Raw genomic sequence first — 41,451 nt, forward strand, 5'->3', positions numbered from 1 at the left:
TCTGGGTCGCGTGCTCCCGGCAGCCGCGCAGCAGCAGCCGGGCACCCAGCCGAGGACGGCGCACACCCCGCGGGTCAGCGGACAGCGGCCCCTGGTCGAGGCGACGGCCACGGCCGCGTCCAGCCCGCGCACGAAGCGGCGGGCGGCGGCTATGTCCGGGTGCGCCGAGGGTCCCGTACCGGCGATGACCGGGGCGAGGACGGCGCGCAGCTCGCCGACGCGCATCCACCACAGGAACGGGGAGCCGATGACGAGGACCGGCGCGAGGGGGGTCCGGCGGCGGCCGGGGCCCGCTATCTCGTCGGGTGCCGGACGCGGGGGCGGCCCGTGGGCCGAATGGGCCCGGTCCTCCAGCCAGCTGTCGCAGTCCGGGGTGAGCGCTATGGCCGAGGGCGCCGGCACGTCCAGCCGGTCGGCGAGGTCGCGCACCATCCGGTACAGGTCGGGGGCGGCCCCCTCCGGGACCGGCACGGTGGGGCTCATGGCGGGACGGGCCCGGGCCACGACCACCGCGATACCGGCCGCGGCCAGCAGGACCAGCACCGCGAGCACGCCGACGACCCACCGGGCGGCGTCCCAGCCCGGGCCGACGAGACGGCCGGTGGAGGCGCCGGTCAGCAGGATCACCTCGGCGCCCGCGGGCAGCAGCGCCACGGCCAGCGCCCGGCCCCGGACCCGCAGCACGGCGAGGGCCCGGGAACGCGCGGCCTGCGCGCCCGCCTCCACACCGATTCCGGTCACGTGCCGATCTCGCCCCCTCCCTGGCGATCGCGTGCTGCCCTGGTCTTGCTCACTCCCCCACTGTGGCACCCGCCACTGACATCGCAATGCCGGTGGGCCAAGTGCCGGAACGCTTGCGCGGCACCCTAGTTGGGGCCCCGGCCCCCGTCAGCCATATGGGCGATCGCTCACTCGATGGAATGGCTTTGGTCAGAGCTGGGTGACAGACAGCAAAGATCAGGCCCCGGATCGTCTCCGGGGCCTGATGGGGTGCGAGGGGCGGCACGGGAGAGCCGTACCGGCCGTGGTCACGCCTGTGTCTGCGCCGCCTGCGCCGCCTGCGCCGCGATGTCGGTGCGGTGCTGCGAGCCGTCGAGCCGGATCCGGCCCACCGCCCGGTAGGCCCGCTCGCGCGCCTCGGCCAGGTCCTGGCCGGTGGCCGTGACCGACAGGACACGTCCGCCCGCGCTGACGACGGCGTCGCCGTCCCGCTCGGTGCCGGCGTGCAGCACGTACGCGTGCGGGGCGTCCTCGGCGGCCACCTCGTCCAGGCCGGTGATCGGGTCGCCGGTGCGCGGGGTGCCCGGGTAGTTGTGGGAGGCGACGACGACGGTGACGGCCGCGTCCTCGCTCCAGCGCAGCGGCGGGAGGTCGGCGAGGTTCCCGGTGGCGGCGGCCATCAGGACACCGGCCAGCGGGGTCTGGAGCCGGGCCAGCACGACCTGGGTCTCCGGGTCGCCGAAGCGGGCGTTGAACTCGATGACCCGGACCCCGCGCGAGGTGATCGCGAGACCGGCGTAGAGCAGCCCGGAGAACGGCGTGCCCCGGCGGCGCATCTCGTCCACGGTCGGCTGGAGCACCGTCTCCAGCACCTCGTCGACCAGCTTCGGGTCGGCCCACGGCAGCGGCGAGTACGCGCCCATGCCGCCCGTGTTCGGGCCCTCGTCGCCGTCCAGGGCGCGCTTGAAGTCCTGGGCGGGCTGGAGCGGGACGACCGTCTCGCCGTCGGTGATGGCGAACAGGGACACCTCGGGACCGTCGAGGAACTCCTCGATCACCACGCGCTCGCACCCGGCGGCGTGCGTCCGGGCGGCCTCGGCGTCGGAGGTGACGACGACGCCCTTGCCGGCGGCGAGACCGTCGTCCTTGACGACGTAGGGGGCGCCGAAGGCGTCGAGGGCCTCGGCGACCTCCTCGGCGGTGGTGCAGACGTAGGAGCGGGCGGTCGGCACGCCGGCCGCCGCCATGACGTCCTTGGCGAAGGCCTTGGACCCCTCGATCCGCGCGGCCTCCCGCGAGGGGCCGAAGGCCGGGATGCCCGCCGCGCGGACGGCGTCGGCGACACCGGCGACCAGCGGGGCCTCCGGGCCGACGACGACCAGGTCGGCACCGAGCCCGGTGGCCAGCGCGGCCACCGCGGCACCGTCGAGCGCGTCGACCTGGTGCAGCTCGGCGACCTCGGCGATGCCGGCGTTGCCGGGGGCGCAGTGCAGCGCGGTGACGTCGGGGTCGAGGGACAGGGAGCGGCACAGGGCGTGTTCGCGGGCGCCGCTGCCGATGACGAGGACCTTCACGGGGTCAGCCTAATGGCAAGGTTGCCGAAGCCTGGGCGCCGGGTTTGTTGGACTTTCCTCCAAAGAGGGCCCGTTCCCCGAGCACAGGGCCCGGTTCCCCGCTCACGCGGCCCGTTCCCCGAGCAGGGGCCCGTTCCCCGAGCAGGGGGCGCGTTTACTGCGCAGGGGCCCCTCACTCGTTGGAGAACTCCTCCACCACCGTCGCCCCCAGCTCACGCACGATCAGCTCGTGGCCGGAGAGCGCCGACTCGTCGAGGTCCGGGTCGTCGTCCTCAGGAATGTCGTCCTCGGGCGAGACGGGCGGTGGCTCGGGCGCGGCGGCCGGCGGCGGGGCCGGGGCGGGCGCGGCGGGCGCGGCAGGGGTGCCGCTCTGCGGGGCGGCGGGCGGCTGCGGGGACGGCTGGGAGGCTCCGGGGCGGGGTGCGGCCGGGGCGCCGCCGTAGCCACCGCCGCCGGGGGCGCCGCCAGGGCCACCGGCGGAAGAGCCGCCGTAGCCGCTGCCTCCGCCGTAGCCGCCTGCGGCCGGTGGGGCGGAGCCGCCGCCCGACGGGTCGACGACCGCCTCGATCTTCCACTGCACGTTGAACTGCTCGGCCAGCGCCTGCCGCAGCACGTCCTCGCTGCCGCTGCCGGCGAAGTTGTCCCGCGCGCCGGCGTTCACGAAGCCGAGCTGGAGCGTCGTGCCGTCGAAGCCGGTCACCTGGGCGTTCTGGCTGAGCAGGATCCAGGTGAAGCGGCGGCGGTTCTTGACGGCCTCCAGGATGTTCGGCCAGAGCGCGCGGGGGTCGAGGCCGCCGGTGGGGGCGGCCGGGGCGGAAGCCTGGGGCGCCGGGGCCGGGGCGGCCGGAGGCGTGGACTGGGCCGGCTGGTACGACGGCTGGGGCTGGGCCGGGGCCGCGCGGCCGGGACCCTGCCCCTGCCCCGCGCCCTGGCTCTCCCCCTGCCGGCCGCCCGGAGCGGTGGCCGTGGGCCAGCCACCGGGGCGTCGGCCACCGCCGGCGGGGGCGGCGGTGGGCCAGGCGCCGGGAGCGGGGGCGGCGGGGGCGGCCGGAGCCTGGGCGGCGGGAGCGGAAGCGGGAGCGGGCGTGGTCGCAGGGGCGGGGGCAGGGGGCGTGGGCACCGCAGCCGCCGGGGCGACCGGGGCGGCCGGGGCGACGGGAGCGGCCGGAGCCGGCTCACCCGGACCCGCCGGACCGGAGGGGCCACCGGGACCCACCGGAACCGCGGCCGGCGTACCGGATCCGGCCGGGCCCCCCACGGTCCGGACCGCCGCGCGAGCCGCCGCGGGCCCCCCACCGGGCGGCACGGACGGGCCACCGGCACCCGGACCGGCACCCGCGCCCGGTGCGAGGGCGCCGCCGTGGGCCTCGGGACCCGGGACGTACCCCATGGCCGGCGCGCCGGCGCCGGCGGAGAAGCCGATGCCGCGCTCCAGGCGGTCGAGCCGGGCCATCACGGACCGCTGGTCGCCGTAGGCCGCGGGGAGCAGGACGCGGGCGCAGATCAGTTCCAGCTGGAGGCGGGGCGAGGTGGCGCCGCGCATCTCGGTCAGGCCCTCGTTGACCAGATCGGCGGCGCGGCTCAGCTCGGCGGCGCCGAAGGTCTCGGCCTGGGCCTGCATCCGCTCCAGGACGTCGGCCGGGGCGTCGAGGAGCCCCTTCTCCACGGCGTCGGGCACGGCGGCGAGGATCACCAGGTCCCGCAGCCGCTCCAGCAGGTCGGCGACAAAGCGGCGCGGGTCGTTGCCCCCCTCGATGACCCGGTCGACCACCTCGAAGGCGGCGGCCCCGTCACCGGTGGCGAAGGCCTCCACGACGGAGTCGAGCAGGGAGCCGTCGGTGTAGCCGAGGAGGGAGGTGGCCATGGCGTACGTCACACCGTCCGCCCCGGCGCCGGCGAGGAGCTGGTCCATGACGGACATGGAGTCACGCACGGAGCCGGCGCCCGCGCGCACGACGAGCGGCAGGACGCCGTCCTCGACCGGGATGTCCTCCTTCTGGCACACCTCGGCCAGGTAGTCCCGCAGGGTGCCGGGCGGCACCAGCCGGAACGGGTAGTGGTGGGTCCGCGACCGGATGGTCCCGATGACCTTCTCGGGCTCGGTGGTCGCGAAGATGAACTTCAGATGCTCGGGCGGCTCCTCGACGACCTTCAGCAGCGCGTTGAAGCCGGCCGACGTGACCATGTGGGCCTCGTCGATGATGTAGATCTTGTACCGGCTGCTCGCGGGTCCGAAGAAGGCCTTCTCGCGCAGCTCACGGGCGTCGTCCACACCACCGTGAGAGGCCGCGTCGATCTCGATGACGTCGATCGATCCCGGGCCGTTCCGGGCCAGGTCGCGGCAGGACTGGCACTCTCCGCACGGCGTCGGGGTGGGACCTTGCTCACAGTTCAGACAGCGGGCCAGGATGCGCGCGCTGGTCGTCTTGCCGCATCCGCGCGGACCGCTGAACAGGTACGCGTGATTGACCCGGTTGTTCCGCAGCGCCTGCTGCAGCGGGTCGGTGACATGCTCCTGCCCGATGACCTCGGCAAAGGTCTCCGGGCGATAGCGGCGGTACAGCGCGAGAGACGACACGCATACGAGGTTAATGGCGCCCACTGACAACCGGCCCCGCCCCGGATCCGCACCCCGGACCCCGGAACGCAAGGGCCCCCCACGCACCCGCCAGAGCCGACCTACCCTTGCTGCCTTCCGGCCCTGGGGGAGTTCAGTCAGATAGCGCCGCGTGAGGGGCTGTGCCCCACAGTACCCGATCGCGGGCAGCGGTCCGAACCCGATCGGACCCACGACCCCACCCGGGGACGGCCTGCGGGAACGAGTTCGCGAGCACTCCCCTCGGTCATGTAATGTTTCCGGCGGAGGATTCGCCTAGAGGCCTAGGGCGCACGCTTGGAAAGCGTGTTGGGGGCAACCCCTCACGAGTTCGAATCTCGTATCCTCCGCCAGTGCCTCACCGGGCACGTTGTCGAAGGGCCCCACCGCTTGCGGTGGGGCCCTTCGACGTTCTCCGTCTCAGTTCCCGTCTCAGTCGGCTTCCCTTCGGTGCCGGGCGGCACCCAGAGCGCATCTCCGACTTGCTGAGCGACTTTCCGGAGCATGACTCCCGTCACATGCATGTACCGGGCCACCGGGGATCAGAAGCACGGTCGCGGCGGTGTGGCCGGCGTCGTTGCGCCGCCCGCCCCGTACGCCGGCGTCCCGCGGGAGGCCCTTCTCTTTCCGGTCAGCGCCGACTTCCGCCCGCTCCCGCTCCTCCCGGTGTTGCCGGAGCAGCTTGATCAGCGGGTCCGGAAGGCCGATCGTGCGCCGTCCGGCACGGGACTTGGTGTTCTTGTACTCACGACGGATCTGCTGTTTCTGGGGGCAGTAGCCGGCCTTGCGACCGCAGATCATCCCCGCAGCCGTGGGCGTACTTGGGCCGGAGACGGTTCTTGCGGATCCGGATGTACCCGGCGTCGAGGTCGACGTCTTCCCGGTGCAGCCCGAGTGCTTCGCCCTGGCGGAGGCCGAGGGCCAGGGCGACGACCCGGCGCGCGCTGTTGCGGAGCCTGGCCGCCTCCACGAGCGGGCTCTGTCAGCAACTCGGTCGTGACCCAGGCCGGCGGTGGCGTGTTGCCGCCTTCGGGGCCGTCGAGGCGGATGACGGCATGGAAGTGGACGGCGCCCCGCTTCTGGTACTCGGCGACCTTGGCGAACGAGATCCGGGCGTGATCACGGAAGTCGCGTTGTGTGAGGCCGGCGCGCTTGGCGACCTCTCGGGAGTCCAGGGCGGCATCCGTCTCGCTGCCGGAGGCCGCAGCGGCAGTCCCTCCGGTCTGGGCGACTGTCAAGCCGCCCGTTGACCTCGCCCATCAGTCCCACGCGTTGAAGATCACCCCGCCCAACGAGGCGATGTCATAGAAGCGAATCTGGTGCCACTCACCTTGCGTGAGCACCGAGGTGTCCACGTCGGAAAGAGGCGTGGTGAGCTGCTCGCGGTCGAAGACCACGAACCCAGCGTGCGCGAAGGTGCCTTCCCGGGCGCCGGTGCCTTGGCGTTCGGCGCGGCGCCGGCGGGAGCGCCCGCGCCCAGCACGACCGCGCCCACCGACACGGGGAGTCAGCGGATGCGACCTCCGGGGCGGAAGTGCACTGTGGTGACCAAGGGTCTTTCGCTGGAGGTGAGGGCCTTGGGGCGTTCGTTGCCTGTTGTGGCTGCTGCCGCGGCTCTGCTGGTCCCCGTCGTCTCCGTGGGCGGTACGGCGACCGCGGCGCAGGCACGGGGGCCGGCCTCCGCTCCGGCGGGCCCGTGCGCCTCCCAGGACGCGTATCCGCCGGGGGGCGGCACCGACCTGGGCGGGACGCCCCACCGGTTCAGGTACGCGGACACCCCGTACGCCGGTGCCCGCTTCGACGGGTGCGCCAACACGCTGAGGGTGTACTACGGCGGTTATTCCAGCCCCCGCTACGCCTACTACGAGGTCCGGTACACGTATCCGTCACGGCTCGGCTGGTACAGCTGGCAGCTCCGCATGGGCGAGTACCGGGTCGCCACGGTCGACGCGCCCGCGCGCGGCGACTGGAACATCAAGGTCAGGGCATGCGCCGGCGCCATCGACGAGGCGGGGCCCGGAAGCTGCACCGGCTGGTCCCCGCAACTCTTCCTGCACGCCGTCTGACCCCGTCGGCCCCTCGCCGCTACCGCGTCACCCGCACCGGTGCCGACACCGTCACCTGGTCCAGGTCCGACACGCGAACCGTCGCCTTCATCGTCCAGGTGCCGGGGAGCGGCACGGTGAAGGCGGGGGTGGACCAGTAGCCGCCGCGGTCGGTGAGCCTGGTGTCCAGGGGACCCAGGCGCTGGGACGGGAGCGAGAGGGTGACGCGGAGCTCGGGGACCGTGGAGAGGCCGCCGTCGGGGCCGTAGATCACCGCCTGGAGCGAGTTGGTGCCGACGCGGCCCGGGTCCAGGGTGAGCTGGACCTTGCCGTGGCCGCCGGGGGCGCCGGTGTCGAAGGGGATCGTGGTGACCGAGGCCGTCTGGACGCCCGTCGCCGCGGAGGGCGTGGACGAGGCGGACTCCGTCGCCGCGCGGCCGGGGACCGTGCTGGTCAGGAGGGTGGTCAGGGCCAGGACCAGCGCGGCGGCCACCGCCTCCCACAGGACCGAGCGGCGCAGGAGGTGCAGGGGTGGGGCCGGGGGTGGTTCCGGGGGGAGTTCGGGGAGCGCAGGGCCGGTGGCCGGTTCGGGGACACGTGCGCGCACGGCGGCCCCTGTCGGACGGGTCAGGCGGGCCGTCCAGGTGCGGGAGCAGGCCGCCGCGAGGAGCAGCGCGGTGACCGCCGCCAGCTTCGCCAGGAGCGTGCGGCCGTACGTCGTGTCGGTCAGCGCCTGCCAGGAGCCCAGGCCGCGCCAGGACTGGTAGACGCCGGTGACGACCAGGACCACCACCGAGGTGAACGCCAGGCGGGAGAAGCGGGCCGGGACCGAGGCCGGCAGGGCGGCCGGCGCCTCCGGGGCGCGCCGCAGTGTCCACAGCAGCGCGGCCAGGCCGCCCAGCCAGGCCGCCGTCGCCAGCAGGTGCAGGGTGGACGAGACGACCGCCGCCGGGACCTGGATGCCCGCCGAGGCGTGGTCGGACGCCGACCAGGTCAGGGCCAGGGCGACGGCGAGGACCGTGGCGGCCGCGAGGGTGGCGCGGCGCGGGAGCCTGACGCGGCGGGTTCTGAGCAGGGTGACGGCGGCCGCGGCCAGGAGCAGCAGAGCCAGGCGGAGGAGCAGGAGCCGGCCCGGGCGGGTCGTCGCCGTGTGGGTGAGGGCGGAGAGGGAGAAGGCGGTCGTCGGGGAGGCGGCCTCCTCGTAGGGGGCGCGCAGGACGTACACGGCGAGGGTGGAGGCCACCAGTGTCACGGCGGCGGCGAGGGCGGGGGCCCGCAGATGGGCCGTCGTCGGCGGGCGGCAGTACGCCACGAACGCGGCCGTGCCCAGGAGGAGGGCCAGGGAGAGGTAGGCGAGGTAGCGCGCGATGGTGTGCAGGGCCGTGGTGGCCCCGTTCTCCGCGCGGTCCTGGGGCAGGGCCGCCGGTGCCGCCGTGCGTTTCCCGACCGAGAAGGTGAGCGCGCCGGACACCGGGTGGCTGTCGGCCGACACCACCCGCCAGGCGACCGTGTACGTCCCGGTGGCGAGCCGGGCGGGGAGGGCGACCCGCGCGGTGTCGGAGCGGCCGGCGGCGTGCCCGGCGGGACCGGTGCGGAGGCGGCGGTTCTCGGGGTCGTAGACCCGGAAGGAGTCGGTCAGCAGGCCGACCGACTCGGTGAAGGTGAGGGTGACGTGGCGGGGGGCGGTGCGCAGGACGGTTCCGTCGGCGGGGTCCGTCGCGCGCAGGACGGCGTGGGCCGAGGCGGGCGTCGCCGTGCCGAGGAGGAGAACGGGGAGGAGGGCGGGGAGGAGCAGTACGAGCAGGAACGTGCCTGCCGGGCGCCGCGACGGGCCGCGGACGCGTCGTCCTCGCGGTCGCGGGACGCCGTCCCGGGCTCGCTCACGGTCTTTGCCGTGGGCTCCGTCGTGGTCCGCGTCGCGCAGCACCGTCAGCCTCCGTTCCCGCCGTGCACCCGTGCCTCCCCCTAGGTACGGGGGGAACCGGCCGCGTGCTCACCGGACCGGACGGATCGTCACTCCGCCCTGCACCACCCCGGGGAAGAGGCAGGCGCCGGCCACGTCCTCGGGACGGCCGTCGGGACCGGCGGCCCCGGCCCGGGGACGGCGGAGCAGACCGTCCTCGGGCGATCAGCTCCTCGGGCGTCGTCACCGGGGGAAGGCCACGGTCCGCTCCAGGAAGGCGAGTTGCGCGTGCTTCTCCGGCAGGTACACGTCGGGCAGGTCGACCTCGGGGAGGACGACGGTGGAGCCCCTCTCGAAGCCCTGGCGTTCGAAGCGGGCGATGGCCTTGGCGTTGCGCACGTCCGGGTCGATCACGATCCGGTGGCGGTCCAGGACCAGCAGCGCGTAGGTCGTGATCGCCGTCAGCAGGGCGGACGTCCAGCCGGGGCGCGCGCCGACGGGGCCGGCGGGGGCGAGCAGGAGGTGGACGCCGAGGTCGCCGGGGCGGACGTCGTAGCACTCGCCGACCCGGTCGGCGGACGGCTCGTACGTCTGGAGGAGCGCGGCCGGTTCCCCGTCCACGGTGACCAGGTGGGCATGGTGGGTGTCGAGCGTGTCCATGTGGGCGTAGATCTCGGCGACCTGGGCCCGGGTGAGGCCGTTCATCCCCCAGAACGCGGCGCGTTCGTCGCTGACCCAGGCGTGGACCAGGTCCGCGTCGCCCTCCGGGTCGAGGGGCCGGACACGGACGGTGCCGTAACCGTCGACGTGCTGGACGTGCAGGTCAGTCATCGGATGCCTCGATCTCGTCGGTTTCCTCGGATGCGTCCATGGGTTCGGGGGTGAGCCGGGCCCGGTCGGTGACCACCGGGGCCAGTTCTCCCGCGGTCCACAGGGGGAGCTGGTCGCGGTGGTGGGCGGCGCCGGGTACGCCGTCGGCGCCGAACGGGACCACCCAGCGGCTGTTGGCGCGGTCGGCCAGGTCCCAGACGTAGCGGGCGGCCGGGCCGCGGGCGGCGCGGTCGGTGAGACCGGGGACGGCGGAGGTGCACAGCACGCAGTCGTGGTCGCCGCCGAGACCGGGTTCGTCCGCGCCGCCGGAGTGGGGGTCCGGCGGCAGCGCCGTCCAGGGGGCAAGGCGGTGGGTGGCCGACCAGGGGCCGGTGGGGGGTGCGGCGGCGACCTCCTCCAGGGCGGTGCGGACGGCCGCCGCGCGGTCGATGCCGTACAGGTCCTCGGCGCGCAGGAGGTGTTCGAGGGCGTGGCCGACGCGCGGGACGAGGGCCAGCCAGGGAAGCAGGACGTCCGGGTAGGCCGGGGGCTCGGCGAGCGGGGCGAACACCGGGTGGGCGGCGAGGTGGCGCACGACCGCGCCGCGCACCGCCGCGTACGCCGCCGCGTCCGTGCTGTCCGCCGCCATCCGGCGGTCCCAGGCGAGCAGTCGGTCCCGGAGGGCCGCCGCGGCCGGGCTGAGGCCGGTGAGGGCGGTGAGGTGGTCCAGGAGGGCCGCGGCGGAACCGAGGTGGGTGTCGGTGTGGATCGCGGCCATGCCGTCTGCGGTCCAGGTGGGACGCGCGTCGAGGAGGGCGCGGATGCGGCTGGCGCGGTGGGGCGGGGCGAACTCGACGCCGAGGGGGGTGGCGAGGCCGCGGGCGTTGGCCATCACCGCGATGCCGTCCTCGGTGGCCGGGCGGGCGTACGGCGTCTCCTGCACGCCGTGCCATTCATGGCCGGGTTCCCAGGCCGGGACCGGCTTCAGGCGGTTGGCCTCGGCACGGAGGGGGACGTGGCCGGCGACGCGGTGCAGGGTGCCTCCGGCGGTGTCGGCGGCCTGTACGACGTTGACCGGCTCGGTCCAGGCGTCCAGGGCGGTGTCGATGTCGGCGACCGTACGGGAGCGGAGGAGGGGGAGGAGGGCGCTGAACCCGAGGTCTTCCGTCACGCGGGGCGGGTAGCGCAGGGCGAGCGCCTCGGCCGCGCCGTAGGCCGGATCCTCGCTCGCACCCGCGCCGGCGGTGCGGCTTGCGCCGCCGGGTACGGATGGCCCTGACGGTACGTCCCCGCCGTCGGCGACCTCGCGTCCGCGCGGGCGGCCGGGCTCGGTGGGTGTCCGGGGCGGACGCTGGGAGCTGCCGGCCGGGGAGGCGGCGTGGGACGGGGAGGCGGAGTGCGCCGACAAGGCGTCGTCGGCCACGGGGGCGACTACGGCCGAGGAGGCGTCCCCGGCCGGAGAGAACGGCGTTGAGCCGGGGTTCCGACGGGGGTGGGCGGGGGTTTCGGGGTTCGTCCTCGTCGTGTGCCGGGAGATGTCCGCGTTCTGCGGCGGCCCCGCGTCGATCGCGTCAAGGCCCTCCGGTCCCCCGGCTATCACCGGGCCCCGGGGTGTCTCCACGAGCTCTATCTCGACGGGGGGTTCGCCCGCGATGTGGACGGTCTCCGTGTGGCGGGTGGCGCGGTGCCAGGTGCCGTCCGGGCCCAGGGCCTCGATGCCCGCGCCGGTGCGGCGGAGCCGTTCGCGGTAGAGGTCCTGGTAGTCGGCCATGGCGTTGGTGATGGCCCAGGCGACCGTGCCGGTGTGGCCGAAGTGGGCGATGCCGGGGATGCCGGGCACGGCCAGGCCGACGACGTCGAACTCGGGGCAGGAGAGGTGGATCTGCTGATAGACACCGGGGTCTTCGATGAAGCGGTGCGGGTCGCCGGCGATGAGGGCGTACCCCGTGTCCGTGCGGTCGCCGGTGACCAGCCAGCCGTTGCTGCCCGCCGTACCGGGCCCGTCGGTGGCGAACAGGCCGACCGCCTCCGGGCCGAGGTGCCGTACCGCCCGCTCGCGCCAGAGCTTGGCGGGGAAGCCCGCGAAGAGGATGTGCGTGCCGAGCCAGACGGCGAGGGGCGTCCACGGCTGCCAGCGGCCGGGGGTCAGGCCGGCACGGGCGAACTCGGGGGCGCGGCCGGCGCCGACGGGCAGCCCCTCGTTGACCCCGTCGACGTACGCCCGTACCCAGTCGGCCGTCTCCGGGTCCCGCCGTTCCAGCGTGGCGAAGCAGCGGCGGGCGGTGTCGTCGAGCCGGGCCCGGCGGGCGAAGACGTCCCAGGAGAGCGCCTCGGCGCCGAGGAAGGAGGCGGAGGTGCCCTGGGCGCGGTGGCGTTCGACCTCCAGCTGCCAGGCCCGGTCGTGGGCGGTGACCCGGCCCTGGGCACGGGCGAGTTCACGGGCGCTGGACGCCCGCAGGTGGGGGATGCCCCAGGCGTCGCGGTAGGTCTCGATGGTCACCCGGGAGTCTCCCTGCACGCTGCTCTTTAGGTTAGCCTTGCCTAAGTTTTCTGTGGCGGAATCGTACGCGAACGATGGAGGGGTCATGGGGCAGGGGCGGGGTTGGGAAGGCGCGGTCCTCAGACTGCTGCGCGCCAAGGACTTCCTGCTGACCGTTCTCGACGCGGAGGACGTCACGCCGAAGTACCGGCGGCTCCGGCTGAGCGACGGCGGACTGCTCGCCGCGACCGGCGTCCACCCCACCATGTGGGTACGGCTGTGGTTTACCGCCGACGGCCGGCCCCACCAGCGCGCCTACACGCTGGTCGACCCCGACCCCGTCGCCGGCACCTTCGGCCTGGAGTTCGCCCTGCACGAGGGCACGGCCTCCGACTGGGCGCGGGCCGCGCGGCCCGGCGACACGATCGAGGCCACCGTCCAGGGCACCGGCTTCCAGGACCCCGAACCGGCGCCTTCCCACGTCGTCGCGATCGGCGACCCGGCCTCGCTGCCCGCGCTCAACTCCCTGCTCGGCGCGCTGGGTCCGGCCCCGGCCACGGTCTGGTTCGAGGGGGACCCGGCGGGGCTGCCCTGTCGGACCGAGCCGGGCCGGCACGAGATGCGGGCGGTGCCGCGCCGGGACGCGGGCGCCCACCTGGTGGAACGGATCCGCGCCGAGCTCCCCGCCGTCCTCGCCGGCACCCCGCACCCGTACGTCTGGATCGCCTGCGACACGGCGACCACCCGCACGCTCGCGACCTACGTCCGCAAAGACCTCGGCGTGCCGAGGCAGCGGGTGCACGCCCTGGGGTACTGGCGCGCGGAGTGAGCGACGACGCGCGAGCCGCGACCACGGGGGCGAGCGCGCGCGGTGAGCGGCGACATGCGAGCCGGGACCACGGGGGCGAGTGGGCACCCAGCGGGCGGAGCCACCCCGCGCGCGGGATCATCGACGCATGGACGTCACCCTGCACCTCGCCCAGGACCCCGCGGCCGACGCGCTGCTCGGGCGCTCCGCGCTCGCCGCGCTGACCGGGATGCTGCTGGACCAGCAGATCCCCATGGAGTGGGCGTTCAAGGGACCCCGCACCATCGCCGACCGGCTCGGCACGGACGACCTGGACGCGCACGAGATCGCGGCGATGGATCCCGAGGCCTTCGCCACGCTGCTCTCCGAGAAGCCCGCGGTGCACCGCTACCCGGGCTCGATGGCGAAGCGGATCCAGCAGCTGTGCCAGTACCTCGTCGAGCACTACGACGGGGACGCGGAGGCGGTCTGGCGGGGCGTCGACAGCGGGGCCGAGCTGCTGCGGCGGCTGGAGGACCTGCCGGGGTTCGGCAAGCAGAAGGCACAGATCTTCCTGGCCCTGCTCGGCAAGCGGCTCGGCGTCGCGCCCGAGGGCTGGCGGGAGGCCGCGGGTGCCTACGGCGAACCGAAGTCCTTCCGGTCCGTCGCCGACATCACCGGCCCCGAGTCCCTGGCCAAGGTCCGCGCCCACAAACAGGAGATGAAGGCGGCGGCGAAGGCGGCCAAGGCGACGAAGAGGTAAGGCCACCGGCCGACTGCCGCCAGTGGCTGGAAGGGGCCCGGCCTCGGACGGCCAGGGGAGGGTCCCCCTCCTGGGCGGCCGATTTCCGTCGCCACGGGGCCAAGCGCGCCGATGACCACCGGGCGGCCGGGCCCCGCTCGGGTCTCGTGACGCGCTGGAGAGGGACCTCCGGACGCTCCCCCCAACGGGACGGGCGCCCGCCTCACCACCGACCCGCCGAGCCGCCGAGCCGCTGACCCCACCGCCCCATCACCCGCTCGGCCCACCCCGCTCGCCCCCGCCGCCCGGCCGGTCTCAGCATGGGGCATGAGCGAGGTACCGAGCAGCGGTCCCGAGCGGGACCGGGCGTACGACGACCGGCATGTTCACGCGGGGGCATCACCGGGCGGCCACCCCGCCGCGGCGCCGCCCGGCACTCACCATGAACCGGAGCCGCCGTTCGAGGGCCCGCTGCACGCCCTGTCCCGGGCCGCCTGGCAGATCGTCCTGCTCACCGGCATCGGTTCCCTGGTGCTCGGCGTCCTGGTGCTGGTCTGGCCGGGCGCCTCCCTGCTGGCCGCCGGTGTGCTGTTCGGCGTCTACCTGCTGTACAGCGGGGTCCTCCAGCTGGTGTCCGCGTTCGGCACGCACCGGGCGACCTCCCTGCGCGTCCTCGCCTTCATCAGCGGCGCGCTGTCCATCCTGCTCGGCCTGTTCTGCTTCCGCGGGCCCATGCAGTCGATCCTGCTGCTCGCCCTGTGGATCGGCATCGGCTGGCTGTTCCGCGGCATCACGCAGACCCTGGCCGCCGTGCACGACTCCCGGATGCCCGCCCGGGGCTGGCAGATCTTCCTCGGGATCCTGACCTTCATCGCCGGGATCGTGCTCATCGACTCGCCGTTCGAGTCGGTGGCCGTGCTGACCCTCGTCGGCGGGATCTGGCTGGTCGCGGTGGGGATCGTGGAGATCGTGACCGCGTTCGGCATCCGCGGCCGGGCGCGCCGTGTACCGCAGACACTGTGACCACCGCCGCGACCAACGCCGTACTCCCCACTGCGACCGCCCCCGCGACGGCTCCCTCCCCCGGCCGCCACCGCCCCGTTTCCAGCACCGGGACCACCATCCCCGGCACGACTGCCGCCACGCCCGGCACGACCGCCGCCACGCCCGGCACGACCGTCACCACTCCCGGCACGACCGCCGCCACCGTGACCGCGGCCGCCCCCGATGACCGTTGAACCCCGCACACCCCATGTACTCCGGACGGGTGGACCTCGCCCCCGGCATGCTGCCCTTCCCGCGTGCCGCGGGAAAAGAGCAGGTGTGAGCAGGAGCAGGAGGACGCCCCGGGGCCGTACCTGGCTACGCGTCCTCGTGCTGCTCCTCGCCCTGTGGGTGCCCGGCGCGCACGTGCCGGCGCAGGCGGTGCCGGATCTCGCCGTGGCCGCGGAGACGGCCGAGCACGACGTCCTCGACACACCGCTGCGGCCGCCCGCCCGCGCGCTCCACCGGGCCGACACGCCCGAGCGCCCCGCGCCGCTCCCCGCCCCGGCGCCCGCTGTTGCGGCGGCCCGTCCGGGTCCCGCCGCGCCCCGGGCGCCGTACACCGCGCCCCTGCTGCGCACGGTGGTCCTGCGCTGCTGACGGACCCGCGTCCCCGCGAGGTCGGTCGGCTCGACGCAAGGAGCAGCACAGCCATGCCCAAGGATCCCTACGCCGTCCTGCGCGCCCTGCTGCGCGCGGAGGCCCGGCGCGGTACGGCCCCCCGGCCGGACCAGCGGACACCGGAACCCCAGCGGTCACCCGAGGAACGGGACCGCTGACCCGGCGCCGGCGGGGGCGGGCTACCGCCTCCGCCGGGCGGTGCCGAAGAGCGAACGGGTGATCTCGCGGCCGAGCTGGGTGCCGACCGAACGGGCCAGCGACTTGAACATCCCGCTGCTGACGACCTGTTCGACCAGCGACGGCTCCTCCCGGGGAGCGCGCGCGGCAGCCGGCTTCGGCGGCTGTTCCGCCGGCCGGGCGGCGCTCAGCCTCTCGTATGCCGACTCGCGGTCCACAGCCTGTGCATAACGGTCGTGGAGCGGGGAGTCACGGACCGCCCGGTCCAGTTCGGCGGGGTCCAGCGGACCCATCAGGGACTGCGGGGCGCGCAGCCGGGTGGCGGCGACCGGGGTCGGCGCGCCGGTCTCGCCGAGCACGGTCACCACGGCCTCCCCGGTGCCCAGCCCGGTGAGCAGTTCCTCCAGGTCGTACGCCGATCTCGGGAAGGTCTGCACGGTCGCCCGCAGGGCCTTGTGGTCGTCGGGGGTGAAGGCGCGCAGGGCGTGCTGGACGCGGTTGCCGAGCTGGCCGAGGACGTCGCCGGGGACGTCCTTGGGAGTCTGGGTGACGAAGAAGACGCCGACGCCCTTGGAGCGGATCAGACGGACCGTCTGGGTGATCGACTCCAGGAACGCCCTGGACGCGTCGTCGAACAGCAGGTGCGCCTCGTCGAAGAAGAAGACCAGCTTGGGCTTGTCGGCGTCGCCGATCTCGGGCAGGTCATGGAAGAGGTCGGCGAGCAGCCACATCAGGAACGTCGAGAAGAGCAGCGGTTTGTCCTGCACCGCCGCGAGCTCCAGGACCGAGACGATGCCCCGCCCGTCCTCCGCCGTGCGCAGGAAGTCCGCCGTGCCGAACTCCGGCTCGCCGAAGAAGTCCGTCATGCCCTGTGCCTCGAAGGCCGTGAGGGAGCGCAGGATCACCCCGGCCGTGGCGCTGGACAGGCCGCCGATGTTCCTCAGTTCGGCCTTGCCCTCGTCGGAGGTGAGGAAGGCGACGACCGCGCGCAGGTCCTTGAGGTCGATCAGCTCCAGGCCCTTGGTGTCGGCGTAGTGGAAGATCAGGCCGAGGGACTGTTCCTGGGTCGGGTTCAGCCGGAGCACCTTGGCCAGCAGTACGGGGCCGAAACTGGTGACGGTGGCCCGTACGGGGATGCCGTGGCCGAGGCCGCCGAGCGCGAAGAACTCCGCCGGGAAGCCGGCCGGGGTCCACTCCTGGCCCACGTCGGCGGCCCGCTTGCGCACCCGCTCGTTCGGCTGTCCCGGCCGCGCGATGCCGGACAGGTCGCCCTTGATGTCCGCGAGGAACACGGGCACGCCCTGCGCCGACAGCTGCTCGGCGATCAGCTGGAGGGTCTTGGTCTTGCCGGTGCCGGTGGCGCCCGCGACCAGCCCGTGCCGGTTGAGCACGGGCAGCGGGATGCGGACCGGCGCGTCGGCGCGACACGCCCCGTCCCACAGGAGGGCGCCGAGATCGAGCGCGGGGCCGGTGAAGGCGTAACCGGAGGTGATCTTCCGGGCCTCCGCGGGCAGTGCGGGCGTCCCCTGCGGGCCGTCGGGCGGCACGGTCTCGCTGTCACTCATCTCCGACCCCTGTCCCCGTAGTTACCCATATGCCCGATTTGATCCATCTTTTCAAGCCTCGCACTCCGTCGCCATGGCTGCGCCCGGAACGTCTTGGCCGGTAGGCTTTCCGTGTGATCTTCAAGCGCATCGGAAACGGCCGGCCGTACCCCGACCACGGCCGGGAGAGCACCCGGCAGTGGGCGGACGTCGCGCCGCGCCCGGTCCGCCTCGATCAGCTCGTCACCACCAAGCAGCAGCTCGATCTGGAGACCCTGCTGGCGGAGGACTCGACGTTCTACGGCGACCTCTTCGCGCACGTCGTGAAGTGGCAGGGCGACCTCTACCTGGAGGACGGCCTGCACCGCGCGGTCCGCGCCGCCCTCCAGCAGCGCCAGGTGCTGCACGCGCGCGTGCTTGAGCTCGACTGACCCGGCGCGACACGGCCGTTGGCCCTTTCGGGTTCCGCTGAGCGGCATCGGGCGGCATCGACTGATCATCTGATAGGCATCGCCGCTCGGGCGCACTACGCTGCGCCCATGAGCATGCTGACTCCCCCCGGCATGGGCGGCCAGTACCGCATCACGGGGGACAAATACCCTCGGATGCGTCCGCCCCGGCGGCGCGGCAGGCTCGTGGCCGTCGTGGTGGCGTCCGTCGCCGCGCTCGGCCTGATCGGCTGGGGCACGCTCCAGCTCATCGACGTCTTCACCGGCGGCGACAAGTACACGGCAAGCGGTTCCACGACGGGCTGCCGGACCAGGACCGCCGCGGCGCCCGCGGCCCAGGGGCACGCCCTGCCCAGGCCCGGCCAGATCACCGTGAACGTCTACAACGCGACCAAGCGCACGGGGCTCGCCAAGACCACCGCGGACGAGCTGAAGAAACGCGGCTTCAAGATCGGCGCTGTGGGCAACGCGTCGAAGCAGTACGACAAGAAGGTCAAGGGCACCGGGATACTCCTCGGCTCCGCCGCCGCGCAGGACACCTCACTGCGCGTCCTTGGCACCCAGCTCGACGGTGCGCAACTGCGCGCCGACAGCCGCAAGGGAGCCGACCTCGACCTCGTCATCGGCGACGCCTTCAAGGGGCTGGCCAAGCAGGGAGCGGCCGATCAGGCTCTGGCCAAGCTGAGCGAGCCCGCCCCGACGGCCTCTCCGAAGAAGAGCTGCTGAAGGGAAGGGGCGCGGGGAACTGCGCGAGAACCACTCACGCCCCCGCACCCGCGCACGGCGATCGAGCCGCACCCCGGTGGGCGAAGACCTACTCCGCCGCCCCGTAGAGGCGGTCCCCCGCGTCCCCCAGCCCCGGCACGATGTACCCGAGCTCGTTGAGGTGGTCGTCCACGGCCGCCGTGACCACGGTGACCGGCGTCCCCGCCAGCTCCCGCTCCATGACCTCGACGCCCTCGGGGGCGGCCAGCAGGACCACCGCCGTGACGTCGTCGGCGCCGCGCTTGATCAGTTCCTGGATCGCCGCGACCAGCGTGCCGCCCGTGGCCAGCATCGGGTCGAGGACGTACACCTGGCGGCCCGAGAGGTCCTCCGGCATGCGCGAGGCGTACGTGGACGCCTGGAGCGTCTCCTCGTTGCGGATCATGCCCAGGAAGCCCACCTCGGCGGTCGGCAGCAGCCGGACCATGCCGTCCAGCATGCCGAGGCCGGCCCGCAGGATCGGCACCACCAGGGGACGGGGGCGGGCGAGCTTCACGCCCGTGGTCCGCGCGACCGGCGTCTGGATGTCGACGGCCTCGGTGCGCACGTCCCGCGTGGCCTCGTAGGCGAGCAGGGTGACCAGTTCGTCGGCGAGCCGCCGGAAGGTCGCGGAGTCGGTGCGCTGGTCGCGCAGCGTGGTGAGCTTGTGGGCGACCAGGGGGTGGTCGACGACATGGAGACGCATGCCCCTAACGGTACCTGCGCCCCGGGCCGCCCTCGCGCTGGCGTCAAACCGGCCATCCGGGGGAAAGTGGGAGGGACGGACTGGGGTGGTGTGACGTGTCTGACCTGCCTGACCTGCCCGCGGACGCCTCCGGGCCCACCGGCGACACGGCCGGCCCCGCTGCGCGGTCCGCGCGGACCGATTCCGACAAGCCCGAGAGCGAGAGCGAACGCCGGCGCCGCCGCGCGCAGTTCCTGCGCGAACTCGCCGAGGCCCGTGCGCTGCGCGCCCGCGTCCAGCCCCGGCGCGCCAAGGCCGCACGGTTGCGCCACGCGATGCGTATGCGGACGTTCCGCTGGTAGTTCCAGGGCCCGTTCGCGTGACGGAGGAGCCACGCTCGCGCCGGTGTCGGGAGGTGGGCGTGCGTGAGCGCCGGGAAAAGCCGCGTACGATCCGCAGGTGGCGGCAATGAGCGCGCTGGTGAGCCGATCACGGATCCACGATCGAAACAGCCAGACACAGGGAGCCGAAGACGTCCCCTGGAGGCCTTGTTTCTGCCACGATTCCGAGTGGGTGGGGCTCGGAGCCCAGCTCTCTCCGCCCAAGTACCTCCGCCGGGGGGACCCCCAACCGGCACGCCTATGACCAGTGGGAGAGTCACGGTGTACTTCGCCGCACTGCTCGCGCGCACCGAAGACGGGTGGGAAGCGAGCGACACAGAGCTCGACGATGTGGAGACCCTGTCGGATCTGGCCGACCTGGCCCGGGAAGCCTCTCCCGACGAGGACACGGTGCTCGTCCTGATCGAACAGGAGGACGCCTGGTTCGGTGTCGTCCGCGTGGACGGCGAGGACGACCCTCGCATCTACGTCTCGGACGCCGCCGCCGCCCAGCGCAGCGCGTACGGGGAGCTGCTGCTCACCGACGAGCTGCTCGGCCGGGAGCCCGGCGCGGACGACGGTCCGGACCTGGACTCCCTGGACCTCGACGGCACCGAGGACGGCGAGTCCGAGGACGACGAGGAGGAGGGTGGTGCCGCCACCGACGCGGTGCCGCACAGCCCGGTGGGCGACAGCGAGATCCTGGACGACCTGGGCATCAGCGAGAAGGAGCTGCGCGCGCTGGACGCCGACGACGCGCTGAACACGATCGCCGAGGCGCTGGGTGCCTCGGAGGTGCTGGAGACCGTCCGCTGACCACGCCACAGCGGGCGCAGGGCACGCCGGACCCGGTGCGGGACCCCTGGCGGGCCGCGATGCGGCTCGCTCTGGACGAGGCCGGGCTGGCCGTCCGGGGCGGGGACGTCCCGGTCGGCGCCGTCGTGCTCTCACCGGACGGTACGACGGTGCTCGGTGCGGGGCACAACGAGCGTGAGGCCACCGGTGATCCCACGGCCCACGCCGAGGTCCTCGCGATCCGGCGGGCCGCGGCCCGGCTCGGGGAGTGGCGGCTGACCGGCTGCACGCTCGTCGTCACGCTGGAGCCGTGCACGATGTGCGCGGGCGCGCTCGTCCAGTCCCGGGTGGACCGGGTGGTCTACGGCGCCCGGGACGAGAAGGCGGGCGCGGCCGGTTCCCTGTGGGACGTGGTGCGCGACCGTCGGCTCAACCACCGGCCGGAGGTCATCGAGGGTGTGCTCGCGGCGGAGTGCGCCCGCCTCCTCACCGCGTTCTTCCGTGCCCGCTGAGCCGCCGCCGGATACCGATTTCGAACCACGGCCCCCCGTGCTGTAGGGTCTCCCTCGGTAGCGTGTCCGAGCGGCCGAAGGAGCTCGCCTCGAAAGCGAGTGTGGCGCAAGTCACCGAGGGTTCAAATCCCTCCGCTACCGCTCACAGAGAGGCCCCGTCGACCGACGGGGCCTCTCTCGCGTTCCGGACACAACGCGCGTGTGACGGCGCGCTGTTGGCCGTAGGCGAAGGCCTGAACGTTACACTCGCGGCCGGCGGGCAGCAGGGGCCCGAGTGCGCTGGTACAGGGGAGGCCGCGATGGCGGTGAACGCCAAGAAGATCGCCGTGTACGTGCTCGTGGTCTTCGCGCTGTACGTGATCATCACGGATCCGGCCAAGGCGGCCGACTACGTGCAGATAGGCTTCGAGGGCATATCGGACGCCGCGAAGGCCATCGGCGACTTCATGACCTGGGTCGCCCACGGAGGAAAGAGCTGAGGTACACCCCATGATCCGCCACCTGGTCCTCTTCAAGCTCAACGAGGGCGTCGAGCGCGACGATCCGCGGGTCGTGGCGGGTGTGGAGGCCTTCCGGGCCCTCGGGGGCCAGATCGAGGAGCTGCGGTTCTGGGAGTGCGCCTGGAACATCAGCGACCGGCCGATCGCCTACGACTTCGCGATCAACTCGGCCGTCGAGGACGCCGACGCCCTCAAGCGCTATCTGGAGCACCCGGCCCACCAGGCGGGCGTCGCGCTGTGGCGGGAGTTCGCCACCTGGGTGATCGCCGACTACCCGTTCTGAGCCCCGCGCCCGCCAGCACCCCTCGCCGCTGCGGCGAGGGGTTTTTCGTGGTCGCTGCGAGACATTTTCCGGCGATGCGTACCCAACTCATAGGAGTTTGAACCACAACACGGCGTTATTGGGTGCTTGCGCACAGTGCACATGTCTTGTGATGCTATGACCGCTTTTGACGGATGATTGACCGATGAAGAGGTGGCGTTGACCGTGTCGGCCAGTACTGCGCCGCCCCACGAAGAGGCGTCCACTCCGACCCCGCCGGCCCCCGAGAAGCGCCGCGGCGCGGACACCCGGGCCCTGACCCAGGTGCTGTTCGCCGAACTGAAGGACCTCACCCCCGGCACGCCGGAGCACAACCGGGTGCGCGGAGCGCTGATCGAGGCGAACCTCCCGCTCGTACGCTACGCCGCCGCCCGCTTCCGCTCCCGCAACGAGCCCATGGAGGACGTCGTCCAGGTCGGCACCATCGGACTGATCAACGCCATCGACCGCTTCGACCCCGACCGGGGCGTGCAGTTCCCGACCTTCGCGATGCCCACCGTGGTCGGCGAGATCAAGCGGTACTTCCGGGACAACGTCCGCACGGTCCACGTCCCGCGCCGGCTGCACGAGCTGTGGGTGCAGGTCAACAGCGCCACCGAGGACCTGACCACGCTCTACGGCCGCTCGCCGTCCACCGCCGAGATCGCCGACCGGCTCCGGATCAGCGAGGACGAGGTGCTCAGCTGCATCGAGGCGGGACGCTCGTACCACGCCACCTCGCTGGAGGCCGCCCAGGAGGGCGACGGACTGCCGGGACTGCTCGACCGGATCGGCTACGAGGACCCGGCCCTGGACGGCGTGGAACACCGCGACCTGGTCCGCCATCTCCTCGTCCAGCTCCCCGAGAGAGAACAGCGCATCCTTCTCCTGCGCTACTACAGCAATCTCACCCAGTCACAGATCAGCGCGGAACTCGGCGTCTCCCAGATGCATGTCTCACGGCTCCTCGCCCGTAGCTTCCAGCGGCTGCGTTCCGCAAATCGGATCGACGCATAGCCGCAGCAGACGCCGTGGCGGCTGATGCATAGCGGGCGCACGGAAGCACGCCCCGAACACCACTGCATCGCAAACCCGATCGAGCGTTAACCGGCGCGGGCGAATCGCTCACCAGGGCTGTTGCCGACAGTTCGGTTCCGAAAAGCCGTCAGACCCGTTGTTTGCAGGGCCGATTCGGATCTCACATGTCGACATGTCGGTACAGCGCGTTGCCGACATGTGACATTCTGCGGGAAGCGCGTTTGCCGTGGCTCCGGCTCCGGTATTCAGGTGAAGGCTGCGTTGCTCGAAAGAGACGGCGCCGCCGCGACCGTCCCGCGACCCAAAGGGGGTGGCATGTCCGCAGACCAGGGCAGCTCGAAGGTGCTGACGCCCACGATGAGCGAGGCAGCGCCCAAGGAGCTCGACGCTCTCGACGTCCTCGACGGCTTCGAGGGTGTCACGGCCCTCGAAGCCGTGCCGTCCCCGGCCGCCGGCCCGGCCGCCGAAGCTGTCCCGGCCGCGCAGGTCACGGCCACCATCGACACCCGCACCCTGTCCCGCTCGCTGTTCCTGCGCCTGGCCGCGCTGGGCGAGGACAGCCCCGAGCGGGCGTACGTCCGGGACACCCTGATCGAGCTGAACCTGCCGCTGGTCCGCTACGCGGCGGCGCGGTTCCGCTCGCGCAACGAACCGATGGAGGACATCGTCCAGGTCGGCACCATCGGCCTGATCAAGGCGATCGACCGGTTCGACTGCGAACGGGGTGTGGAGTTCCCGACGTTCGCGATGCCGACCGTCGTGGGCGAGATCAAGCGGTTCTTCCGCGACACCTCCTGGTCGGTGCGCGTCCCGCGCCGGCTCCAGGAGCTGCGCCTGGCCCTCACCAAGGCCAGCGACGAGCTGTCCCAGAAACTGGACCGCTCCCCCACGGTGACCGAGCTGGCCGCCGTGCTCGGTGTCTCCGAGGAGGACGTGGTCGACGGCCTCGCGGTCGGCAACGCCTACACCGCCTCCTCCCTCGACTCCCCGGCCCCCGAGGACGACGGCGGCGAGGGCTCGCTCGCCGACCGGCTCGGCTACGAGGACACCGCCCTGGAGGGCGTGGAGTACCGGGAGTCCCTCAAGCCGCTGCTGGCCAAGCTCCCGCCCCGGGAGCGCCGGATCATCATGCTGCGCTTCTTCGCCAACATGACCCAGTCGCAGATCGGCGAGGAGGTCGGCATCTCCCAGATGCACGTCTCCCGTCTGCTGACCCGGACGCTGGCGCAGTTGCGGGAGGGTCTGATCTCGGACTGACGCTTCCCGTCCGACGAAGCGTCAGTCACCGTGACCGGACGCTTTGTACCGGGATGCCTCGTACGAGGACATGGACGCGTGGCCGCCGAGGCGCCGTTACGGCAGCGTCGGCGGCCGTCGTCCGTCCGGGCGGGGTGGCCGTCGCGTGCGCGGGCGGTGGTCCGGGCGGCGGCTGCACCGCGGTCGGCGCGGGGACGGGCGGCCCGACGGCCGTACCGCCGTCCGGCTCGGTGATCCTCGTGCCGCTCGACGGGGCCAAGGGCCGTGGTGCCCCCGGAGACGCCCCCCGCGCGACCGGTTCCACCGCGCGCACGCGGGGATCGACCCCGTCCGGCGATCCGCGCTCCGCCCCACCGGCGCCGGTGCCGACGCCGCCCGGCAAGGACAGCCCCGGCACCTCGCGGCCCCGCGGCGGCCCCGGCGGTCGTACGACTCCGTCGGCGGCCTCGCCGAGCCCGGCCCCCGCTCCGAGCCGCGCGAGTCCTACCTGACCGCCAGCCAGGCGACGCCGGCCACCACCACGAGCGCCACGATCACGCCGATGATCAGACCGACCCGGGGGCCGGAGGAGGCCGCCTGCTGCTGGGGCCCCTGGGGAGCCTCGTCGACGAACGCGCGGAACATCTGGGTGCTGCCTGCGGGGTCGTAATTGCCCTGGGGGCCCTGGGTGTTAGCCATGGCCCGAGACCCTAGCGAATCCCGGTGACCGACCCAAGTGCGGGGCCACCGGGACAGACGGGGGCACGCCACCCGCAGTCACCTGCATATTTACGGTCGCAATACTTGCCTTTGCCAAGTTTTTGCGCCGTTGGGCCCGTGTTTGTTTGCCTTCAGCAACCAAGCAGTCCTATGGTTGCCCCAAGCAACGAATACGGGAGGTGTGATGGCCGAGCAGGCGCAGTTCGAAGAGCTGGCGCGTCAGCTCAGTGCCGTCGGAGCCGTGAAACGGGACATGGGGCGGATCCTGCCGCCCGACTGCCCGGCCGGTTCGGCCGCCGTGCTGACCCTGCTCGGCCGCCACGGCGACATGCGCATGAGCAAGCTCGCGGAGTTGCTCGCCGTGGACATGTCGGTCACCAGCCGGCATGTCGCGCACGTCGCCGCACGCGGCTGGATCGAGCGGCACCCCGACCCCGCGGACAAGCGCTCGCGCATCCTGCGCCTGACGCCCGCGGGCCTGCACCAGCTCGACGACCTGTCCCGGCGGACCACGCACCTGCTGGCCGAGCGGCTGGCGGACTGGACCGACGAGGACGTCGACGAGCTGATCCGGCTGATGACGCGTCTGCGCGCGTCCTTCGGCGACTGCCGGTCCGCCCCGCTGCGGCTCCCCGCTCCCGTAGACGCAGAGTCCACCCGTACACCCGCAAGCACGTAAGAAAAGGAAGCCCATGGCAACGACCACACCAGCCGGTGTGCGGGCTCACGCCAAGCACGGGGGAGGCTCCCACGGCGACGCCCCGATGACCCACCGGCAGATCATGGAGGCACTGTCCGGGCTGCTGCTCGGCATGTTCGTGGCGATCCTGTCGTCCACGATCGTCTCCAACGCCCTGCCGCACATCATCGGGGACCTCGGCGGCGGCCAGTCCGCCTACACCTGGGTGGTCACCGCCGCTCTGCTGTCGATGACCGCGGCCACTCCCCTGTGGGGCAAGCTCGCCGACCTGTACAGCAAGAAGGCTCTCGTCCAGATAGCCCTGATCATCTACGTGGTCGCCTCGATGGCGGCCGGTCTGTCGCAGAACCCGGGCATGCTCATCACCTTCCGGGTGTTCCAGGGCATCGGCGTCGGCGGTCTGTCCGCCCTGGCGCAGATCGTCATGGCCGCGATGATCTCCCCGCGTGAGCGCGGCCGGTACTCCGGCTACCTGGGCGCCACCTTCGCCGTCGCCACCGTCGGCGGCCCGCTGCTCGGCGGTGTCATCACCGACACCTCCTGGCTGGGCTGGCGCTGGTGCTTCTACGTCGGCGTCCCCTTCGCCGTCCTCGCGCTGATCGTGCTCCAGAAGACCCTGCACCTGCCCGTGGTCAAGCGGGAGGTCAAGGTCGACTGGGGCGGCGCGACCCTCATCTCCGCCGCCGTCTCCCTGCTGCTGGTCTGGGTCACCTTCGCCGGTGACAAGTACGACTGGCTGTCCTGGCAGACCTACGCGATGGTCGGCGGCTCGATCGTCCTCGGCGCGCTGTTCGTGCTCGTCGAGTCCAAGGCGAGCGAGCCGATCATCCCGCTGCGCCTGTTCAGGAACCGCACGATCACGCTGGCGTCGCTCGCCTCGCTGTTCGTCGGTATCGCGATGTTCTCCGGCACCGTCTTCTTCAGCCAGTACTTCCAGCTGGCCCGTGACAAGTCCCCGACCATGTCGGGCGTCCTGACCATCCCGATGATCGGCGGCCTGTTCGTCTCCTCGACCGTCTCGGGTCAGTTCATCACCCGCACCGGCCGCTGGAAGGCGTGGCTGGTCAGCGGTGGTGTGCTGGTCACGGCCGGCCTGCTGCTGCTCGGTGGCATCCGGTACGACACGGCCTACTGGAAGATGGCCGTCTTCATGGCGCTGCTGGGTCTCGGCATCGGCATGATGATGCAGAACCTGGTCCTCGCCACGCAGAACCAGGTCTCCCCCGCCGACCTCGGTTCGGCCAGCTCCACGGTCACCTTCTTCCGCTCCCTCGGCGGTGCGGTCGGCGTCTCCGCGCTGGGTGCCGTGATGTCCCGCCGGATCACCCACTACGTCCAGGACGGCGTCGCCGACCTGAGCCCGAAGTACCAGAAGGCCCTGGCCGGCGGCTCCGGTTCGACCGACAGCATCCCGGACATGAACGCGCTCCCGAAGCCCATCCGGACGCTGCTGGAGAGCGCCTACGGCCACGGCATCGCCGACGTCTTCCTGATCGCCGGCTGCCTCGCCGCCATCGCCTTCCTGATCACGCTGTTCATCAAGGAGGTCCCGCTGAAGACCAAGGGCGCGCTCGCACAGGCCGCCGAGGGCGAGGCCCCCGTGACCGACCCGGCCGCCGCGCCGGCCGTCGCCGAGGCCCAGGCCCCCGTCGCCGCACCGGTCCCGGCCGCGGTCGCCGCCTCCACCGAGGCCGGCTCCGACGGCACGGCCACCGCCACCCGGCCGATGGCGGCCGTCGCCACGATCGCCGAGCCCGGCGGCTCCGGCGGCACCCCGGTGCACGGCTTCGTCCGCGGCGCCGAGAGCGCCCCGGTCCCGCAGGCCGCGGTCACCCTGATCTCGCTGTCCGGCCGCCAGCTGGGCCGCGCGGTCGCCCAGGCCGACGGCTCCTACGGGCTCGACGCCCCGGGCACCGGCAGCTACGTCCTGATCGCCTCCGCCGACGGCTACCAGCCGCAGGCCTCCACCGTCGTGGTGGGCGAGGAACCGCTGTCGTACGACATCCTGCTCAGCGGCACCAGCGGGCTGACCGGTGTGGTCCGGGCCGCGGGCAGCGCGCTGCCGGTCAAGGACGCGATGGTGATCGTCACCGATGTGCGCGGTGACCTGCTGGCCACCGCCGCCACCGGTGAGCAGGGCGACTTCGCCCTCACCGACCTGGTGCCCGGCACCGTGACCGTCGCGGTCAACGCGAGCGGGTTCCGGCCGCGCGCCCTGCCGGTCGAGGTCGGCGCCACCGGGGTCACCCGGATCGAGGTCGACCTGGACGCCGGCGCCCGGCTCCAGGGTGTCGTCCGGGCCCCGCACGGCCCGCTGGCCGACGCCCGGGTGACCCTGGTCGACCAGGCCGGCAACGTGGTCGGCACCGCCACCACCGGCACGGACGGGGCGTACGCCTTCACCGACCTGGACAGCGGCGAGTACACCGTCATCGCCACGGGTTACCCGCCGGTGGCGACGGCCCTGACCGTCTCCGGCACCGGAGTCGACGGCCACGACATCGAACTCGCCCATCCCGGCGAGTAGTTCGGCCCCGGCCCGTGGCGGCGCGCGCCTTGAGCGGAGGGCGCGCCCGCCACGGGCCGGTCTCATACGACCAATTTTTGAGCTTTTTTCAGGGAGAAACGGGATGGGACTGACCGCGAAGATCCGTACGCGGGACGGGTGGGCCGTGTCGCACGCGGTCGTCACGGTGACCGACATGACCGGCACGCAGGTGCTGCGGGCCGAGGCGGACACCGAGGGGGCCGTACGGGACACCACCGAGCTGGCGCCGGGGGCGTACACCGTGATCGTGACCGCCGTCGGCTACGCGCCCGCCGCGTCCAGCGCGATCGTCACCGCGAGCGGCCGGGCCGAGGTCGGCACGGTCACACTGGCCCGGCAGGGCGGCACCGAGCTGCCGCCGCCCGGCCCCTGGACCATCGACCCGGCCCACTCCTCCGTCGGCGCGGTCGCCCAGCACCTGGGCATCTCCAGCGTGCACGGCCGGTTCACGGAGTTCGGCGGCACGATCGAGATCGCGCCCGACGACGTCACCAAGTCCCGCGTGGAGGCGGTGATCAGGGCCGCGTCCATCGACACCGGCAACGGCATGCGCGACACGCACCTGCGCTCCGCGGACTTCCTCGACGTCGAGAACCACCCCGAGATCACCTACCGCTCCACGGGACTGACACAGGCCGGCTCCGACCGCTGGACCGTGCACGGCGAGCTGTCCCTGCACGGGGTCGTACGACCCGTCGACCTGGACCTGGCCTACCTGGGCACCGGCGCCGACCCGTGGGGCGGCACCCGCGCCGCGTTCCGGGCCACCACCGAACTGCACCGCGAGGACTTCGCGATGAACTACAACCAGGTCCTTCAGGCGGGCATCGCCGCCATCGGCACCACGCTGAAGGTGGAGCTGGACATCCAGGCGGTCCAGGGGGACTCCCTGCCCCAGGCGTAGGCACGGGCCGTGGACATAGGCACAGCAGGGTCAGCCACCGGGGCACCCGCTGCCCCTAGGCTGCCCCCATGGCACCGAACATCGCTACCAACACCCGTGTGTCGCTGGACGAGCTGCTGGACTTCGTACGCCCCCGGCACCGCGCCCTGCTGATCACGCGCCGGTCCGACGGCTCCCCCCAGGCGTCCCCGCTGACCTGCGGCGTCGACGACTCCGGCCGGATCGTCGTCTCGACCTACCCCGAGCGGGCCAAGACCCGCAACGCCAAGCGGGACCCCCGGGTCGCCCTGGTCGTCCTCAGCGACGACTGGAACGGCCCCTGGGTCCAGATCGACGGCACGGCCGAGGTCATCGACACGCCCGACTCGGTGGAGCCGCTGGTCGAGTACTACCGCAACATCGCCGGCGAACACCCCGACTGGGACGAGTACCGCCAGGCAATGGTCAAGCAGGGCAAGTCCATCATCCGGGTGACCCCCGAACGGTGGGGCCCGGTCGCCACCGGCGGGTTCCCGGCACGGCTCGTGTCCGGGTAATCGCCGTCCCGGGACGGTGCGGCCCCGTCGGGGCGGTCAGCCGCGGGTGACCATCGCCTCGATGCCCGCGATCAGCAGGTCCAGGGCGAAGGTGAAGTCGCGGTCCAGCATCTCGGCCACCGTGTCGCCGCCGCGCGCCGCCATGAGGTCCTTGGACTCCTTCATCACGTCGGCGGTACCGGGGACCTCGTCCACCATGGACATGGCCTGCTCGAAGTACTCGTCGGGGCTCAGCCCGGTGTCCGCTATCCGGGTCAGGAAGTGACCCTCGATCGTGCCGAAGCCGTACACGAACTGGAAGACGGCCGAGATCGCCCCGGTCACCCCGTGCGAGGGCAGCCCGGCCCGGCGGACGACCCGCTGGACCGCCCGGGAGAACGCCAGGGAGTTCGGGCCGATGTTGAGGAAACGCCCGGCCAGCGGGGACAGCCAGGGGTGGCGGACCAGCAGCGCCCGGTACGCGGTGGCCAGCGCGCGCAACTGCTCCCGCCAGTCCTCGTCCGCGTTCTCCGGGTCGGGCAGCCGCAGTTCGGCGTAGGTGGCGTCCAGGGCGAGTTCGAGCAGGTCGTCCTTGGTGTCGACGTACCAGTACAGGGACATCGCGGTGACGTTCAGCTCGGCCGCCAGCCGCCGCATGGAGAACTTGGCGAGGCCCTCGGCGTCCAGCAGCCGCACGGATGCCGCGGTGATCCGCTCCCGGTCCAGCCCGGACGGCTGCCCACTGCGCCCACCGCGCCGGGCCCTGCCCTCCAGCCACACGCTGTCCCGCGCCGACCGACCTGCCTGCTTCGTCACCGGCGGCCCTTCCTCGATTCCGCTCACGGTTCCAACCTAAGGGGCACGACTACCCACCGGCCCGGGCCACTAGGCGGACACCCGCTCCGCCCGCCGCAACAGCCCCGCTGCCACGAACCCCCCGACCAGCACGGCCACGGCCCCCACCAGCTGACCGGCCCCCAGCCCGGCGGACAAGGACTCCCCCGACGCGACCGAAGAGCTGAGCACCGCGCCCAGTACGGCCACCCCGAGCCCGTTCCCGAATTCGGCGAGGGTGCCGTTGATCCCGGCCCCGACCCCCGCTTTCTCCGGGGGAATCGCGCTCATGACGGCGTGTGCCATCGCCGGGTTCGCCACCGCGCATCCCGCGCCGATCAGCACCAGCCCGAGCAGCGTCCCCACGTACCCCCCGGAGTCAACCTCCGCGATCGACACCAGGCCCCCGGCCATGCACACCATCCCCAGCGCGATCGACACCGGCGTGCCCAGCCGTGCCGACCACCTCGCCGACAGCCCGGTGAAGTTGAGCGCCACCACGGTCAGCGCCAGCGGAGCGGTCCGCAGGCCGGCCTCCAGCGGCTCGTACCCGAGCACGAACTGGAGGTGCTGGGTCAGCAGGAACAGCGCGCCGCCCATCCCGAACACGATGAGCACGGCCCCGGCGACCGCGCCCGTGAAGCGTGGGTCCCGGAAGAAGCGGAGGTCGAGCATCGGCTCGTCGGTCCTGCTCTCCCACCAGGCGAAGGCGCTCAGCACGAGCACCGCCACGGCCGCCGTGCCGAGCACGCGCGCCGAGGTCCAGCCGTGCTCCGGCCCCGAGATGATCGCGTACACCAGCGAGGCCATGCCGATGGTGGACAGCACCGCGCCCGGCAGGTCCGGCCGGTCACCCCGTGGGTTCTTCGACTCCGGTACGAGCGCCACCACCGCGGCCAGGCCGAGCGCGGCGACCGGGACGTTGATCAGGAAGATCGCGCCCCACCAGAAGTGGGCGAGCACGAAGCCACCGATCAGCGGGCCGCCGGCGAAGCCCAGCGCGTTGACGGCGCTCCAGATGCCGATCGCCTTCGGCTGCTCCTCGGGGGCGAAGATCTGCATCGCCACGGCCAGCGTGGTGGTCACCAGCAGCGCGCCGCCGATGCCCATCCCGGCCCGCGCGGCGACGAGCTGACCGGTGCTGCCGGCGAGTCCGGCCACGAACGAACCGAGGCCGAACAGGGCGAGCCCGGCGATCAGCATCTTCTTGCGGCCGTAGCGGTCGGCGGCGCTTCCCGCGCTGAGCAGCAGGCCGGACTGCACCAGGGAGTACGCGTTGATCATCCACTGGATGTCGGAGGTCTCCGCGTGGAGTTCCCGGGTGAGGGAGGGGATGGCCACGTTCAGGACCGTGTTGTCGAGCAGCACGGTGAGCTGCGCGAGACAGATGACGCCGAGGATCAGCCAGCGTCGGGGGTGGCCTTGGGCGGTGGACATGCCGTACACCGTATAGCCGCCGCTATACGGTGTACAACGCGTTTCCCGGTCAGCCGGCCGCCTCAGTCACCCGCCTTCTGCGTGAGGTCGTAGAACGTGGCCGATCCCACCGTCACCTTCTTGAAGGTGCTCTGGATCCACGAGCTGATCTGCGAGGCGGTGCCGCTGTTGCCGCCGCCCATGCCACCGCCGGCGATGAAGTAGTGGATCCTCCCCTCCTCGACGTACTCCTTGAACTGGGCGAGCGTCGGGGACGGGTCGGTGCCGTTGAAGCCGCCGATCGCCATCACCGGATCGCCGGTCGCGAGCTGGTAGCCGGCCGCGTTCTGCGAGCCGACGGACGCGGCGACCCAGGTGTACCGCGAGGCGTCCTTCTCCAGCAGCTTCTTGGCCTCGGACGACACGCTCGCGCCGTTCAGCAGACCGCCGACGCCACCGGCGCCGCCCCGGCCGCCCTCGCCCGTCCGGCCGCCGGGGAAGCCGAAGCCGTTGCCGTTCCGCTGGCCTTGTTGCCCCTGCTGCCCCTGCTGCGTCGGGGCGCCCCCGCCGAAGCCACCGCCGCCCGGGAAGCCGTTGCCCTGCTGACCTTGCTGGTTCCGCTGCCCCTGTCCGCCCGGCATCCCGCCGCCGAAGCCGCCCCGCAGACCGCCACCGGGACCCCCGCCCCGGCCGCCCATCACGCTCGCGCCCGCCGGGCCGGCCGTGACGATCGAACCGGTGTGCCCCTCCTGGAGCGTGCTCAGGGTGTACGCCGTGGGCCCGGCCAGCGCGGTCACGAGACCGACCGCCGCCGCGCCGAGGGCCAGTTGCCGGGAGATCCGGCCGGCGAAGACCAGGCCGAACGCCGCGGTCAGCCCGCCGATCAGGACCAGCCACTTCAGCCAGGGCAGATAGTCGGGGGTGCGGTTGAGCAGGACGTACCCCCAGGCCGCCGCGGCGGCCACGGACGCGGCGAGCGCGATCGACGCCCACGGCTCCCGCCGCCGCTCCCACAGCAGCCCGGCGCCCATGCCGACGACGGCGGCCAGGTAGGGGGCGAGCGCCACGGTGTAGTACTGGTGGAAGATGCCGGCCATGTAGCTGAACACCACCGTGGTCATCAGCAGCGAGCCGCCCCAGACCAGGAACGAGGCGCGGGTGACGGACGTCCTGCGGGCCTTGCGGGTGGCCACCAGGCCGGCGACGAGCAGGATCAGCGCGGTGGGCAGCAGCCAGGAGATCTGGCCGCCGATCTCGGAGTTGAACATCCGGTCCCAGCCGGTCTCGCCCCACATGCCGGAGCCGCCCGCGCCGCCACCGCCGCCGCCCACGCTGCCGGTCTCCTCGCCGTTGAGACGGCCGAGCCCGTTGTAGCCGAAGGTCAGCTCCAGGAAGCTGTTGTTCTGCGAGCCGCCGATGTACGGACGGGACGACGCCGGCCACAGCTCGACGACCGCGACCCACCAGCCACCCGAGACGACCAGCGCGAGCGTCGCCGCGGCGAGCTGCCCGAACCGCTTCCGCAAGGACACCGGCGCGCAGACCGCGTACACGACCGCCAGCGCCGGCAGGATCAGGAACGCCTGGAGCGTCTTGGCGAGGAACGCGAAGCCGATCGCGACCCCGGCCCACACCAGCCACTTCGTACGGCCGTCCTCCAGGCCCCGGACGACGAGGTAGCAGGCCACCGACATCAGCAGCGCCAGCATCGCGTCCGGGTTGTCGAACCGGAACATCAGCGCCGCGACCGGCGTGAGCGCCAGCACCGCGCCAGCGATCAGGCCGGCCACCGGGCTGAACCGGCGGCGCACGGCCGCGTACACGACGGCGACCGTCGCCACGCCCATCAGCACCTCGGGCGCCAGGATCGCCCACGAGTTCAGGCCGAAGACCCTGACCGACAGCTCCATCGGCCACAGCGAGGCCGGCGGCTTGTCCACGGTGATCGCGTTGCCCGCGTCCAGCGAGCCGAAGAAGAACGCCTTCCAGGACCTGCTGCCCGCCTGGACGGCCGCGGAGTAGAAGGAGTTGGCGTAGCCGGAGGCGCTGAGGTTGTACAGGTACAGCACGAGGGTGGTGGCGAGCAGGCCGAGGAGGGCCGGGCGGACCCAGCGGGGGTCCTCGGGCCGGCCGCGCCACAGTCTCCGTACGAACGGCTGCCTCGGCTCACCGGCCCGGGGGCCCCGCGGGGGCGCGGTCGGTGGCGGGCCCCAGTCGGCCGCGGCGCCGTGCTCTGTCGTCGGCGGGTCGTAGTGCGTGGTCATCGGGCATCCCCCGGGTCGGTGTCATGAGGGCGCACCGGCTGCGACCGCGTGGTCGCGTCGGTGACGCCGCTCCAGTTGCCGTCCGCGGCCTCATCGGCGCGGAACTGAGTGGTCCGGCACGGCTGCGGCGGCGCGACCGGCCGCTGCGGGAGCGGTGCGTACGGAGCCGGCGCGCGGTCGGCCGGTACGTACGGAGCCGTCGTACGGTGGGCCGGTACGTACGGTGTGTGCGTGGTGGCCACCGGGGTCGAAAGGGACTCCCTCCGCTCCGGGAAGACCCAGGCGCGGAAGAGCAGGAACCGCAGCACGGTGGCCGCCAGATTGGCCGCGATGAGCACCGCGAGCTCGGTGGAGTGCGCCGGGCTGTGCGTGGCCGCGTTCAGGGCGGCGAGCGAACCGCTGGTCAGCGCGAGACCGATGCCGAACACGACCAGGCCCTGCGCCTGGTGCCGTACCGCGCCGCCCCGGCCGCGCACCCCGAAGGTGAGCCGGCGGTTGGCGGCCGTGTTGGCCACGGCCGAGACCAGCAGCGCGAGCGCGTTGGCGAGCTGGGAGCCGCAGAACTGCCGGAAGAGGCTGTACAGCAGCAGGTAGAAGAGGGTCGACAGGACGCCGACCACGCAGAAGCCGACCAGCTGGCGGGCGAGTCCCCGGGGCACGTCGGTGAGTTCGCGGTCGCGCGGGTCGTCACCGAAGGGCCGGGTCAGCCGGTCCAGCGGCAGCGAACCGGTGGTCAGCGCCTTGCCGACCCGCCACACGCCCTTCAGGTCGTCGGTGGCGGTCCGCACGATGTGCACGGTGGAGTCGGGGTCGTCGACCCAGTCGACCGGCACCTCGTGGATCCTGAGCCCGGCCCGCTCGGCGAGCACCAGCATCTCCGTGTCGAAGAACCACCCGGTGTCCTCCACCAGGGGCAGCAGCACCTGCGCCACATCGCGCCGGATCGCCTTGAACCCGCACTGCGCGTCCGAGAACCGGGCCTGGAGCGAGCCGCGCAGGATCAGGTTGTAGGCCCGGCTGATGAACTCCCGCTTGGGGCCGCGCACGACCCGCGAGGTGCGGGCGAGCCGGGAGCCGATCGCCAGGTCGGAGTGGCCCGAGATCAGCGGTGCCACCAGCGGCAGCAGGGCGTTGAGGTCGGTGGACAGGTCGACGTCCATGTAGGCGAGGACCGGGGCGTCCGACGCCGACCACACGGTCCGCAGCGCCCGCCCCCGCCCCTTCTGCTCCAGGCGGACGCTGCGGACCTCCGGGATCTCCGCCGCCAGCCGTGCCGCCACCAGCGGGGTGGTGTCCGTGGACGCGTTGTCCGCGACCGTGACGCGGAACGCGTACGGGAAGGTGCGCGTGAGGTGCTCGTGCAGTCTGCGGACGCACGGCTGAAGGTCCTTCTCCTCGTTGTAGACGGGGATCACTACGTCCAGGACAGGCGTTCCGGCGTCTGCGGCCGGGAGGTGCTCCCGCGCCGGCAGGGTGCCGGGAGAAGAGTCGGTTCGCATGGCACCGACTTTTCTCAACTGCCCTGTCGCACCCATGTGGTGGCACTGTGCTGTGCCTGTGAGTCCGATCGCCCGCTCGTTCCGGGCTCCGGCCGGGGCTCGGCCGGGCCGAGGGCGGGCAGGTGCACGGTGAACACCGTGCGGCCGGGAACGCTGTCCACCGTGACGGCACCACCGTGCGCGGCGGCCACCGCCTGCACGATCGCGAGCCCGAGCCCTGTGGACCCGGTGGCGCGCGAGCGCGCGGAGTCCCCGCGGGCGAACCGCTCGAAGACGTGCGGGAGCAGCTCCGCCGGGATCCCCGGCCCGTTGTCCTCGACGTCCACGCACATCCACGGCCCGCGCCGCCGCACCCGCGCGGTGACCGTCGTACCGGGCGGCGTGTGATTGCGGGCGTTGCCCAGCAGGTTGACCAGCACCTGCTGCAGCCGGGCCGCGTCCGCCGACACCGGCGCGGGCTCGTCGGGCAGTTCGAGCCGCCAGACGTGGTCCATGCCGGCCGCGCGGGCGTCGCTGACGGTGTCCACGACGAGCGGTACGAGATCGGTCTGCTCGAACCGCAACGGCCGCCCGGCGTCCAGCCGGGCGAGCAGCAGCAGATCCTCCACCAGCAGGGTCATCCGCCCCGCCTCCGACTCGATCCGCCCCAGCGCGTGCCGGGTGTCGGGGCCGACCTGCTCCCGGCCGCGCCGGGTCAGCTCGGCGTACCCCCGGATGGAGGCGAGGGGCGTCCGCAGCTCGTGGCTGGCGTCGGCGACGAACTGCCGTACCCGCGTCTCGCTCTGCTGCCGGGCGTGCAGGGCGCCGTGGACGTGGTCCAGCATGCGGTTGAGCGCGGCACCGACCTGCCCGACCTCGGTGTGCGGATCGCACTCCGCCTCCGGGACCCGCTCGCTGAGGTTCACCTCGCCGCTGTGCAGGGGGAGTTCGGACACCCGGGTGGCGGTGGCGGCGACCCTGCGGAGGGGGCGGGTGGCGACGCCGACGAGCACGTACCCCGCGATGGCGGCGGCGACGAGACCGGCGGCGGTGACGCTGATCTCGACGAGGATGAGGGTGTTGACCGTGTTGCCGACCGTCTCGGTCGGCAGGGCGACGTAGTAGGTGCCCTCGGCTCCGGTGACGTACCGCGCGAGGTACTCGCCCAGGCCCGGGACGGCAACGGTGTGCGTGCCCCTGGTGGGCACCTTGTTCAGGGCGGCCTTCTGCTCGTCGCTGAGGGCGACGGCGTCGTTGCGCTGGAACGGGCCGCCGTCGGAGGCCCCCCTGGCGATGACCGCCCGGGTGACCGTGCCGTCGGGCCCGACCTCGGCGGCGATGGTCTCCGGCTGCGTCGGCCCCTTGACGAAGCCGGTGAGCCGGTCCGTCAGCCCGGAGTCGCTCATGCCGCCGGGCTTCATGGGCCCCGACAGGCGCTTGCCGGCCTCCGCCACCTGCCCGTCCAGCTGTTCGTACAGGTGCGAGCGCAGCGCCAGCGTGGTGACCGTGCCGATCACGGCGCACACCACGGCGATCAGCGTCACGGACGCGACGACGAGCCGCGTCCGCAGCGTGCGCGGCTGTCCGGCCCGTCGCCTCCGCCGCCGCTGCGGACCCGTCCGTCGCCGTCCGCTCATGACGCGGCGGGCTTGATCAGATAACCGGCCCCCCGCCGGGTGTGGATCATCGGCTCCCGCCCGGCGTCGATCTTCCGCCGCAGATAGGAGATGTACAGCTCGACCACATTGGCCTGCCCGCCGAAGTCGTACGACCACACGCGGTCCAGGATCTGCGCCTTGCTCAGCACCCGCCGGGGGTTGCGCATGAGGAAGCGCAGCAGCTCGAACTCGGTGGCGGTCAGATGGATGTTCTCGCCGCCGCGCGACACCTCGTGGCTGTCCTCGTCCAGGGTCAGATCGCCCACGACGAGCACGGAGTCGGACCGCCGGTCGGCGGCCCCCGACCGGCGGATCAGCCCGCGCAGCCGTGCGACGACCTCTTCGAGACTGAACGGCTTGGTGACGTAGTCGTCCCCGCCGGCGGTGAGCCCGGCGATACGGTCCTCCACCGCGTCCTTGGCGGTGAGGAAGAGGACCGGCACATCGGGCAGCTCACGCCGCAGCCGGCCGAGGACGCTCAGCCCGTCCATGTCCGGCAGCATCATGTCGAGCACGACGGCGTCGGGCCGGAACTCACGGGCCGTCTGGATGGCCCCCTGCCCGTCCCCCGCACTCCTGATCTGCCAGCCCTCGTAACGAAGAGCCATGCTCAGCAGTTCGGTGATGGACATCTCGTCGTCCACCACCAGCACGCGGACGGGGCTCCCGTCCGGCCTCAGCAGTTCGGTGCGCCCCTGGGGCGAGGTCGTGGTCATGATGGACACCTTGTCGGCGCCCTCTGAGAACACGCTTTCACGAATCTGTGATTTCCCTGAGAAACGCACAGGCGTCCCTCAGGGAACACCCGGGTCAGAACAACCCGTCCGGTTCCCTCCTGAACTCCCTTACGGGAAAGGCGCATCCGGCCGCCACCGACTCCGGCGGCACCAGCTCCCAGCCGGTCATCAGCCGCGTGTCCAGCACGACGACCCCGCGAGCACCGGCCGCCAGATGGAGATCGGGCCCGGCAACCGCGACCAGCTCACCGCTCACGCCCCCGCCGGGAACGAGTTCGACCACCTCCCCGAACGCCTCCGGCCCCGCACCGAGCCCGAAAACCGTTACGTGGTCGACCACTTCGCAGGGTTCGGGCCGCAGGGACTCCGGCCACCCGGCGAGCGCGACGGCCCGCGCGTGCAGTTCGCGCACCTCGGCGGCCCGCTCCGCCTCCGTCCCCGGCAGCGCCGACCGCACCGCCCGCTTCTCGGCGTACGCAATCCGGTCCGGCACCCGCAGCGCGGCCCGCAACAGCTCCTCGGTGCGCCGGGCGGCCATCAGCGGACCGGTACCGAGCCAGCTGAAACAGACCGCGCCCTGCTCCAGCAGCCGCGCCGGCCCCCGCTCGACGGCGGTGATGCCGACCTTCACCATCCCCGGCCCGAACCACGCCAGATACACGCGGTACGGCCGTGGATCGTCGGCGATCGTGTCGGCGGCCACGGAGTGCGCCCGGTCCAGCCGCGCGCACTCCTCGCACCGGGCCCCCGTACTCCGCCCCGGCACGGCGGCCCGCACCGGACAGACATGCCCCCGCGCCCCCACACACGTACGCCTTCCCCCCTCCGGCACCGCGAAGGCGACCCGCTTCCCCCGGGGCAGCGCACTGCGCCGCCCGCCGTCCCACTCCAGCACCGGACCGCCCGCCGCCCACCGCAGCCCCGCGCACTTCCAGACCTGTGCCATCACTCGTGAGGGTAGAGGGTGGGTCTGACAACGGCTGTGGGCGACTTCGGGCCTTCTTCCGGTGCTCGGCTACGGCAGCACGTACACCGGCGTCCCCCCGGCCCCCACTCCCGACTGGCGCATGCAGCCCCGCTTGATCAGCGCGTGCGCACCACCGGCGCGGTCGGCGAGGGAACCGAGGTGGTCGGTGACCCGGCCGAGGTGGTCGTTGGCAAGAAAGCCCGTTCACTCGACAGGGGACAGAGGGATCGATTCGGCAGGAACCGCACCCGGCGCCGGGGCCGACACCGAGGCAGGTGCGTCGGCCGACCGCTTCCGCCCCCGCCCCGCCAGCCGGCACCCGACGCACTCCGCGTGCCCCTGCCGCGCCTGGGCGTCCCGGACCCGCATGCCCCACTGTTCGCGCGGCCGCACCCCGGGCGGCTTGCCCCAGCCGGACAGGTGCAGGGCCCAGGTCACCAGGACGCTCACCGCCACCACGGCCAGCCCGGCACCGACCACGGGGAGCGAGGCCGTACAGACCCCCAGCCCCACCACGGCGCTGCCCACGGTCGCGATGGCGACGCCGGTCCAGCCGGCGATCGTGTGACCCTCGTCGTACAGACTCATGGAACCGCCTCCAGGGGACGACCCAGTTCTCTCACGGGCTAAGAAATTTACACTCCTAATATCTCACGAACTAAGGGATTGCGAAAGATGCACGGCACGCCGCGCCCGCCCGCCACTCCGGCCCAGGCGCTGTCGGCGATGGACCACCTCATCGCCGCCCACCTCATCGGACAGCAGGAGCTGGCCCGGCGGCTCGGACTGAACGTCACCGACCTGACCTGTTTCGCCTTCGTCCTGGAGGCCGGCGACGAACTGCTGACGGCGGGCGACCTCGCGGCCCGCGCCCACGTCACCACGGGCGCGGTGACCGGCATCCTCAACCGCCTCGAACGCGCCGGCTACGTCACCCGCCGGCCCGACCCCACCGACCGCCGCCGGGTCCGCGTGGCCGCCGTACCGGACGCCGTCAGCCGCGTCGAGGCGGTGTACGCGGGCCACTACAAGCGACTGACGGCCCTCTTCTCCGACTACTCCCCGGAGGAACTGGCGATCATCACCGACTGGTTCACCCGCGCCACGGCCCTGGCCCACGAATACCTCGAGAAGCTGAACCGCAACGACCCGGCCGAGGAGTGCTGACCCCGGGACACGCGGCTGCGAAGTGCCGGGCCCGGCCCGTCAGGAGGTGAGGACGGAGATGCCGTCCCCCAGCAGTTTCAGCCCCAGAACGAAGAACAGGACGGCCATCACGGCGACATTGTGCTGAGCTGCCCAGTCCTTCCAGTTCGCCAGCGTGGTCCTGGCCCGTGCTCCTCCGAGGAGGAAGACGCCGAGCGGGACCAGCAGGCCGAGCGTGGCGATCACGACAAAGACCGCCAGTGATGCGATCTGCTGCCCGACCGGAAGGCCGGCCGAGCCGATCGCGGCCCCCGCGGCGATGGTCAGCGGGGCGTTCTTGGCGTTGAGCGCGGCCAGCGCCGTGCCGAGTCCGAAGACCTTGACCGGAGTGAGGCGGTCGATGGCGCCCATCCACTTCGGCAGCTTCGCCTGCGAGGGATCCTTCGGGCGCCGCCGCCACTGACGGGCGCCGAAGAGGAGGAGGAGCAGGCCGAGCGCGAGCTTGAGGGCTCCCACCCAGGTGGCCGGGTGCTTGTGCGCCGAGGCACCCGCCGGGGAGGCGATCGCCAGCATCACGGCGCCCAGTGCCGACAGTCCGAGGAGCCAGCCGACGGTGAAGAGGATTCCGTTGAGACGTCCCCGGGGCGTGGCCAGGATGAGGATGACGGCGATGACCGGAAGCGGGCTGACCGCGACACCGGCCGCGAAACCCAGCACGTCACCGAGAACTGCGCCCATGGCTGCCTCCAGCTGGGGTCAGGGTGGCGGCCCCGTCGAGCGACGGTCCGGCGGGGGAGGCGACTGCTCCCGCCGCCCGCCCGGCGCGAGGGGTTCTCGTGCGGAAGGTCGCGCCGCGGGTTCACGGCCTCGGGGAAACAGGCGGACCGGGAAGGTGACAACCCCGTGCCCGGTACGTACCGCCCGGTCCCATCTTCCTGCGCCCGGCTCGATCTGTCCTCGGCGGCCCCGGCTCGCGCGGTGACGGCAACGTCATGACTGCCCCGGCGAGCCGGACCCGGTACCGGCCATCACGACCGGCCATCACGACGGAACCGGCAGCGTCAGCCTTCCCGGCGAGCCGGTCCGGCGCCGCCTGCGGAACCTGCCCAGCTTCGTGGTCACGCGCGGCGGCGGGTACTGCTTCGTGCCGGGTCTGCGTGCCCTGCGCCGGCTCGCCGAACTGGAGGACTGAAGCGAAACCCCATCCCTGTGGCCCGGTCTCGCTCTCCGAGGAGAGGCCGAAGTCATGGCAGCACAGTTCGTCCCCTAGACGCCTGGCGTCGAGGTGCAGGACCCGGACGAGATCCAGGACGGACTCCCCCCGAGCAGGCCCGGGGCAACTCGCCCCTGAAACGCGAGAGGCCCCGGATCGCTCCGGGGCCTCTTGTCTGTGCGCACTCGGCAGGATTCGAACCTGCAGCCTTCTGATCCGTAGCTCTGGAGAGACAGGTCAACGAGGGTCACAGAGGTTGCCGTGTGGTCCTTTGCAGTGGTTGCCGATCACGGCTGGTTACCGGGGCTGCTGTACTGCGCTGCTGTCGGTTGCCGACGCCCGCTGTCGTACAACCGTTCGCTGCCTTTGGCAGTCTCCTGTGGCGCAGCCTTGATCTGAACGGCAGATGTCCATGGGCTGATGCGGTACGAAAGGGCGGACGTATGCGCAGGGTTCGAAGACTGGCCGCCGTGCTGGCCACCGCCACGGTCGTGTCGGTGGGCACGGTCGTCCTGGCCGCAGGTGGGCCTGCCGGTGCGGTGCCGGCCCACAAGGCGTCGGCGGCCGGCAGGTCGGCCGACTTCAACGGGGACGGCTACGGTGACCTCGCCATCGCGGCGGAGGGGTACATGGCGGTGATGTACGGGACGAAGACAGGTCTCAGTGCGT

Annotated in this window: 40 protein-coding genes, 2 tRNA genes, 1 other RNA gene and 3 pseudogenes; 24 read left to right on the top strand and 22 right to left on the bottom strand. The window is 72.8% G+C overall.

Features of this window, described 5'->3' with window-relative positions; all coding sequences use genetic code 11:
- From C3492_RS41370 to ffs, 4 genes and pseudogenes are all read right to left on the bottom strand, one after another.
- Positions 1–741, bottom strand: a pseudogene (locus C3492_RS41370) (hypothetical protein); the annotation flags it as partial.
- A gap of 287 nt (positions 742–1,028) precedes the next feature.
- Complete coding sequence (purD, locus tag C3492_RS41375) at positions 1,029–2,294, bottom strand: phosphoribosylamine--glycine ligase (RefSeq protein WP_103817740.1); 1,266 nt, start codon at positions 2,292–2,294, stop codon at positions 1,029–1,031.
- A gap of 172 nt (positions 2,295–2,466) precedes the next feature.
- Positions 2,467–4,872 (bottom strand): DNA polymerase III subunit gamma and tau, encoded by a 2,406-nt coding sequence (locus C3492_RS41380; protein WP_103817741.1) that lies wholly within the window; start codon positions 4,870–4,872, stop codon positions 2,467–2,469.
- 67 nt (positions 4,873–4,939) lie between these two features.
- Positions 4,940–5,036: signal recognition particle sRNA small type (gene ffs / locus C3492_RS41385), an RNA gene on the bottom strand.
- 119 nt (positions 5,037–5,155) lie between these two features.
- Between ffs and C3492_RS41390 the strand changes: the two genes are divergently transcribed.
- Positions 5,156–5,243 (top strand) — tRNA-Ser (locus C3492_RS41390).
- Positions 5,244–5,635: 392 nt separating this feature from the next.
- Here C3492_RS41390 and C3492_RS47095 read toward each other — a convergent pair.
- The 3 genes and pseudogenes from C3492_RS47095 to C3492_RS45025 form a co-directional block, all read right to left on the bottom strand.
- Complete coding sequence (locus tag C3492_RS47095; RefSeq protein ID WP_374938432.1) at positions 5,636–5,860, bottom strand: hypothetical protein; 225 nt, start codon at positions 5,858–5,860, stop codon at positions 5,636–5,638.
- A pseudogene (locus tag C3492_RS46490) lies at positions 5,859–6,056 on the bottom strand (replication initiator); the annotation flags it as partial. The gene C3492_RS47095 and the pseudogene C3492_RS46490, both read right to left, overlap by 2 nt.
- Positions 6,057–6,149: 93 nt before the next feature.
- Positions 6,150–6,287 (bottom strand): hypothetical protein, encoded by a 138-nt coding sequence (locus C3492_RS45025; protein WP_181140828.1) that lies wholly within the window; start codon positions 6,285–6,287, stop codon positions 6,150–6,152.
- Positions 6,288–6,488: 201 nt separating this feature from the next.
- Between C3492_RS45025 and C3492_RS41405 the strand changes: the two genes are divergently transcribed.
- Positions 6,489–6,956, top strand: coding sequence for a hypothetical protein (locus tag C3492_RS41405; RefSeq protein WP_103817742.1), 468 nt, complete (start codon positions 6,489–6,491; stop codon positions 6,954–6,956).
- A 19-nt stretch (positions 6,957–6,975) separates the two neighbouring features.
- On the opposite strand, the gene C3492_RS41410 is transcribed toward C3492_RS41405, so the two are convergent.
- From C3492_RS41410 to C3492_RS41420, 3 genes are all read right to left on the bottom strand, one after another.
- The gene (locus C3492_RS41410) at positions 6,976–8,862 is read right to left on the bottom strand and encodes a copper resistance CopC family protein (protein WP_103817743.1); all 1,887 of its coding nucleotides are present in this window, start codon (positions 8,860–8,862) and stop codon (positions 6,976–6,978) included.
- Between the two features lie 219 nt (positions 8,863–9,081).
- The gene (locus tag C3492_RS41415; RefSeq protein ID WP_103817744.1) at positions 9,082–9,669 is read right to left on the bottom strand and encodes a GNAT family N-acetyltransferase; all 588 of its coding nucleotides are present in this window, start codon (positions 9,667–9,669) and stop codon (positions 9,082–9,084) included.
- The gene (locus C3492_RS41420; protein WP_103817745.1) at positions 9,662–12,148 is read right to left on the bottom strand and encodes a penicillin acylase family protein; all 2,487 of its coding nucleotides are present in this window, start codon (positions 12,146–12,148) and stop codon (positions 9,662–9,664) included. Before C3492_RS41420 ends, C3492_RS41415 begins: the two co-directional genes overlap by 8 nt.
- 85 nt (positions 12,149–12,233) lie before the next feature.
- On the opposite strand from C3492_RS41420, the gene C3492_RS41425 reads away from it, so the two are divergent.
- The 6 genes from C3492_RS41425 to C3492_RS46495 all read left to right on the top strand — a co-directional run bounded on the left by C3492_RS41425 (position 12,234) and on the right by C3492_RS46495 (position 15,479).
- Positions 12,234–12,956 carry a siderophore-interacting protein gene (locus C3492_RS41425; RefSeq protein ID WP_103817746.1) on the top strand — a complete coding sequence of 241 codons (723 nt, stop codon included), beginning with the start codon at positions 12,234–12,236 and terminating at the stop codon, positions 12,954–12,956.
- A 127-nt stretch (positions 12,957–13,083) separates the two neighbouring features.
- Positions 13,084–13,677 carry an HhH-GPD-type base excision DNA repair protein gene (locus C3492_RS41430; protein ID WP_103817747.1) on the top strand — a complete coding sequence of 198 codons (594 nt, stop codon included), beginning with the start codon at positions 13,084–13,086 and terminating at the stop codon, positions 13,675–13,677.
- Positions 13,678–13,983: 306 nt separating this feature from the next.
- Positions 13,984–14,679, top strand: coding sequence for an HdeD family acid-resistance protein (locus C3492_RS41435; RefSeq protein ID WP_103817748.1), 696 nt, complete (start codon positions 13,984–13,986; stop codon positions 14,677–14,679).
- Entirely contained in the window at positions 14,676–14,894 is a 219-nt protein-coding gene (locus tag C3492_RS41440; RefSeq protein ID WP_103817749.1) for a hypothetical protein, read from the top strand. The genes C3492_RS41435 and C3492_RS41440 overlap by 4 nt, the downstream gene beginning before the upstream one ends.
- A gap of 85 nt (positions 14,895–14,979) precedes the next feature.
- Positions 14,980–15,300 carry a hypothetical protein gene (locus tag C3492_RS41445; protein WP_146075799.1) on the top strand — a complete coding sequence of 107 codons (321 nt, stop codon included), beginning with the start codon at positions 14,980–14,982 and terminating at the stop codon, positions 15,298–15,300.
- A 53-nt stretch (positions 15,301–15,353) separates the two neighbouring features.
- Positions 15,354–15,479 carry a hypothetical protein gene (locus C3492_RS46495; protein WP_014673632.1) on the top strand — a complete coding sequence of 42 codons (126 nt, stop codon included), beginning with the start codon at positions 15,354–15,356 and terminating at the stop codon, positions 15,477–15,479.
- A 21-nt stretch (positions 15,480–15,500) separates the two neighbouring features.
- Here the strand turns inward: C3492_RS46495 and C3492_RS41450 are convergent, their stop codons facing one another.
- Positions 15,501–17,063 (bottom strand): helicase HerA-like domain-containing protein, encoded by a 1,563-nt coding sequence (locus C3492_RS41450; RefSeq protein WP_103817751.1) that lies wholly within the window; start codon positions 17,061–17,063, stop codon positions 15,501–15,503.
- A gap of 113 nt (positions 17,064–17,176) precedes the next feature.
- On the opposite strand from C3492_RS41450, the gene C3492_RS41455 reads away from it, so the two are divergent.
- Entirely contained in the window at positions 17,177–17,473 is a 297-nt protein-coding gene (locus tag C3492_RS41455; protein ID WP_004943146.1) for a type II toxin-antitoxin system VapB family antitoxin, read from the top strand.
- A 108-nt stretch (positions 17,474–17,581) separates the two neighbouring features.
- Positions 17,582–18,217, top strand: a complete 636-nt coding sequence (locus C3492_RS41460) for a LytR C-terminal domain-containing protein (RefSeq protein WP_258056209.1) — start codon at positions 17,582–17,584, stop codon at positions 18,215–18,217.
- An 88-nt stretch (positions 18,218–18,305) separates the two neighbouring features.
- Here C3492_RS41460 and upp read toward each other — a convergent pair whose 3' ends face one another.
- Complete coding sequence (gene upp, locus C3492_RS41465; RefSeq protein ID WP_103817752.1) at positions 18,306–18,941, bottom strand: uracil phosphoribosyltransferase; 636 nt, start codon at positions 18,939–18,941, stop codon at positions 18,306–18,308.
- Positions 18,942–19,036: 95 nt separating this feature from the next.
- On the opposite strand from upp, the gene C3492_RS41470 reads away from it, so the two are divergent.
- From C3492_RS41470 to C3492_RS41505, 8 genes are all read left to right on the top strand, one after another.
- A complete protein-coding gene (locus C3492_RS41470) occupies positions 19,037–19,282 on the top strand; it encodes a hypothetical protein (protein WP_103817753.1) in 246 nt (81 codons plus the stop codon).
- A 300-nt stretch (positions 19,283–19,582) separates the two neighbouring features.
- Positions 19,583–20,116: a hypothetical protein gene (locus C3492_RS41475; RefSeq protein WP_103817754.1), complete on the top strand. Its 534-nt coding sequence runs from the start codon at positions 19,583–19,585 to the stop codon at positions 20,114–20,116.
- 59 nt (positions 20,117–20,175) lie between these two features.
- Positions 20,176–20,607 (top strand): tRNA adenosine(34) deaminase TadA, encoded by a 432-nt coding sequence (tadA, locus tag C3492_RS41480; RefSeq protein WP_219822137.1) that lies wholly within the window; start codon positions 20,176–20,178, stop codon positions 20,605–20,607.
- A 56-nt stretch (positions 20,608–20,663) separates the two neighbouring features.
- Positions 20,664–20,748, top strand: a tRNA-Ser gene (locus tag C3492_RS41485).
- Positions 20,749–20,906: 158 nt separating this feature from the next.
- Positions 20,907–21,086, top strand: coding sequence for a hypothetical protein (locus C3492_RS41490; protein WP_103817756.1), 180 nt, complete (start codon positions 20,907–20,909; stop codon positions 21,084–21,086).
- 10 nt (positions 21,087–21,096) lie between these two features.
- Complete coding sequence (locus C3492_RS41495; protein WP_058081092.1) at positions 21,097–21,390, top strand: Dabb family protein; 294 nt, start codon at positions 21,097–21,099, stop codon at positions 21,388–21,390.
- Between the two features lie 198 nt (positions 21,391–21,588).
- Entirely contained in the window at positions 21,589–22,425 is an 837-nt protein-coding gene (locus C3492_RS41500) for an RNA polymerase sigma factor SigF (RefSeq protein WP_258056210.1), read from the top strand.
- A gap of 336 nt (positions 22,426–22,761) precedes the next feature.
- Positions 22,762–23,703 (top strand): RNA polymerase sigma factor SigF, encoded by a 942-nt coding sequence (locus C3492_RS41505; protein WP_103817758.1) that lies wholly within the window; start codon positions 22,762–22,764, stop codon positions 23,701–23,703.
- A gap of 483 nt (positions 23,704–24,186) precedes the next feature.
- On the opposite strand, the gene C3492_RS41510 is transcribed toward C3492_RS41505, so the two are convergent.
- The gene (locus tag C3492_RS41510) at positions 24,187–24,381 is read right to left on the bottom strand and encodes a hypothetical protein (protein WP_103817759.1); all 195 of its coding nucleotides are present in this window, start codon (positions 24,379–24,381) and stop codon (positions 24,187–24,189) included.
- A 205-nt stretch (positions 24,382–24,586) separates the two neighbouring features.
- Here C3492_RS41510 and C3492_RS41515 point away from each other — a divergent pair, with 205 nt between their 5' ends.
- From C3492_RS41515 to C3492_RS41530, 4 genes are all read left to right on the top strand, one after another.
- Entirely contained in the window at positions 24,587–25,081 is a 495-nt protein-coding gene (locus tag C3492_RS41515) for a MarR family winged helix-turn-helix transcriptional regulator (protein WP_103817760.1), read from the top strand.
- Between the two features lie 13 nt (positions 25,082–25,094).
- Complete coding sequence (locus C3492_RS41520; RefSeq protein WP_103817761.1) at positions 25,095–27,629, top strand: MFS transporter; 2,535 nt, start codon at positions 25,095–25,097, stop codon at positions 27,627–27,629.
- Between the two features lie 103 nt (positions 27,630–27,732).
- Positions 27,733–28,554 carry a YceI family protein gene (locus C3492_RS41525; protein ID WP_103817762.1) on the top strand — a complete coding sequence of 274 codons (822 nt, stop codon included), beginning with the start codon at positions 27,733–27,735 and terminating at the stop codon, positions 28,552–28,554.
- Positions 28,555–28,622: 68 nt separating this feature from the next.
- Positions 28,623–29,090 (top strand): PPOX class F420-dependent oxidoreductase, encoded by a 468-nt coding sequence (locus C3492_RS41530; RefSeq protein ID WP_103817763.1) that lies wholly within the window; start codon positions 28,623–28,625, stop codon positions 29,088–29,090.
- Positions 29,091–29,126: 36 nt separating this feature from the next.
- Here C3492_RS41530 and C3492_RS41535 read toward each other — a convergent pair whose 3' ends face one another.
- From C3492_RS41535 to C3492_RS41570, 8 genes are all read right to left on the bottom strand, one after another.
- Entirely contained in the window at positions 29,127–29,885 is a 759-nt protein-coding gene (locus C3492_RS41535; RefSeq protein ID WP_181140833.1) for a TetR/AcrR family transcriptional regulator, read from the bottom strand.
- 69 nt (positions 29,886–29,954) lie between these two features.
- The gene (locus C3492_RS41540; RefSeq protein WP_181140829.1) at positions 29,955–31,340 is read right to left on the bottom strand and encodes an MFS transporter; all 1,386 of its coding nucleotides are present in this window, start codon (positions 31,338–31,340) and stop codon (positions 29,955–29,957) included.
- A gap of 62 nt (positions 31,341–31,402) precedes the next feature.
- Positions 31,403–33,583, bottom strand: a complete 2,181-nt coding sequence (locus C3492_RS41545; RefSeq protein WP_103817765.1) for a glycosyltransferase family 39 protein — start codon at positions 33,581–33,583, stop codon at positions 31,403–31,405.
- Positions 33,580–35,082, bottom strand: a complete 1,503-nt coding sequence (locus tag C3492_RS41550) for a bifunctional glycosyltransferase family 2/GtrA family protein (RefSeq protein ID WP_103817766.1) — start codon at positions 35,080–35,082, stop codon at positions 33,580–33,582. The genes C3492_RS41545 and C3492_RS41550 overlap by 4 nt, the downstream gene beginning before the upstream one ends.
- Positions 35,083–35,096: 14 nt before the next feature.
- Positions 35,097–36,698, bottom strand: a complete 1,602-nt coding sequence (locus C3492_RS41555) for a HAMP domain-containing sensor histidine kinase (protein ID WP_219822136.1) — start codon at positions 36,696–36,698, stop codon at positions 35,097–35,099.
- Positions 36,695–37,435, bottom strand: coding sequence for a response regulator transcription factor (locus tag C3492_RS41560; RefSeq protein ID WP_165951592.1), 741 nt, complete (start codon positions 37,433–37,435; stop codon positions 36,695–36,697). Before C3492_RS41560 ends, C3492_RS41555 begins: the two co-directional genes overlap by 4 nt.
- Before the next feature lie 94 nt (positions 37,436–37,529).
- Complete coding sequence (locus C3492_RS41565) at positions 37,530–38,402, bottom strand: DUF2797 domain-containing protein (protein ID WP_103817769.1); 873 nt, start codon at positions 38,400–38,402, stop codon at positions 37,530–37,532.
- A gap of 225 nt (positions 38,403–38,627) precedes the next feature.
- Complete coding sequence (locus C3492_RS41570) at positions 38,628–39,011, bottom strand: HGxxPAAW family protein (protein WP_103817770.1); 384 nt, start codon at positions 39,009–39,011, stop codon at positions 38,628–38,630.
- An 87-nt stretch (positions 39,012–39,098) separates the two neighbouring features.
- Here C3492_RS41570 and C3492_RS41575 point away from each other — a divergent pair, with 87 nt between their 5' ends.
- Positions 39,099–39,590 (top strand): MarR family winged helix-turn-helix transcriptional regulator, encoded by a 492-nt coding sequence (locus C3492_RS41575; RefSeq protein ID WP_103817771.1) that lies wholly within the window; start codon positions 39,099–39,101, stop codon positions 39,588–39,590.
- Positions 39,591–39,629: 39 nt separating this feature from the next.
- Here C3492_RS41575 and C3492_RS41580 read toward each other — a convergent pair whose 3' ends face one another.
- Positions 39,630–40,307, bottom strand: coding sequence for a GAP family protein (locus C3492_RS41580; RefSeq protein ID WP_103817772.1), 678 nt, complete (start codon positions 40,305–40,307; stop codon positions 39,630–39,632).
- A gap of 918 nt (positions 40,308–41,225) precedes the next feature.
- Between C3492_RS41580 and C3492_RS41590 the strand changes: the two are divergent.
- Positions 41,226–41,451 (top strand): annotated as a pseudogene (locus C3492_RS41590) (FG-GAP repeat protein); the annotation flags it as partial.

The organism is Streptomyces sp. Ru62 (assembly GCF_002920615.1).
Lineage (GTDB): Bacteria > Actinomycetota > Actinomycetes > Streptomycetales > Streptomycetaceae > Streptomyces.

Excerpts from the sequence above, each read along its gene's own strand:
- C3492_RS41415 (WP_103817744.1), bottom strand. The coding sequence starts at position 9,669 with ATGACTGACCTGCACGTCCAGCACGTCGACGGTTACGGCACCGTCCGT.
- C3492_RS41425 (WP_103817746.1), top strand. The coding sequence starts at position 12,234 with ATGGGGCAGGGGCGGGGTTGGGAAGGCGCGGTCCTCAGACTGCTGCGC.
- C3492_RS41430 (WP_103817747.1), top strand. The coding sequence starts at position 13,084 with ATGGACGTCACCCTGCACCTCGCCCAGGACCCCGCGGCCGACGCGCTG.
- C3492_RS41435 (WP_103817748.1), top strand. The coding sequence starts at position 13,984 with ATGAGCGAGGTACCGAGCAGCGGTCCCGAGCGGGACCGGGCGTACGAC.
- C3492_RS46495 (WP_014673632.1), top strand. The coding sequence starts at position 15,354 with ATGCCCAAGGATCCCTACGCCGTCCTGCGCGCCCTGCTGCGCGCGGAG.
- C3492_RS41450 (WP_103817751.1), bottom strand. The coding sequence starts at position 17,063 with ATGAGTGACAGCGAGACCGTGCCGCCCGACGGCCCGCAGGGGACGCCC.
- C3492_RS41460 (WP_258056209.1), top strand. The coding sequence starts at position 17,582 with ATGAGCATGCTGACTCCCCCCGGCATGGGCGGCCAGTACCGCATCACG.
- upp (WP_103817752.1), bottom strand. The coding sequence starts at position 18,941 with ATGCGTCTCCATGTCGTCGACCACCCCCTGGTCGCCCACAAGCTCACC.
- tadA (WP_219822137.1), top strand. The coding sequence starts at position 20,176 with ATGCGGCTCGCTCTGGACGAGGCCGGGCTGGCCGTCCGGGGCGGGGAC.
- C3492_RS41490 (WP_103817756.1), top strand. The coding sequence starts at position 20,907 with ATGGCGGTGAACGCCAAGAAGATCGCCGTGTACGTGCTCGTGGTCTTC.
- C3492_RS41495 (WP_058081092.1), top strand. The coding sequence starts at position 21,097 with ATGATCCGCCACCTGGTCCTCTTCAAGCTCAACGAGGGCGTCGAGCGC.
- C3492_RS41505 (WP_103817758.1), top strand. The coding sequence starts at position 22,762 with ATGTCCGCAGACCAGGGCAGCTCGAAGGTGCTGACGCCCACGATGAGC.
- C3492_RS41510 (WP_103817759.1), bottom strand. The coding sequence starts at position 24,381 with ATGGCTAACACCCAGGGCCCCCAGGGCAATTACGACCCCGCAGGCAGC.
- C3492_RS41515 (WP_103817760.1), top strand. The coding sequence starts at position 24,587 with ATGGCCGAGCAGGCGCAGTTCGAAGAGCTGGCGCGTCAGCTCAGTGCC.
- C3492_RS41520 (WP_103817761.1), top strand. The coding sequence starts at position 25,095 with ATGGCAACGACCACACCAGCCGGTGTGCGGGCTCACGCCAAGCACGGG.
- C3492_RS41525 (WP_103817762.1), top strand. The coding sequence starts at position 27,733 with ATGGGACTGACCGCGAAGATCCGTACGCGGGACGGGTGGGCCGTGTCG.
- C3492_RS41530 (WP_103817763.1), top strand. The coding sequence starts at position 28,623 with ATGGCACCGAACATCGCTACCAACACCCGTGTGTCGCTGGACGAGCTG.
- C3492_RS41540 (WP_181140829.1), bottom strand. The coding sequence starts at position 31,340 with ATGTCCACCGCCCAAGGCCACCCCCGACGCTGGCTGATCCTCGGCGTC.
- C3492_RS41545 (WP_103817765.1), bottom strand. The coding sequence starts at position 33,583 with ATGACCACGCACTACGACCCGCCGACGACAGAGCACGGCGCCGCGGCC.
- C3492_RS41550 (WP_103817766.1), bottom strand. The coding sequence starts at position 35,082 with ATGCGAACCGACTCTTCTCCCGGCACCCTGCCGGCGCGGGAGCACCTC.
- C3492_RS41555 (WP_219822136.1), bottom strand. The coding sequence starts at position 36,698 with ATGAGCGGACGGCGACGGACGGGTCCGCAGCGGCGGCGGAGGCGACGG.
- C3492_RS41560 (WP_165951592.1), bottom strand. The coding sequence starts at position 37,435 with ATGACCACGACCTCGCCCCAGGGGCGCACCGAACTGCTGAGGCCGGAC.
- C3492_RS41565 (WP_103817769.1), bottom strand. The coding sequence starts at position 38,402 with ATGGCACAGGTCTGGAAGTGCGCGGGGCTGCGGTGGGCGGCGGGCGGT.
- C3492_RS41570 (WP_103817770.1), bottom strand. The coding sequence starts at position 39,011 with ATGAGTCTGTACGACGAGGGTCACACGATCGCCGGCTGGACCGGCGTC.
- C3492_RS41575 (WP_103817771.1), top strand. The coding sequence starts at position 39,099 with ATGCACGGCACGCCGCGCCCGCCCGCCACTCCGGCCCAGGCGCTGTCG.
- C3492_RS41580 (WP_103817772.1), bottom strand. The coding sequence starts at position 40,307 with ATGGGCGCAGTTCTCGGTGACGTGCTGGGTTTCGCGGCCGGTGTCGCG.